At 36.5% G+C, this 42350-nt stretch carries 34 protein-coding genes; 4 read left to right on the forward strand and 30 right to left on the reverse strand.

Annotated elements, in window-relative coordinates; translation table 11 throughout:
- Nucleotides 1-187: 187 nt before the first annotated feature.
- From KKC91_01190 to KKC91_01305, 24 genes are all read right to left on the reverse strand, one after another.
- Nucleotides 188-688: a DUF523 domain-containing protein gene (locus KKC91_01190; protein MBU0477172.1), complete on the reverse strand. Its 501-nt coding sequence runs from the start codon at nt 686-688 to the stop codon at nt 188-190.
- Nucleotides 685-1359 carry an endonuclease III domain-containing protein gene (locus KKC91_01195; GenBank protein ID MBU0477173.1) on the reverse strand — a complete coding sequence of 225 codons (675 nt, stop codon included), beginning with the start codon at nt 1357-1359 and terminating at the stop codon, nt 685-687. Before KKC91_01195 ends, KKC91_01190 begins: the two co-directional genes overlap by 4 nt.
- 6 nt (nt 1360-1365) lie before the next feature.
- Nucleotides 1366-1758, reverse strand: a complete 393-nt coding sequence (locus KKC91_01200; GenBank protein MBU0477174.1) for a hypothetical protein — start codon at nt 1756-1758, stop codon at nt 1366-1368.
- A gap of 85 nt (nt 1759-1843) precedes the next feature.
- Complete coding sequence (locus KKC91_01205; protein ID MBU0477175.1) at nt 1844-2971, reverse strand: NAD(P)/FAD-dependent oxidoreductase; 1128 nt, start codon at nt 2969-2971, stop codon at nt 1844-1846.
- 18 nt (nt 2972-2989) lie between these two features.
- On the reverse strand, nt 2990-3406 hold the full coding sequence (locus KKC91_01210) for a secondary thiamine-phosphate synthase enzyme YjbQ (GenBank protein ID MBU0477176.1): 417 nt from the start codon (nt 3404-3406) through the stop codon (nt 2990-2992).
- A complete protein-coding gene (locus tag KKC91_01215; GenBank protein MBU0477177.1) occupies nt 3393-4727 on the reverse strand; it encodes a bifunctional folylpolyglutamate synthase/dihydrofolate synthase in 1335 nt (444 codons plus the stop codon). Before KKC91_01215 ends, KKC91_01210 begins: the two co-directional genes overlap by 14 nt.
- Nucleotides 4728-5582, reverse strand: a complete 855-nt coding sequence (gene accD, locus KKC91_01220; GenBank protein MBU0477178.1) for an acetyl-CoA carboxylase, carboxyltransferase subunit beta — start codon at nt 5580-5582, stop codon at nt 4728-4730. It abuts the gene before it with no gap.
- A 252-nt stretch (nt 5583-5834) separates the two neighbouring features.
- Nucleotides 5835-7304, reverse strand: a complete 1470-nt coding sequence (locus KKC91_01225; GenBank protein MBU0477179.1) for a rhamnulokinase — start codon at nt 7302-7304, stop codon at nt 5835-5837.
- A 58-nt stretch (nt 7305-7362) separates the two neighbouring features.
- Nucleotides 7363-10449, reverse strand: a complete 3087-nt coding sequence (locus KKC91_01230; protein ID MBU0477180.1) for a hypothetical protein — start codon at nt 10447-10449, stop codon at nt 7363-7365.
- Nucleotides 10450-10487: 38 nt separating this feature from the next.
- A complete protein-coding gene (locus KKC91_01235) occupies nt 10488-11462 on the reverse strand; it encodes a sugar phosphate isomerase/epimerase (protein ID MBU0477181.1) in 975 nt (324 codons plus the stop codon).
- Nucleotides 11463-11483: 21 nt separating this feature from the next.
- Nucleotides 11484-13418 (reverse strand): DUF3604 domain-containing protein, encoded by a 1935-nt coding sequence (locus KKC91_01240; GenBank protein MBU0477182.1) that lies wholly within the window; start codon nt 13416-13418, stop codon nt 11484-11486.
- 19 nt (nt 13419-13437) lie between these two features.
- Nucleotides 13438-13773, reverse strand: coding sequence for a hypothetical protein (locus KKC91_01245; GenBank protein ID MBU0477183.1), 336 nt, complete (start codon nt 13771-13773; stop codon nt 13438-13440).
- Complete coding sequence (locus tag KKC91_01250) at nt 13748-14545, reverse strand: amidohydrolase family protein (GenBank protein MBU0477184.1); 798 nt, start codon at nt 14543-14545, stop codon at nt 13748-13750. The genes KKC91_01245 and KKC91_01250 overlap by 26 nt, the downstream gene beginning before the upstream one ends.
- Nucleotides 14545-15342, reverse strand: coding sequence for a hypothetical protein (locus tag KKC91_01255; protein ID MBU0477185.1), 798 nt, complete (start codon nt 15340-15342; stop codon nt 14545-14547). The genes KKC91_01250 and KKC91_01255 overlap by 1 nt, the downstream gene beginning before the upstream one ends.
- 138 nt (nt 15343-15480) lie before the next feature.
- Nucleotides 15481-17850, reverse strand: a complete 2370-nt coding sequence (locus KKC91_01260) for a family 78 glycoside hydrolase catalytic domain (GenBank protein MBU0477186.1) — start codon at nt 17848-17850, stop codon at nt 15481-15483.
- Between the two features lie 15 nt (nt 17851-17865).
- Entirely contained in the window at nt 17866-19482 is a 1617-nt protein-coding gene (locus tag KKC91_01265; protein MBU0477187.1) for an amidohydrolase family protein, read from the reverse strand.
- A 6-nt stretch (nt 19483-19488) separates the two neighbouring features.
- Nucleotides 19489-21105 carry a CocE/NonD family hydrolase gene (locus tag KKC91_01270; GenBank protein ID MBU0477188.1) on the reverse strand — a complete coding sequence of 539 codons (1617 nt, stop codon included), beginning with the start codon at nt 21103-21105 and terminating at the stop codon, nt 19489-19491.
- 29 nt (nt 21106-21134) lie between these two features.
- A complete protein-coding gene (locus KKC91_01275) occupies nt 21135-23264 on the reverse strand; it encodes a beta-galactosidase (protein ID MBU0477189.1) in 2130 nt (709 codons plus the stop codon).
- A 17-nt stretch (nt 23265-23281) separates the two neighbouring features.
- On the reverse strand, nt 23282-26983 hold the full coding sequence (locus KKC91_01280) for a LamG domain-containing protein (protein ID MBU0477190.1): 3702 nt from the start codon (nt 26981-26983) through the stop codon (nt 23282-23284).
- Between the two features lie 25 nt (nt 26984-27008).
- Nucleotides 27009-27578: a prepilin-type N-terminal cleavage/methylation domain-containing protein gene (locus KKC91_01285; protein MBU0477191.1), complete on the reverse strand. Its 570-nt coding sequence runs from the start codon at nt 27576-27578 to the stop codon at nt 27009-27011.
- 7 nt (nt 27579-27585) lie between these two features.
- Nucleotides 27586-28575: a sugar phosphate isomerase/epimerase gene (locus KKC91_01290; GenBank protein ID MBU0477192.1), complete on the reverse strand. Its 990-nt coding sequence runs from the start codon at nt 28573-28575 to the stop codon at nt 27586-27588.
- Nucleotides 28576-28592: 17 nt separating this feature from the next.
- Nucleotides 28593-29366 carry an SDR family oxidoreductase gene (locus tag KKC91_01295; GenBank protein MBU0477193.1) on the reverse strand — a complete coding sequence of 258 codons (774 nt, stop codon included), beginning with the start codon at nt 29364-29366 and terminating at the stop codon, nt 28593-28595.
- Nucleotides 29367-29369: 3 nt separating this feature from the next.
- A complete protein-coding gene (locus tag KKC91_01300; protein ID MBU0477194.1) occupies nt 29370-30146 on the reverse strand; it encodes a DeoR/GlpR family DNA-binding transcription regulator in 777 nt (258 codons plus the stop codon).
- 5 nt (nt 30147-30151) lie between these two features.
- The gene (locus tag KKC91_01305) at nt 30152-31489 is read right to left on the reverse strand and encodes an aminotransferase class III-fold pyridoxal phosphate-dependent enzyme (protein ID MBU0477195.1); all 1338 of its coding nucleotides are present in this window, start codon (nt 31487-31489) and stop codon (nt 30152-30154) included.
- 242 nt (nt 31490-31731) lie between these two features.
- Between KKC91_01305 and xylB the strand changes: the two genes are divergently transcribed.
- The 4 genes from xylB to KKC91_01325 all read left to right on the forward strand — a co-directional run bounded on the left by xylB (nt 31732) and on the right by KKC91_01325 (nt 37604).
- Nucleotides 31732-33231, forward strand: a complete 1500-nt coding sequence (gene xylB, locus KKC91_01310; protein MBU0477196.1) for a xylulokinase — start codon at nt 31732-31734, stop codon at nt 33229-33231.
- 19 nt (nt 33232-33250) lie between these two features.
- Nucleotides 33251-34237, forward strand: coding sequence for a PocR ligand-binding domain-containing protein (locus tag KKC91_01315; protein MBU0477197.1), 987 nt, complete (start codon nt 33251-33253; stop codon nt 34235-34237).
- Between the two features lie 154 nt (nt 34238-34391).
- Nucleotides 34392-36137: a hypothetical protein gene (locus KKC91_01320; protein MBU0477198.1), complete on the forward strand. Its 1746-nt coding sequence runs from the start codon at nt 34392-34394 to the stop codon at nt 36135-36137.
- Between the two features lie 162 nt (nt 36138-36299).
- Nucleotides 36300-37604 (forward strand): DegT/DnrJ/EryC1/StrS family aminotransferase, encoded by a 1305-nt coding sequence (locus tag KKC91_01325; GenBank protein MBU0477199.1) that lies wholly within the window; start codon nt 36300-36302, stop codon nt 37602-37604.
- Here KKC91_01325 and KKC91_01330 read toward each other — a convergent pair.
- The 6 genes from KKC91_01330 to KKC91_01355 form a co-directional block, all read right to left on the reverse strand.
- Nucleotides 37601-38386, reverse strand: coding sequence for a hypothetical protein (locus KKC91_01330; GenBank protein ID MBU0477200.1), 786 nt, complete (start codon nt 38384-38386; stop codon nt 37601-37603). The two genes, KKC91_01325 and KKC91_01330, sit on opposite strands and share 4 nt — an antisense overlap.
- Nucleotides 38387-38411: 25 nt before the next feature.
- Nucleotides 38412-39359: an aldo/keto reductase gene (locus KKC91_01335; GenBank protein ID MBU0477201.1), complete on the reverse strand. Its 948-nt coding sequence runs from the start codon at nt 39357-39359 to the stop codon at nt 38412-38414.
- Nucleotides 39360-39369: 10 nt separating this feature from the next.
- Nucleotides 39370-40431 (reverse strand): uroporphyrinogen decarboxylase family protein, encoded by a 1062-nt coding sequence (locus KKC91_01340; GenBank protein ID MBU0477202.1) that lies wholly within the window; start codon nt 40429-40431, stop codon nt 39370-39372.
- Nucleotides 40432-40433: 2 nt separating this feature from the next.
- Nucleotides 40434-41357, reverse strand: a complete 924-nt coding sequence (locus KKC91_01345) for a Gfo/Idh/MocA family oxidoreductase (GenBank protein MBU0477203.1) — start codon at nt 41355-41357, stop codon at nt 40434-40436.
- On the reverse strand, nt 41354-42139 hold the full coding sequence (locus tag KKC91_01350; GenBank protein MBU0477204.1) for an SDR family oxidoreductase: 786 nt from the start codon (nt 42137-42139) through the stop codon (nt 41354-41356). The genes KKC91_01345 and KKC91_01350 overlap by 4 nt, the downstream gene beginning before the upstream one ends.
- 12 nt (nt 42140-42151) lie before the next feature.
- On the reverse strand, nt 42152-42350 hold a 199-nt coding region (locus KKC91_01355; protein MBU0477205.1), incomplete at its 5' end, for an aminotransferase class III.

Genomic DNA, 42350 nt, shown 5'->3' on the forward strand with positions numbered 1-42350 from the left:
AAATCTATCATTCCCGCTTGTCTCAAAAACCGACAGCGATCACGCCTGACCACTCTCGAAATCATGGAAACTCAATGTGATCCAATACTCGAAATTGAGAAACCCATAATCAGAAAATGCATCGCTTAACTTAACACGTAGGGGGGGGGGGGGGGATATTCCCGAGAGCATATATAACCTCTTTTTATCAGCGAATTCTGTGCGAGTAAGATGCAGGCAAATATCTATTCAGTTTCTCTACTGAATCTACAAAATTCTTATAATCAATTTCAAGGAATTTTATGTTCTTCCCTATCCTTTTTTTTATTTCTTCAATAAAAATTCCATTTTCATTAACTAGTTTCTCGCCGCGATAGACCTTACTTAACGAACATGAAGGAGAACGCGCTATGCCAATTATTATTTTATGATCTATCCCCTTAAAATCTTCTAGTGTTTTTACTACACTTTGGGCTAATCCTGCGCAATGTTCTCTAAAACCAGTTATCTTTTCATACTCATCCTTTGGCATTTTAGCCCGCTTCCCAAGAAAAGAGAATTCAGGACATGGCAGTTGTTCTAATAAAACATCATGTCCAGATATTAATTTACCAACAGCCTTTACTGTATTTACGTCAGGTTTAGAAATCCCGTCTGCTCTAACTTCAGGATTTAATAGACAATGTGATACAAACAGAATAGTTTTCATGGCTCTGTTTTCTTAGTAGTATAACTTTTGCATTTTTTGCTCAACGGACAATTTTTGCACACTGGTTTTGTCTTGCAGTAATTCTTGCCTAACCCAACTATGAGAGCATGAAACTCCTTATAAACTTCTACATCTTCTGGAATACTGCGTTCAAAAAATTTCTTTAATGATTCATAGTCCAACTCATGCGTTAACTGCAGCCTTTCACAAATGCGTTTTGTATAAGCATCTATTACAAAAGAAGGTTTTTCTGCAGCATAAAGAATTATTGAATCAGCAGTTTCCGGACCAATGCCCTTAAGTGACAGTAATTCAGCTCTTAAAGAACAAGTTTCTTTATTGAATAGTCTCTTTAAGCTGCCATTATATTCTTTAAAAATGTAGGTGCATACATCCTTTAGTCTTCTGGCCTTCTGCCTGTAGAAACCTGTTGGCTTTACATAAACCTCTAATTTTCCGAGAGAAAGATTAGATATTTTACATGGATCCAGAACATGGCTACTCTTTAAATTCCCAATAGCTTTTTCTACATTTTTCCAGGCTACCTGCTGGGTAAGGATTGTACCGACAACTACTTCAAAAGGAGTCTCTGCTGGCCACCAATGCTGTGGACCGAAATGGAAAAGAAGAAATTCATAGAGCTCATACGGACTAATAAGAGACTGAGACATGCTTTATTAAGGGTTTTTTTCCTCAGGCTTGTTCTCTACAGCCTCTTCAACTTCTGCCTTCGCCTCTTTCTGGGATTCATTCTCTGCTGGCTTACTTTCTTCCAATTTCTGAACTTCTTTAGGAGCTTCTTCCTCCGGCTTGCTCTCTATTGCTTCCTCAACTTTTGCAGGAGTTTCTTTAGGAGCTTTCTTCTCCGGTTCTGCTTTTTTCTTCTTTGATTCTTCTTCTTTCTGTTCTTTTCGCAGAATTTCGTTTACTAGTCTTTGCTTTCTTTTTATTCTTTTCTTCAAAAGCCTTATTTCTTTATTTCCTGCTACTTTTTCTGCTTTCTCTATTTTCTCAGCAAGCTTTTTCTTTAGTGTCTCTATCTTTCGCTTTAAATCTTCAACTATTTTCATACGTTTACTCCTAATGGTTTTAAGTTTACTATCAGTTCGCTACATTATCATATTTCTAATTAATTGAAAAGCTTATTTTACCTGTCTAAAAAATGCTACTTACATGCCGACCTATTGCTAGACAAGAGGTTAATGCAGGGGAGTCCATGCCAATAAGATTAATCAAGCATGGAAAGCCTTTTTCCTGCTCATGGGTAATAATAAAATCCCTTCCTGATCCTTGAAGACGTGGACTTATTCCAGCCATATCAGGAGACAAATCTTCCAATTTTAAACAGGGAAGAAACTGTTTGCAATCTTCAAAAACCTCTTGTTTGTAAGAAGAATCAACACTATAGTCAATTTTCTTCTCTATTTCATAATTTTTTGGTCCTAATTTTACCTGTCCTGTAAGATCAATTACTGTGTGAACTCCTACACCACTTTTGCGAGCACGGTAAATCAGCGTATTTAGAGGTAGAGTTTTTTTGTTTTTGACCCTGAAATACTTGCCCTTTGAATAGTATAAGGAGTATCCAGCTTCTTTGGTATTTATCCCAACCATCGCAGCTATTGTATCAGAATGCAGGCCAGCACAGTTTATCACAAATTCAGAGATAAGGCGTGTTTTTTCACCATTTGCGTCTATAACGTTTAAAACATAGCCATCCCGATGCTTATCTAGACCTGTCACCTTCGTATTATAGGAGATAATGACGTCTTTCTGAGTAGCCCTGAATTCGAGGTATTTCATTAAAGAATGACTATCAAGGATGCCTGTTGAAGGTGAATAAAGTGCTTGAATACAGTGTAATGTAGGACAATAGCTTGCTATCTCCTCTTTAGAACAGAAACGAAGATCTTCCACTCCATTCCCTTTACCTTGTTTCAAAAGATTTTCCAGTATCTCAATTTCATATTCATTGGTTGCAACTATCAGCTTCCCCACACGGTTATGAGGAATACCAGCTTCTGTACATAGTTGATAGAGTAGCCTTTTCCCTTCCACACACAGTCTTGCTCTTAAGGAATCTCTTGCGTAGTAGAGTCCAGCGTGAATGACCTCACTATTTCGGCTGGAGGTGTCCTGTCCGAAGGAAGAATGTTGTTCCAAAACTATAACATCACGTTTTCGTTTGCTGATCTCAGCAGCCACAGCCAAGCCCACTACTCCAGCACCAATAATTACTACATCAGTCTTCATCATTAATTCATTGGGTGACAAATCATTCATATCTAAATAATTTTGGACCTATTCCCCTATGATCTTTACTAAAACTCGCTTCCTTCGTTTGCCGTCAAATTCCCCATAGAATATCTGTTCCCATGGACCAAAATCAAGCTTCCCATGTGTTACTGCAACCACAACCTCACGCCCCATTACCTGACGCTTCATGTGAGCATCTGCGTTATCCTCAAAACCGTTATGCTCGTATTGAGAAACCGGTTCATGCGGTGCAAGCTTCTCAAGCCATTTATCATAATCACGAATCAACCCCTGTTCATTATCATTAATATATACACTGGCTGTTATATGCATGGCGTTAACAAGACATAAGCCATCCTTTATTCCGCTTTCCTTGAGCGCTTTTTCCACTTCAGGTGTAATGTTTATATAATCTCGCCTGTGTGGTGTCTGAAAAACCAGCTCTTTTCTATATGATTTCATTTCTAATCACCTCCAATAATTCTCCAACAAGATATAATGAGCCAGTAACACAAACCAAGTCATTTCTATTTGCTTTCTGGAATGCATATTTTAATGATAAAGATATGTCTTTTTTTACAATAATACTACTGGTGAACTTTTGTGCCTCTTGAGCTAGAATCTCAGGCCTCAATGCACGATCAGTACTTGTAATATTAGTAAAAATCGCGATTGAATCCTTTGAAAGAAGTATTCTCAAAATATCTCTGTAATTTTTCTCTTTCAATATTCCAATTATGAATATTAATCTATCATATTCTATTTCAGAAATAGTCTGCTTCAGAACCCTTGCACTGCTGGGATTATGCGCTCCATCACAAATCAGCAAAGGATTTTTTCTTAATACCTGAAATCTACCCTGCCAGATTGTGCTACTAAGACCTGTTTTGATAGCATCTTCAGGAACTTTAAAATCAAATAATCGAAGCTTCTCTGCTACTGCAACAGCTGTAACAGCATTAGTTACTTGATGCTCTCCGAGTAGACTGATTTCTAAATCACTATATAAATAATTATTCCCCTTAATCCAGAACCTTTGTCTGTTAATATTAGAACTTGTTCTTCCCCATTTGTACTCAGAGTTTATGTCAACTAATCCTGCTTTTTTCTCTTTTACCATGTTGCTAATTATATCTAGAACCTTCCGTTTTCTGCTGCCGCTTATTACCACATTGTTTTTTTTTATTATGCACGCTTTTTCATAAGCTATATCTGTAATTCTCTTACCAAGCACATCTGTGTGTTCAAGCCCAACGTTAGTTATTACTGATATAATCGAATTACACACATTTGTCGCGTCCAATCTCCCGCCCATGCCCGCCTCACATATCAAAACATCTATGTTCTCATCAGCAAAATATTTAAAGGCTAAAGCGGTAATAATCTCAAAATAAGTTGGATGATTTATGCCAAGAGTATTCCTCATATGCCTGACAGCTTTTTTAATATCGGAAACAATCGATACTATTTTTGCTTTCGGAATAAACTTTTCTATGATTTCAGATTCTTGCCTGATTGACTGCGTTTTTATAGTTATTCTTTCTCTAAAATCAGCAAGGTGTGGCGATGTATAAACTCCAACCTTATATCCTGATAAGGCGATTATAGAACCTGTGAATGCAGCAACTGAACCCTTGCCATTGGTTCCTGCAATATGAACGGCTTTGAATTTGTCATGCGGGTTTCCAAGTAGTTTAAGTAGAACTTTTATATTATTTAATCCAAACTTTATACCAAAGTATTGAAGGCTATTCAGGTAGTCTAATGCCTCAAGATAGGTCATTTACTTCTTGCGAGCATCAAAATGCTTAATAAGATCTATAAGTTTCTTCTTTAACTCCCTACGATCAACAATCATATCAATCATACCATGGGCAAGAAGGAACTCTGCTCTTTGAAAACCTTCTGGAAGCTTTTGATGAATTGTCTGTTCTATTACTCTAGGACCAGCAAATGTTATTAAAGCACCCGGTTCAGCAATTATCACATCTGCCTGAAATGCAAAACTTGCTGAAACTCCTCCTCCTGTGGGATCAGTTAATACTGAGATGAATGGAATTTTTTTATCACTTAAGCGAGATACAGCTGCACTTGTCTTTGCCATCTGCATAAGAGAAAATATTCCTTCATACATTCTTGCGCCGCCTCCCGAGCTTGATATACTTATAAAGGGGATTTTTTTGTCCATTGCAAGTTCAACAGCTCTTGTAACCTTTTCTCCAACAACAGAACCCATACTTCCCATAATAAATCTATAATCTGTAAGCGCAATGGATATATGAAAATCCCCAATATCTCCTTCCCCGTACACAGCTGCTTCTTTTAGACCTGTTTTCTTCTGCTCCTGCACTATTTTATCTTTATAACTTTTGTAAGCTTTAAAATTTAATGGATCAAGCGATTGCATGTTTTTATCGTATTCAACAAAAGTATTTCTATCTATTAACTGGGTAATTCTTTCTTGTACTGATACTCTATTATGAAACCCGCATTTTGGACATACACTGAGATTTTTATTCAGATTCTTATTATAGATAATTTCCCCGCATCCGGGACATTTTGTCCACAGACCGTCAGGAATATCTCTCTTCTTCGTAGCAGGAAGTACAGTATATTTTCGCTTACCAAACCAGGCCATTCATGCCTCCACATTCGTTGGCTTAATTCTACATGAGGAGGTATTTGTTGTCAAGTTAACGACCTGCAGCTATACAGTCTTGCTATGATCCCTAATTATTTGATAAAATTACTAAATCCAAAAGATGTAGTTATTAAGGATTTTAAAAAACAAAATAAAGATAGAGTTTGGACTGTTTTACTTAAAGAATAAATATTTATCTGTTGCATTAAGAACTTTTATAAATTTTATAAAGAATAATTGGGATGAGAATTAATGATATGACCTTAGCTCTTTAAAAAAACTGTATTTCTCCTCAATTATTTGAATTTTTTTCGATTCATAAGTCTTCATCTCTATAGAATTTTCCAAAATACTGCGAATATCGTCTTGAGTTCCGAGTTCTTTTGTTGCTACCAATTGCAGGAGAATATTTCCAATAGCCGTTGCTTCCGCAGGACCTGTAATTACCGACAACCCTGTAACATCAGCAATTAATTGACAGAATAATTTATTCTTGCAGCCCCCTCCTACTATATGAAGATGCTTAAAATTTTTCTTTGTGAAATACTCAATTTTTTCCAATGTCCATTTAACATCAAAAGCCAGGCTTTCAAAAATTGTTCTACTGATTTCTCCAGGAGTAGTTGGTGATGATTGCTTTGTTCTTACACAAAATAATTGAATAGCTTTTATCATATCATCTGGAGACAGAAATTTGGGATTATCTGGATTAATCAAAGATTTAAATGGAGTACTCTTCTCTGCAAGTAAGACTATATCACTATAGTTAAATAATAAACCCTTCTTTTCCCAAATTTTCCGGCATTGTTGAATAAGCCAGAATCCCATTATTCCTCTAATAAAACCCCAATTGGAATCAGCCAGCCTAAAATTGCCAAATAGCTCTTCTGCTGCATCTAATTCTCCAATAGGTTCATTTACTTCACATCCCACCATACACCAGGTGCCTGAGCTAAGAAACGCAGTGTTATTATCTTTCGCTATAGCAGCAATAGCTGAGGTTGTATCATGAGAGGCAGTGATAATCACTGGTATTTGTTTGGTCGAGATCTCCTTTTTTAAAATACCTATGATTGAAGCAGGTTTTACAATATCTGGCAAGATATCTGAAGGCACTTTCAACTTCTTCAATATCTCCCTATCCCATGTTAAAGACTTTACATTCATCATTTGAGAAGCACTTGCCATTGTAATATCAGTAACAGCGGTCTCAGATAATGCATGATGTATCAGGTCTGAAATAAATAGAAGTTTATGTTCTCTTTCTAACCTCTTTGTATTAGACTCTACTATGGAACGCAGCTGACAGAGAGTTGTAATGGACTCTAACGCTGTACCTGTTCTTAAGAAAAGCTCGCCTTCTGAAATTATTTCATTAAATCTCTGTGGCATTCTATCTGTTCTATGGTCTCTGTATGAAACTGGATTGCTTAATAATTTTTTCTGAGAATCCAATAGCCCAAAATCAACTGCCCAACTATTACAGGATATTCCGCTGATATTTCCATTTGTTTTCTCTATACCAATTTTTATTCCTGAGATAACTTCTTGAAGAATGTGATCCCAGTCCCAATAGAGAGTTCCTGATTTAAATATAGGTTTGTGTGTAAACCTGTGCAATTCAGCTATGCAGAGTTTTTTCCCATCAAACTTACCCCGAATAATACGTCCGCTCTCCGCGCCTAAATCACAGGCAAGAAAGCTCTTGAATTTACTCATTTTAATCTTACTTGTAGGTACGTCTTAAACGAGTAATACCTGTCTAAAGTCAATACCCTTAATTCCCCTGAATTAACGATACCTTCCCAAGAATACCACTCATAGACTTTTCACCAAGTTTTCCACAATAATATCTTCGAAGAATGTTTCCCAAGCCATTGGTTACCTTTAAAACAATCTCGTTGTCTCCTTTTTGTAAGGCTTTACTTATGTTAAACACATACGGTCGCCAGGGACGTATTCCTACTTTCTGTCCGTTTACTTCTGCTTCTACAACTGTGAAAGCATCTTCTACCACCAGTTTAACTATTTTGGGCAGAGATGTGATCTTCACCTTTTGCCGATAAATACCAGTGCCAGCAAAATTTGGATATCCCTGATTTGTCCATGAACCAGACCTAATATTACTCTGGACTTTCCCTAATATCTTCTTCTTTCCGATATCAATTACCTGAAACATTCCTCCAATCACAACAGGATCTGTAAAGTGAGTATCAAAGATCATTCCCCTAGATTGAGAATACCACGGAGAGGTACTCACACGAATAGTGAAATAATTCTCTCCAACATGAGAAAGTTTAGCAATGGAAAACTTTCTATTACTCTGATCCCAAAGACTGTAAGGACTGCTTTTATTTAGCACCTTTCCATTTATATATACAGTTCTATAAGAATCATTGTCCACAATGAGACAAAGGTCTTCCTTAATTGTCTTTAAACTATACGTGCCCCAAAGCCAGTAATAAGGGGACTCTTCCTGAGAGAAAGCCATTGAATATTTCTCATCTGTTACTGGCATCCACTCTCTGTTTTCACTAGGAGAATTTTTCTCTTGAAACCATTTCTCTTTCCGTCCTTTTCCCCTTGGGTCTAAACGAATCCAGAGTCTTGGCAAAAAATGGTTCATCGGCTCTACAGAAAAATCCCATGTTTTATCAAGAACAGCTATTTCTTTATATCCCTGTATCCATGTATTTAATCCATTGACAGGTCTGGCTCTTTCTGATTTTTTCGCATGCAAGAGGATAATATATGATTGTTCCTCTCCAAGGCAAAAATCAAAAACAGTATCTCTGCTTTTTCTTCGGACAGGAGCAGTAAAAATCCTACCAGTTTCTACATCCATAATCTCCGTAATTTCTCTAAACGAATGATGAAAGGTTAAATGTTTTTCTTCCTGCGTTTGGTTGGCCACAAGAAGCATTCTTTTATCTCCATCCTTACGCATACAAGTTACTATGTCCCTATGACCTTTACCCTCAAGACGCCATAGCCGAACTATCGTATCTATCAATCTCTTACTAAAGGCAGCTCTATCTTCTTTATTTTTATATCCAATAAATCTAAATCTGCCCTTATCTTTAAAATGCTGGGCATTGCCATTACGGCTATTCGGAGAAATTATCCATTCTGGACCACTATCCACACTTATAACTATTCCTCCACTATCTGCAAATTCCGAAAGCTTTTCATATACCTTTTCATCCATCACATGCATTTTTGGCAAAATTACTACTTTAAACTCTGCATGTGGGACCTTCAATTTTCCATTTTTTATGACTGCACCTGAGACAATTTCTTCAAAAAGAAACTCAAAATCAATATGTTCCCTAACCAAAGATTCACTGACAGCATTCATTACTTCAACTAATTTACCTTCTTTAGGAATATCCTTTCTATTATCCATCGGGGTCATAATAATATTTGTAGCTGTCGGGAATAGAACTGCCACTTCTGTATCAATATATCCTGTCGAAGCAAAGAGTGATATCCTGGCACAATATTCTGAATAAGCGCGATAATACTTCCACCATGGCTGTGTAAAATGCTTACCGCTTATAGCCCTTTTTCTGAAGTCTGAGATGGTATAAACAAGTGAGTTATCATTAATAAGGTTAATGCCCATGGCTGCCAGCCAATCATTAATTATCTTCTGCTCTGCCATTGTGGCATTCCAACTTCTTACCCCAAAAGCTTCACACATAACACGTCTTGCTCCGGAGTACCGGGCTGTACTGGAAGCCCGCTTGGCTGTTAGAATTAAAGACTGCAGTCCTGAAATATCCTGCCCATCTGTCCACTTACGAAAAGAAGTCTGTCTTCTCAATAAATCTATTCCTGGTACCTGCATCCACTTTAAAATCTGATAAATATCGCCGTTACAGGCAACCTGCCGTTGTTGGGATTGCTGTTCTTCATTGACACAGTGACCGGTACTTAACACCTTCTTTTCCTTACACCAATCGCTAATTTGTTTGCTAAAATTAAGCCCAAAATATTCAGCGATTAAACGCCAATAATCATATCTAACCCGCATAAATCCCGGGTCATCAAAAAATAGCTTTCCCAGATGTGCGCAAAGATTGTAACCGTACCGCTTTTTAAAATCTTCAAAAAGCTTTGGGGTCCATGGTGCAGAATGACCATTACTAGGATGAGCATATGGTTCATCAAAGAAAAAACCTTTTAATGTTGAATCAAAATAAGTTGAAAATTTTCTCCAGTATTCTTTATGGATATAGTTCATCCACTCTTGAACTGCTGAGCGGCTTAATAAGTCACAGTATCCCCTTTGTCCCCAAGCCCAGACAGTGCCAATACAGTTTAGCAAAACTTTCTCAAATGGGACACGCTCGATAAATATCAAATCGCCATTTGTACCAGTAGTATTAGTCCATATCTGCCCGTCACTTAACTCTACTGGATGCCTCTGGCCATTGTCCCCTCTAAATTCGTTAAAAACCGGTATTTTTGAGCTATCACATTTATAGCTCTCCCCAGACCTTATCTTGGTTATTTGACAGTCCAGTATCCAGGCACGACATTCCGGATGATCGCGTAGCAACCAACCACCAGCGCTCCCACTAGGCCAATTGAGATCATCATATATCCAAACCTTCATTCCTAGTTTCCGACAGGTCTTTAAGGTAAACTCCACCATCTCCCACCAGCTTTTTTTAAGAAAAATCGGGTATTCCAACCCATAAATGGCAAAAATAAAAAATTCATAAATACCCTTATCCTTCATATCTATAAGCTGCCGATACATCTCGTCTTTACGCATATTGCCGGTCCATGCCCACCAGGGGACAGGATAATATTCTTTAGGAGGTTTCTCAAAATCTTTTATCATCTTTTTATCCACTTCCAACCAGCCTTTATTTTGATATTAACTTTAACCATTCACCTCAAAATTTTTCGCCTAAGAAAATCTATTATTTTCAATAAATCGCCTTTTTGTTGAAGAGTATCTATGTCTGACTTTTCAAGCTCTTCAGCTATTTCAGCCATTTTCTTTATATACTTTACTGTTTGCGTAAGTGCTTTTGTCCCATCTTCCCTGTATGGATAGATATCTATTCCATACCACCCATTAAAGTTCATTTTCTCAAGCCAATAGAAAAGTTCCAGCGTCTCCCAGAGATTAACTGTCCCCGGAAGCATATCGTGGTCCCAATCCCGGTAATTATCATTCAGATGAAGATGGAAAAGTCGTCCTGAATTTAAAGCCAAAACAGCCGATTCAGCCGGATTCTCAAGCGCCATGAGTGAATGACCAACATCAAGAGTAATTCCGACATGAGAAAGTCCTATCCTTTCGCAGATAAGGAGTGCTTTGCCAATGGTTGAGATAAAGATTCTATTACGGGGTTCTTTTATCTTATATTCAATAACAATCTTTATATCTTTCCTGTAATTTGCAATTTCAGTGATAGACTCAATGAGATAATTCCACGCTTTGCTATAGTCAGCTTGAAAAGGGTAATCATAACCATCCTGGCCCAGCCACAACTGAACATCTGCTCCCTCAGCCTCTACAGCTGCATCCATCCCTCTTTTAACAAGAGATACAGCTTCCTTTCTGATTTTCTTATCCAGGGCTGAAAGTGAGCCAAACTTCCAATGTCTATCGCTATACATATCAATTTCCGTCATTCCTAATTGAAGTCCTACCTTTTTTAATAGTTTCTTCAGTTTTACTGGGTCTCTATACTGGGTAGGGTAATCAAGGGCTACGCCTGTAATTCCTTCAACTTTAGCAAGCATCTCAAGTTGTCTTTCAAAGCTTATTTGCTCTCGATAACCTTTTTTAACAAAACGATCACTACAGGAAGAAAAAGCAGTAGTCCCCGTATCTATCTTTAACTTATTTCCCATCTTAATATCTCCCATAATTTTTCACTCAATATCTATCCAAACAGGAGAAGACCATCCCCTCTCCCAATCTGCTTGAATTACCCTTACGTAATAATAAACAAAGGAATGATCTTTTGCATTAATTGCAATAGAGTTAAGATTGCTGTTATCCTCAAATTCAAACTCACATACATATTCATCTTTTTTAGGAACAAATGTTTTGAAATCTTCTCCATTTCTGACCAGAATTATTCTTTCTATTCTGTTTGTTCCCGCAGTAAATATCTTAATATTCCTGACTTCTTTTTCTTTAAGATTAAATTCTTCACCCATTTTATGTCCATTTATAGAAAAATCTATTATCATCCTCACACCTGTTGTGGCATAGCACCGTCTTGCCTGCAGTGCCTGAAAAACAGATCCTCTGGTAAGCTCTTCCGCATATACACACGCAAGACCACTGTTGGCATAGCAAAGCTGTGGGGGCTGTTCCTGAATAATACTTCCCGGCATGCCGAAATGTGTATCGCTTGATCCTATAAATCCTGTACGAAAACCCAACCTTAAGGCATCCTGGACAAAATGTCCTTTGCTATAATCTGCAATTGCTCGAAAATTACCTTCATATTCTGAAACTCCCCATTTTGAACATATTTCTACTAATCTTATATCATCTGTAGGAATTTTCTCCCAGTTTGTATATGCGCCAGTATATGCAGGGGCGCTTGAATGATGAGGAATAACTAAAACATCTTTATTTTTTAACGATGAGAGGAGACGCTCAGGTGAACAAGTTTTAGGATTTGAGGGTCTTAACAAAGGCGCCTTGTCTGCCGAATAATAACTATTTAAATCCCCAAAAGATTCAGATTTGAGTTCATTGCAATTTGGACAACCAACTTTACATTCTTCTCTTCTTCTTTGCCATTCTTGTCCCAAAAAGGTAATAAACTCATTTGGTTTATTATAATAATTAGTTTTCTCTTGAATTATCTGCCAATCTTCATCGGTGAGAGGGTTTTTATCTCGATAGGAAGGAGGTTCTGGTTTTGAAGAATATCCGGTAACAGGCCAATTTATCATACAAGCTGTAGCGCAAAAATCTAATTTTGATACATCCTTACCATAACGAAAATACTCATCAATACCCAACACTCCATGGGAAAAACGAACTTTTCCATGAATATCTCCAAAATATAAATAGTATTTATTATTATCAATATAAACAGGATTACTGGTAGCTTTAAAATTTCTTTTTTTATCTTCCGCTTTAAAATAATGAACTCCCTTTTTATTTATGGGTAACTTTATTTCTTTTTTACCTTTATCAGAAAGAGTAAATTTTAATTTGTGATTATAACCAAAATCACTCTTTAATTCTATTTCCCACAAATATTCAGATGCTATGTTGTTCCATCGGTCAAGAGCTTGTATACTTAAATTTATTGGTTTATTTAGATCTTGCTTTGAAGTCGCTATTATCTTGAGTTTTTCAGGATGTCCTGAAATTATATTTATAGAGGCGCCGGCATCCAGATATTCTATCTTCCCATCGATTTTAAACCTAACAAAAAAATTTATCCTTATAGGAAAAGGCAATGTGCTCATATGAAAAGGCGCCCAGGTTTCAGGCTTATGAATTACCAGTAAAACAACATCTCCTTTTTCTAACTTCCCTTCTATTACTGTAATGGCAATACCATGAGTTTGACTATGTAAATACTGGCTATAGTTTTCCCAGCAGGGTTCAACTTTAATCTTAGCAGAAGCATTGGTGGAAGATTCTATAAAACCAGGTAGTTCACTATCTTTTGTTTGAGTCTTTATGAACCTATTTTCGCGCCATTCTATAATAAACGTCTCAGAGGAAAGAATGCTTTGCTCGCCAACTTTATATTGCAGTTTTATATCAAACGTTTCACCCACCTGAACATTTCTTTCAGGCCATACTTTCAATGTTCCTAATGTTTTATCCATTTTTTCTCTCCGTTATATTTTATCTATATAGCGGTTTAATATGAGATGATTCTTCATTACAAGTTGTATAATCATGCGTGTAACTGCCTTCAGATTTTGCGCTGTGACCATAACCACAAAGCATATCATCAACAATGACAAATATAGTAATCTTCCGTTTGTCTTTGACATCAGATAACGCTTTGATTAAATCTTCACGTCCCTTTTCTTCATTATAATTAAATCGTCCACACATTACTTTCTCTTCTGAAAGTATCTTATGCATTTTAATGAAATCCGACAGATCATCCAACCTGGGATAACGAAAAACAACCTGCTTGCCCTTTGCTTCAAATCCCTTCAAAATCTGACACATCCTTCTTCTCTCCTTTCCATAGATTGACAGCATTTAGCCCTAAAATCTTTTCTTTATCCTTATCGGTTATTTTGGCTTGAAAAATACGACCCAAGTTTGCTCTCGGATCAATCCAGGTAAGGTCTGAGCCAAAGAGTATCTTTTTACTTCCAACCTCTTTTACCAAGTGTTCAATTAATCCAAAAGAGAAACTGTCTCCGGCCAAATCGAGATAAACATTCTTGTATTTCTTAGCCAATGTTATCGCCTGAAGATGACCGTGATAGCGACCACCGCTATGCGCTAAAATAAGCCTTAATTTTGGATATTTATCTAAAACCTGACTAAAGAGATGAGGCTGGGAAAAAGATTGTCTGGGATTATTTACATCTCTTTCCCAGCTATGAGTTAAAACCGGTAGAGAAAAATTTTCTGCATACTTCCAGAGAGGGACATATTCATCTACATGGGGAAAAGATTGATGAAATGCTGGATGTATCTTAATCCCTATAAATCTTTTATCATCCCTGTGCTTTTTCATCCAGTACAGGCTTTCTTTAATCAGATTGGGATTATAAACAAAATATCCGTATATCCGTTTTTTCCCTTCGTCGAACGCCTTAAGCGTCTCTTTGTAGCCGTAACCAAATTCTCCTCCCAGACAGGCCAGATGGCTTGAACAAATTTTATCAATGCCGAGCTTATCCATAATATAAAGTATTTTTTTTATACTTACATCTGGATAATAAAAATTGGCATCTTTACCTAGATGAGTATGGACATCTATAATCATTATCTTTTAATCCCGTTAATAAGGCTCTCTAAATTTACATGTGCTATCTTTTTTTTATCTTCCCATGAAAACTCACCTTCAGCTACCATCATCATGGATATATCTGGATCATTTAAGGGGAAATTAGTCCCAAAAATTAGTCGCTCAGCCCCAAAACGTTTTACAACGTCATCAAGACCGAGATAAGAAATAAGATTGTGAGTTCCAAGATGCAAATTTTTAAATTTAGCTAAGAGGGGAAAATAATTGCGCGCTTCAAGAAACTCATGATGCCCAATTCCCTCAGCTATGATAGGTAATTCTGAATATCTGTGACATGTCTCATAAATTCCTTGCCAGCCGACCTGTCCTATCCATAAAAAGAGAGGAATTCGCCTTGCCTCTAATTCTTTAAGGATTGGGGCAAGCAACCAATCTTTAAAAAGATAACGGTTTGATTTTGGAAGAAGTCTGACGCTTACCATCCCCTTAGATAAAGCCTTATCTAAATAGTCTTTTTTTATCTCCCCACAACCAGGTGGAGGCAAAATAAAACTCGCCTGAAGAGATTTTTGTCCTTTAAGTTTCTTAAGAAGGATTTCGTTGCCTATTATAGGATTATAAGTAGTAGTCATAATATGACTAACGATACCTTTTTTGATACCATAATAGTCCATCTCTTTAACTAGTTCCGCTATTCTATCTACGCGTTGGAAACGCCCTTCAGGAGAAGTCCCTAACCAAAGACTACTATCATAGAATTGGAGCTTCTTAATCTTTTCTCGATATTTTTTTACTAATCCCTTGATATTTGCCATAGTGGCTGATTTATCTCCTCTAAGTCCTGAACTCACCAAACAATTTAAGACGAGCGTCCTTCGAAGATTTTAAAATTACACTTTTCATAACTATTAAAACTCTCCCTCGTGCCTGAAAATATTTAAGAGTTGGAATGTTTAATTGCATCTTAAACGAGTAATACCTGTTCCTGCTATTTTCTTTGGACAACCCTTAATATCAATTTCTGCTTTCAGTCCTTTTGGGACGGTAAGTTTAATATCTATATACTTATTCTTTCTTTTCCACTCTACCTCAATGAGACCTGAAGGGGTAGGAACTTTCCCTTTTACATAATTAAGATTTAAGAACTTCGGAGAAAATTGGAATTTCCTCCAACCAGCTGATATGGGATGTACTCCGAGAACATGTTTTGATAAAAAATATGTTGGATGTGCTGACCATCCATGACAGCATGACCAGAGAACATCATTCCCTGCATTCCAGTTTTCCCACCATGTTGTTGCGTCTTTCCTTAACATATCTCCCCATTTTCCCTTAATACAATCCACAACCTCTCTTTCTCTGCCGATTTTCATAAGCGCCCAGATAATATAGAAATAAAAATATGGAGATGCTGTCATTATTTGTGTTTTAGGATTATAAATACCTTCCAAAATCGCTTTTTTAACTTCCTCTGTATACTTTAATCCGCTAAGAACAGCCAATGAATTTGAGTGCTGGCTGATTTGGTCTATTTGTTTGTTACTATCAGAATCAAACGCTTCTATCCAGAGATTTTTATCCTTTGACCAGAAGTGCTTTTCTATCGCTTTTTTAAGCTTAAGGTACTGCTGAGAAAGGTTTTTAGAATCTTTCCCTATTATCTTGAATATTTTTATAGCTGTTTCCAATGCTAACAGATAAAGCATATTAAAGGTTGCAGATAAATGTTTCTTATCCAGTTTTGCCCAGTCTAAGAATAGCCAGTACCTTGGAGTAGGACCTAGTAAATATTTTTTGCCAGCATGTTTCTGAAAAAAATCGAGGATTCTAAGCATAACAGGATAGCACTCTTTCAATAATGATTTATCCCCTGTAAATAAATAGTAATTATGAATGCTGATAAACCAGATAAGATTATAATCAGGATTAATACAGCGGTACCTATCCGAAGGTGCTATTCCAAATAATAGTCCTTCAAAAGTTTGAGATTGAGCAAACTGTTTTAGCCCTCTTCTAATTAGATATGGATCCCCGAAAGTATAATAATTAACAAGACTCTGTATCATCATATCGCTCAGCCATTGAGTTTGTTCACGCCATGGACAATCAACATAAGCATCAGACATGCATTTTCTAACTGTATATTTCCCCACATCCCATATCTTATTAAGCAGTTTATCAGAACATTCAAAATCACCAATTTCTGAAACCGGATATTCAATAGAATTCAAGCCGATATATTCAATCTCTACAGGTCTTCTAACACATCTTGCTACTAATAATAGATACCTTAATCCTCTGAACGAGAAAGTTTCAAACTCCTGTATACCCTTTTTTGTAATATATCTATCCATAAAAGCTACCTTACTGCCCTTGTTTGGAGGATGTATTAAGGGCTTACTATCCTCTATCTTCTCTGCATATACAAAATCAAATATTTCGCCACCATCTGCCTTATTTATTTTTAATTGCAGGCATCCTGACACTTCCTTTCCAAAATCTATTAACATACTGCTAAACTTATTCTCCTCATTTGGCAATATTGTTGTTACAGTTTTATTCGGTTTAAGAACATTCTCCTGATTTTTAAATAATATCTTCTGCGTTTTGTGCAGCTTCTCTTCATACAGCACATCAGAAAGTTTAGAGCTGTCTAGATAATCCTTATGATTTTTCCCAATATATTGAGCTACAATTTGTTTTGCATTTACTGTGCATTCCCTAAGCATGGGAATCCCTCTTTCCTCCATTGATTCCCATGGCAGAGTATAAATAGGACCAACAATTGTTGCATTTTCCCAGTTGTCATCATTAAAATTTGCTTTATTCCAGCTTATCTCTTCCAGTCTTGAGTCAAAAACTTCCTGAAAGCCTGTTTGAACTGAGGTTCTCTTGGTATTTCTCTTATATGCATTAACATCTTTAACCTTCCAGCTGGAATCAGTGTCAATATTGATGCAACTTCCATTTTTAAGTAAAATATCCCCATCCACTATAAAACCAGCTCTCCATCTATGAATATAGCTAAATGTAGATTCTCCATATTGATGAACCATAATAGCCATAACATTCTTGCCGATTTTCAAATATGGCAGGATATTCACAGTATCAAATGACTGTTTCCATGGATAGCATCTGGCAGGACCTCTCGATACATATCTGCCATTGATCCACAGCTTATACCTTGAATCCGCTGATACTCTAATAACAATTTTTTCTACATTAGTTGGAATATTGAACTGCTTACGGCCATATAAATACTTATTTCTAATATCATAAGCTTCATTAGCCCATACCCATTTTGCAGACCATTCCTTTTGCATAATGTATTCTTTTACCTAAATTTTAAATAGTTTAGCGGCATTTAAGCCCAGGATTTTTCTTTTATCTTCGTTACTAATTTTTGAATAGACTATAACACCTAAAGCTAAATTAAAGTCAATGAATGTACAATCTGATCCAAAAAGTATTCGATCTGGCCCAATTTGATCCACAGCATATTCCAACAGATTTTCATTCTTAAACCCCAAACCTGAAGTATCTAAATATATATTTTTTCTTTTTTTGGCAATTGGGATACTTTTTTTTACTCCTTCAACATTATTACCAGAATGCCCCAGGATAATCGGAACATTAGGATATTTCCCCGCTATATCATCAAATTGCTCCGGGTCACTATAAGGTTCACCAAGTGTTGTATGGGAAAGGATTACTGTCCGTCTTTTGTCAGCTATTTCCCACATTGGTTTCAATCTAGCATCATATGCATAAAATTTATCTACCCTGGGATGTATTTTTATCCCTTTCATCTTTAAAACCTCGATATAATAATGTAAAACTTCAACAATATTTCCTGCAAAATTAGGATCTATTCTACAAAAACCAATAATTTTATCTGGATATTTTTTTACAAGATCAGCAATTATATTATTCCCTTTTCTATAATCTCCTCCCCTGAAAAAATTAATACATAATCTACTAATTCCAACAGTATCTATTAATTCAAACACACTTTTTACATCCGATTTTGGAGCATAATGAGTTCCGTATTCACCTAAATGAAAGTGACAGTCAATAATCAAACTATTTGATAGAGATTCATTAAAACGTTTTTTAATTGATGTAACTTTTTTGCCTTTTATATGACTACTTGAAAACTTAATTTTTACATTATTTATTATTCGTTTTAAATTATTACCAGCTATTAATGCTTTTTCTCTTAAAGTAATATTTGCATTGTTTATAATCATTATTGATGCAGGGTGTATGCTGGAAACATTCAATCCATGCTGCATTGTGCCAAACAAAAGACGCTCCGCTCCAAAATACTCACACATTTCTTCTACTGCGTTTTGAGTTCCTTCATTCCCAATAGCAACATAGATATTTTTGAATTTGGAAAGCAAATTGTATATATCCCTTAAATAACCAAATGGAGGCATTAGAATAAATGGTGTATTTTTAAACTTTTTACAGATTTGGGGTAATTCCTGGTGCTCAGGAAGTATTACAGGGATATTATATTTATCAAGTATGGAAAAGGTTTCATAGCATGAAGATAACTGAAACTTCTGTAAATGAGGAAATAATCTTACTGCTCTAATATTATTATTTTTTATTTCTCTTATTAATTCTTCTGGATGTGGCACTTCACATGTTTCATGCGGCAGGAGAACCCAGCATCCAAATAATCTATCAGGATATTTTTTTATTTCTTCACAAAGTTCTTTATTCCCTTTTGAAGGAGAGTAAAAGATTGCATCACGATGATATACAAGAGCTTTGTCTATACCATAAGAATCCATTTCCTTAATCAGCTCTGAAGTATTTTTACAATGATGTAGCTCGCCTGTTTCTGGTGACAGTACAGGGATTCCAATTATGCCGTTAATATCAAAGAAACTTATTGATTCTTGTATCTTGCTGTTATCTTTACTTATTTTGTAGTTACTCATTATTCTTTACCTTGGAATTACAGGCAGTAAAATATGAGAAGGGTGCTTTTTATCATGATAAACTTTTTGCAGTGCTCTAGTAAAATGTACACCCAGCTCATTGTTTTCACCTGTATTGAGATTTCTGTCAAAACGGGGAAAATTACTGCTAGAGATATCCATGTTGATCCGATGTTCCTTCTTAAATAAATAGCTTGTAGCCCAAAGATCAATCTCAAACTTGTAAATCTTTCCCGGCTTCAGGAGACTTTCTTTCTCAAACGATTCTCTAAATTTTGCTCTAACAATTCCATCCTGTATGATAATAGATCGGCCATCGGGATATACATCAGTCAATTTTGCAGTAAAATCTGTATCCCTGACACTGGATGAAGCATAGAGAACAACTTTTATGTAACCTGTAATCTCTATCTCCTTCTTAAGAGCTTCTGTCTTGTATACAAGCACATCCTCTCTCTTTTCGAGCTGACTCTGGTCAAATGGCCCTCTGGAAATGCCTGCAAGAGGACTGGGTCCGGAGTTGCATCCTCCTATTGTAGGCACTGGATTAGAGGGATTATATGCAAAATTATCAAATGGTTCATCTTCTGGAATAGTTGTGGATAGATAACCTTTGCTGTGAAGATAGAACGGTGTATATTCTGTTCTTGATAGAGGCCACTCTTTTTCTTCTCTCCAGACGTTTTCTCCCATAATGAAAATTCTAACAGGATCTTCTTCCAAACTTCCATTTTTTAACCAGCGATTCATCCATCTTATGACTTCTACATTCTCCACTTCATAGACAGTTTCAACTTGTGGAACAAGATTTTTATCTCCTTCTAATCCTGTACTACTATGATCCCAAGGACCTATAATTAATCTATGCTGCAGCTTTTTTTGCTTTGAAATCCATGAGTAATAATCCAGAACATCAGGTGTTATATGATCATACCATCCGGTTATACAAAGATTAGCTGCTTTTATATTTTTTGATTTGATTATATTCAAGAAATCCATCCGTTTGCATAGATAGTTATTAATACAATCTTTATAAAAAGTTGTATCTATTCCGGTTTTATCTAAGATAGAAATTACAGGAAGCTTCTTTAACAATTTATTCCAATCAAACTCTCTAAGAGGATTGAGTTTTATTCCAGCTGTATATGTTGCCCACAAAACAACCTGCAAGAACTGGAGTGTTCCTCCTGTGTGATTAGTAGAAGGTATGAGAGGATATGGAGCTGCATCCGGACACATAGCTAGAAGATGAGGATTTCCTGTAAGACCACAGGCAATTTGAGTATATCCTGGATATGATCTCCCAAATGTACCAACCTTTCCATTAGACCAGGGCTGTTTTATAATCCAGTTTATCGTATCTTCACCATCTCTTATTTCGTTATCATATGGTTTCCATGTCCCTTCTGAACCAAATTTTCCCCTTGAATTCTGATAAATAACAGCATATTCATGCTCTGCAAAATATGTACACTGTTCTTTATTATTAAACCCTGAAGAACCATAAGGAGTACGGCAAAGAAGTGCAGGAAATTTCTGATTGGTTTCAGGACGATATATAATAGTTTTCAGTTGTACTCCATCTCTCATTGGGATCATTGTTTCAAATGTATTTATATTCATAACTAATTTTTGTTACTTAAATTACATTTTTATTTATAAAGTTTGAATATCTTTGTCTCATAACCATTAAGCTTTACAGATTTATTTATCCAGTTTTTCCTATCATTGGATAACGTGTCCCATGCAGTTTTGTAAGAATTTTTCTGCTCTAACGAGACACAAATCTTTCGTGAAGTGTTATTAAATAAGAAGAGTATGTCCTCTTTTTTCTGCCCTCTTAGCATTCTAAAACATACTCCATCAGGTACATTTAATAAAGGTTTTGAAATATTCGTAATATCTAATATTCTGTTAAAAACTTTGTGGATAAGATCCTTTTCCAAACCTGAAGATAAACTTCCTTCTTCATCGTCTGCCAACCTCACAGCTGGAGAATATGATAATCCAAGATTAATTCCACACATTATGGCTTTGCCTTTGCCATGTTTATTAATTGTTATGGCAGGAGATTTATCATCAAATGAGGCTATGATTTTACATCCAGAATGATTATATTTTTCAACAAAATGACTGTTCCCAATTTGGTATTTTTTACCATTCATAATAACAGATACCTTTCTTTCAGGACTTAACCTAAATACATCTTTATTACTCACTCCGAATATTTCATCAAATCCTCTCCCAGGAATATTTTTCTCATCCAGCCAGAAGTTTTGATCAAATGCACAGAGGAATGGATCAGAAAAGACAGTGCCGCCTTTATAAATATAATCTTTCAGGACTTCTACTATTTTATTGTCCAGAGCAACAGGAAATGGAAGAACTATTAGTTTGTATTTATATAGATCTTCTTTGTTACAATGTAATTCATGGATAATATCGCATGGAACATTCATCTCCCAGAATAAGTTGTAATACCCTAATAGGCATTGATAAGGAATTGTTGTCGTATTATTATTTTTACACCAATAGACTGCGTATGAGCGTGGACTGAACAGGATTGCAACCTCAGACTCAGGAACTTTACAGTTTAGAAACAAATCTTCATTTTCTTTTAAGATTTTAGCGATTTTCATAAATTCTCTGCCGCTTTCGTTTGGCTTTGAACCGTCAATAGATACCATCCCAAGGGAATTGGCTTCAGTACCATGTCTTTCTTTCCTGTACTGCCAGTAAAGCACTCCTTTTGCCCCATGTGCAATACTGAGCCATGTCCACATAGCGAATTGCTTCTCGGATATTTCCCCTCTGGGATTTATTCCTGTACCTAGTTGACCACAACCCAGTTCAGACTGCCAGACTTCTTTGTTTCTTCCAGCATTTCTCGTAGCATCCACTGCTAATGAAACTCCCACTGTATCTGAATATTGACTTGGGAATCCACTGCATCCCCATTTATCCATAATATGCGCATTATCCCAGTCATCAAAAGCCATTGCTGGAAGAACATTATTCTGCACCTGGCTCCCGCCATATGAGTGTCCAATTACGGGTTTATTACTCAGTTTCTTTATAGTATTTATTCGCCTTTTAAGCTCAGCAATCAAATTATCTTTTGTAAAGGTTCTCCAATCAATCCAGTCTGTATAGCTCATCTTCCATGTTGGTGGAAATACCTGGTCAAAACCGATGAATCGCCTTCCCCATGTCTTATTTAGAACTGATATAGAGGTATACTTCTCTTTCAGCCATTTTCTGAATGCGTTTTTTGTCGCTTCACAATAGCAGTATTCTTCATTATTTAAATGGTCAAAAAAAACATGGGGTTCATTCATTGGCTCCCAGAAAGAAAGTGATTCTCTATCCTTAACGTGCGAGACAACTCTCTTTATAAAATTCAAAGTTATATCCTGAACCTCTTTATTATCATAACAAAGTCCAGGCCATCCACCTGACGGAGTATTATTTCTGGGAGAAGGTAAAAATGAAATTCCTTTTGCATTAACATAATAATACTGGGGATATTTACAAATTGCCCATTCAGGAGCGGCATGAAGGTGAAATAGACATCCTATTTTAATATCATACCTATCTCCCAAATCAAATATCTTATCGAGATAATCATAGTCAATAACACCTTCTCTAATTTCCAGTCTGTTCCAGAGCAGCCATACACGAATGGTATTCACTCCCATTTTCTTCATATTCTTGAAATCTTTCTCCCATTGGTCCATTCTGGGAGTTTCACCTCTTAGATACTGTACGCCATATACGAACATACAATTATTCTCCTTCATTATTTTTCTCTAATCCAGAATATTTTCCATTCATAAGAAGGAATATCCAGAACGATTTTATTTTTGTTAATAGAAATATTATCCGAGCTTAACGAATCATTGGCTGCTACAACAGCTTTTGTCAATCCCAGCTTATGCAAATCAAATACTAATTCAACCTTGGACTTCGTCTGGGTTAAGTTGGATACTATCACAAGAACGCCATTGTTGGGATGCTGATAAAGACTTGCATAGCAGCTTGAAGGAGTCACCTTTACAAAATCTTGGTTTTTCCAGTATGGTAAGAATTTTGCTTTATTACAGCCAAAAGCGTCTCTTATTTTCCAGATTCCAGACAAAATTTCTAAATCCTTCTCTTTTTCAGGGCGAACCGGTACATCGTGAAGCAACGTCACGGCCAGTGATGCATTATAGTTCTTAAGACAGTAGTAAAGAAAGTCTGCCGGCACTCCAAGGTTATGCCCCATAAATTGTGTTCGGAATGTATCTAGAGGTATGCTATCAAGAAAGTTTTCTTTAGGACGAAGCTGTTCGCCTTCCCAATAAGTTGTGGAAAAGGCGATTGCAGAACTATTCATGCAATTTCCCGAATGCGCATCCACAATGCCGTCGGGTTTACGTTCCTTAACGATAGTATACAAACGTTTCATCAATTGCCGCGTCGCAAATATAGGATAAGTAGATTTATATGTCCCATCTGGTTTTCTATAGCCGCATCCATGAAGCGCATTGTTACATTTTATAGGCAAGATTGTGCCGTCCAAATAAATGCCGTCAACATCATATTTGTCTATTAAACGGCTGACACTATAAACAACAAAGTCCTGCCACGCGCTCTGCCTGCACGCATAATAGGTCATCTGTTTTTGCAAACCGGGAAGGGTGCTTATATAAAACGGTCTGGTAGGCCGAATTAACATATCATATTTGAAATTATTAAATTCTGGTGCAACTTCTGACAAAAGAAATCCCACAGCATAAGGAACAACTTTAAGATTATATTTATGGCACTCATTTACAAGTTTAGGAAACTTATTTTCGTGCCCTAAAGGAAGTACATAAGAGAACGCATCCCACCATCGCCATACTAAAAGGGCTTTTGCCCCCTTATCAGAATAAAATTTCAATGCAGGTTCACCTTGAATCTTTTTATTTATCCACGCATATTCATTTGCATAGGGAGGCTGCCTTACAATGCGGTCGTCCCAGGCACTTCTCTCCATAGGCCGAACAGGCGTTGCCTGCAATGCAAAAACATAGGTTAGCTTTTTCTTCTTTTCAAGGTGTATTGGTTTATCAATAAGTGTTATTCTAAGAAGGACTTCTTTATCACTTTTAAGGATTTGAATAGCTTTTTGCTCATCTTTAAGGAACCAATTTTTATCTGATTCAGCAAACCATGAAAGCCCTCTCTCCTCATCGCCGATCCAGATAATAGGTTTGAATGAAAAAGCAAAATTATCATTCAGACTGCCGGAATAAAAGCTAACATCATAGACCTTACTGACACCCGGCCAGGCGTAGAAATATTTAGCGTGATTTTTCTGAATAGGAAATTCTAATATCAACTCATCTATATTCACATCATCTATAGCTTCAATTTCCCAATCAATTTTCGTAAAACCATCATATTCTATATCTGTATTGATGTTAATATTCATCCCTCTTCCAATAAGGTTACGAGCAAAAATCGCTTTATTTGGTTTGCTTGAGAGCAATTCAAGCATATTGGAACGTAATGTTATTTCCTCCCCGTTCACTTTGCCGGTTAAGCGGACCGGACCTGTCAAAAGATCAGCTTGCGCACTTTTAATATTGTCCAGGAAAGGAGATGCTCCTATTGTGTATTGGCGCCCCCAGGGATGGATATCATATTCATCCTCTCGTTTTTCCACTTCTAAAGGCGTGTAGGGGGGCATTACTTTGTCCGTTATACCTATTTTATTATTAAACCAGCTGGGTTTTTCTATATAAGGAACTTTCTCAAAAACTGTTAAAATACAGTTCTTAGCACGGTCAAAAAAGTTAACCTCAAATCGATAATCACCGGGCTTTAACTGGCTGGCCTCCACCAAATCTGTTATCAACCATCGTTTTGAACCAGGCCTGGTTTCCCTGGTTAAAATAACTTTTTTATTAGCAACAACTTTTTTGTCATCACAGTTTATGACTTTAATTTGTATATCAGCGTCTTTTTCTATGTTCTCACAAAACATTTCGGCAAAAAATGCGTTTTTATGATAACTGAAACCTGTCTCTAATTTACATTTAGGCTGGACGGCTAGATCCTCTTTACCTGCGTGTTTCAAGATTTCCTGTGTCGAAAGGGCCTTATTATAAAGAAGAATTTCATCAATGTCGCCTTTGAAATACCCGTGTCCCCATCCGCCAATTTGAAATGGACCGCCGGATGTTTTTGTAATCAAAAAATCAATTTGTCTGTGTTCAATCAGTTTCCCATCTACGTATAAATAATATTTATTTGGAGATTCTATAACAACAGCAACATGCTTCCACGTTCCATCAAAATCTACCGATTCCGTGTCTTTAAAACATTGCCATGCGTCCCCATTTCCCCATTCAAAGTACAACAAATTGTTGTTACTAATTCTTAGATTATAATTTCTATGGATTACAAAGCCCTCCAAACTATCGCCGAAAATAAGCCAATGATGGGACTGCTTCTTATTTCGGATATCAGTTTTTATCCAGGCTTCAATAGTCAACTCCCCGTTAAGATTCAATGACGGAGGGGATCCTAAATCTACACAATCATCTGCTCCGTCAAATCGAAGAGCATAACCTCGCGGTGAATTAACGTATGCAGCACCATAAATCTTGCCACTATTCCCATTTCCGCTCACGTCTTTAAGAACAGTACCCCTTCCCTCATTAAATGTATAATGGGCTATCAGCCCTTTTTCTCCTTTCGCTGTTTTAACCTGCACTAGATTTTCTGTATTTACCGGGCTTGATTCTATAAGAGGCACTTCTGTTTTTTTTTTAGCTTTCACCAACGAAGGCATCTGATAATTCGGGACTAATCTTATGTTGTCTATGTAAAAATCTCCTTGAAAAGTACTTATAGTCGCAAATCTAATTGTAGCTATAAAATCTATTGTATTTATAAACTCAGCATTCTCAATAGAAGCTACGGTATTTTCCTTTTCATCAACTACCCACAACGAGTAATTACTATTCGTTATATCGCCATTTAATTTAACCGTGTACCATTTATTGGCATCAAATTTACCTATTTTTACTTGGCGTTGCTCGCCTTTACCTGTCACGCAGACAAAACCGTTGTAAAACATTATTCCTAATGCTTGTTCCTTATCTTCCATAAGATGACAATATAAATAATTGCCGCTTGCTTTTCCAATCGGGTAGATTTGATATTCCAAATAAAATTTATCCCTAATGGGTTGATCCAGCTTTCTAGTAATACCTGCAGCGTATTGCTTACTGGTATCCTTCAAACGAATACTCTTATCAGATGAATTTCTGAATTCTTCTATTGATGCACATGCATCTTCTCCCATTTGGTTTGCCTTCCATGAAGGTATTTCCAGCGCCGGGCCTGTCGGTATCTGGTCAAAGGATTCCTCGATCTTTTCCGCAAAAATCGGTCCACACACTAAACATACATACAAAAGCCCGCAAAAAAATACTTTTAGTCCTCCTTTTTGATAATTATTCATTGGCTAATCCTCCTTTCTTTTTTTGTTAATAATTTGAGCCATAGATATCATTACATACCTTAGCCCACGAAACATGTCCGTCCAGCCACAAAATATTTCCTCCGTCGTTATGTATAGTTCTAAGTCTATTTGCATTAGGCCATGTTTGAATAACTGTAGAATCAAGCATATACATCGTTTCTGATGGATTTGCCTTTCCATAAGATTTTATATTTTTCCCATTATTATTGAGTGTCATCCCATAAATATAAACATCGTCTCCACCAACTGGGCAGAAATAGGGTGAACTAGTATCATTCCAATCGTCAAGGGCTACTCCAATGTATTGCTGATTCAGTTGGTGACGCCAGTCTATTACACCATTATTCTGCACAGGAAAAAAACCATCATGGTTGTCAAAGTAGATCATACTGGCTATCCCAAGTTGCCTGAGGTGGCTGATGCAGACTGTTCTTTTTGCTAATGCCCTTGCTTCCTGTAATCCTGGTAGCAGCATAGATGCAAGCAGAGCAATGATGGCTATTACAACAAGAAGTTCTATTAACGTGAAAGAGCTCCTGCTTCCCCAAATCCTTCTTATTTTATCTATTAACATATTTTTTTCACCCCCTTTCGCTCTTCTTTAACATTTTCTCACGGAGGTATCTTATCATATCTGTGGAGTTATTTTTAGCCTGTATTTTACTTATTTTACTCTCATCAAGCTCATCAACCATATTCATCAACAATTTCAGGTTTTCTATGCTCTCTTTTATTGCTGAGATTCCATCTTCTCTGTATGGGAAAATATCCAGACTGTACCAACCATTGTAATTAATTTTTTTAAGCCAATATAATAGTTCTAATGTCTCCCAGAAATGCACGCTACCAACAATCAGGTCATCATCCCAGTAACGAAAATTATCATTGAAATGAATATGAAACAATCTGTTTTGCCTTGCTAATATAACTGCTGATTCTGCAGGATTTTCATAAGCCATTAATGCATGACCTACATCAATCATAACCCCAACATTTTCCAGATTAACTTCATTAACTATTGCAAGTGCCTTTCCAACTGTTCCTATTTGAATATGAGTTCTTGGTTCTTTCAATTTGTATTCAATAGCTATTTTAACTTCCTTGTTGTACTCAGCTATTTCCTTTATTGCCTCTATTGTATTATCCCAGTGTTTCTTATAATCTGTTTGCATGACATAGTCAAAACCATCCTGACCAGGCCAGAGACTTATTTGACTACATCCCAGAGTTACTGCTGCGTCCATGCCTTCTTTTGAGATACGGATAGCTTCTTCTCTTATTTCCTTATTAATTGAACATAATGCCCCATATTTCCATTTCTCAGCTGCAAAAAATTCGATTTCAATATTTGATGTCTGTAATCCAACTTTATCCAGAATATTTTTCATCTTGTTTGCGTCTACAAAATCAGCAGGATAATCCAGCTCAACAGCCTTAACATCCGGAATTTCTTTTACTTTTTCTAATTTCTGCTCAAGACTTAGATTATCTATTCTGTAACCTTCAGGAACAAACCTATCTCCACATGGAAAAAATGGAACCAGTCCAACAGAAAAACCATCTTTTTTCATGACCTATCCTCCATACATTATTTACAGAATGTTCTTCCGCCATCTACAAAGAAAGATTGCCCGCAAATATAATCAGCCATATCTGATGCTAAAAAAGCAGTCAAATATGCTATGTCTTCCGGTTTTGCAAGCCTGCCTGTAGGGACTGTTTTTGCTTTTTCTTTTCTCTCTTCTTCGTCAGGATAGCGGGAACGAAAAAGATCCGTATCAACAAGCGAAGGATGAATGAGATTCGTTCTTATACCTTTAGAAGCAAGTTCTTTAGTCAAAGCTCTATTCAATCCTTCAAGAGCAGCCTTTGAGCTTGCATAGTGCGCACCACCTCCACCACCTGCAACTATTGCAGCAGAGCCTATCATAATAATCCTGCCTTTTTCTTTCTCTATCATATGCGGGATAACATTCTTGATATAATAAAATGTTCCATTGAGATTAATATCTATGATTCTCTTCCATTCATCCATCTTCATGCTTTCTATAGGTGCCACTGTAGTTGTTCCTGCACAAGTTATCAAAATGTCGATTTTCCCCATCTTCTCAATAATATGTTGCGTTATTTTCATGGATTGTTCTTCATCAGATACATCGGCATAAAAATGTTCTGACCAGACTGACATTTCTTTAATTTTATCAGCCAATTTATCAGCTGTTTTTATGTTTTTACCTTCTTCTATATGTGTAAAGAAAATATTTGCACCAGCCATTGCCAATATTTCACAAATAGATGCCCCAATTCCCCTGGATCCTCCTGTAATAAGCGCAACTTTCTCGGATAAATCCAAATTTAACATCCTTTATACCTCCGTTATTTTAACTTTAGATTTCCGGTATTTTTTAATCACATCTTTAGGGAGATTCCTATCAGTAATTATTTCATCAAACACAGTAACAGGCGCAATTCTAACAAATGATGTTTTTTCAAATTTAGAAGAATCTATTAAACCAATTTTTACTCTTGCACACGAGAGAACTGCCTTAGTAATTTCTGCCTCCAATAGATTTCCTCCTGAAATACCATACTTGAGATCAATTGCAGTAACTGTTAAAAATGCTTTATCTACCCTTACAGAATCGAATATTGACTTTGCATAAGGACCTACTAGAAAATTAGTCCGTGGCTGAAGGATGCCTCCACAGGAAATAATTTCAAGACCTAAATTGTAATTCAGGGATATATTACCCAATTCTGTTGCGATATTTGGTGAAGCTGTTATCACTTTCAAACCGCGTTTTCCTGAAAGCTGTCTTACCAATTCAAGGCATGTTGTCCCTGACTCTATGATAATAAAATCCCCATCATTAATTCTTTTGATGGCTTCTTTAGCAATTGCTCTCTTGGCGTCAATATTGACAGTTTTCTGTGACAGGTGTAAAGGTGAATCTACAATTGTTTCAATAGACATAGCTCCACCATGTACTTTTTTGAGAAGTCCAAGTTGAGTCAATCTATCTAAATCCCTTCTAACTGTTATAACAGATATATTGAATTTCTTCCCAATTTCTTCAACAGTCACATTTTCTCTATTATTTACAAGCTCTAAAATCTTATTCCTTCTTTCTTCAGGTATCATATCTATCACCCTCGCAATACTGTTTTTATTGAATCATAAAATATACTTATAACCTCATCTGCCTCTTCTTTGTCAATTATCAAAGGAGGTTTTATTTTTAAAACATTTTTTCTTACTCCACCCAGCCCAAAAATCACTCCTCTCTTTAAACCTTCTTTTCTTATATTTATAGTTTTTTCTTCAATTGGCACTTTAGAGACAGGGTCTTTCACAAATTCAATTCCAATATGTAACCCTGTTCCCCTTATGTCTCCAATTTCCGGGAATTCTTTCTGTATCTCTGAGACTCTTGAACATATGTAATTACCCATTTTATTTGTATTTTCTAAAATATGATTTTTCTGGATAATTTCTATTTGTTTCAAGGCTGCTACCTGCCCAATAGTTGTATTTGCAAAAGTATGGAGTTCTTCAGCTTTTGGTCCAAAGCTTTTTAAATCCTCACTAACTATAATAGCTGCTATTGGAAATCCTGATCCCAATCCTTTGCCTAAAGCAATAATATCAGGTGTAATACCATAGTAATCTGCTGCAAAAAACCTCCCTATTCTGCAGTATGTTTGAACCTCATCAAATATTAAAGGAACTTCAAATTCATCGCATATTTTTCTGATTTCTGCTAAGTATTTTCTAGGGCATGGTATTTGTCCAGCGCTTGCTTGAATTGGTTCTACAATCACCCCTGCTGCCGGTCCATTAATTCCCCGTTCTAAGGTTATTTTTAACATTTTTGCACACATCAAATTACATTTCTCCGGTTTTTGGTCAAAATAGCACCTGTAACAATAAGGATTGGGAACTCTTATAAAAGCATTTGTTAGGTTTAGGTAATTTGCACCTCCAGCAAAATCTCCTGAAGCTTTTGTCGAAATCCATGATGAACCCATTGTGCCTAATGTTGTGCCATGATATGCATCATAAAGACATATAAAATACCTTGATGCAGGTCTATTTGTATGAGCAATTTTCATCGCTGCTTCAATTGCTGGGCCTCCACCAACAGTAAATGAAACCTTGTTTAATTTACCAGGTGCAAGTTCCGAAAGTTTTTTTGCAAGAGCAAGTCTTGGCAAAGTACCAAAACCTTGATGAATGTGTGTTAAATAGTTATGTGCATGTTCCGAAACTGCATCTATTATCTCCTTATTGGAATACCCGAGATATAATGCCCAGCTTTGGGAAGTACAGTCTATGTAAGATTTACCATCAACATCTTCAACCCTTACACCTTTCCCCTTTAAAAGCACAGGGCCTGGAGTTCCTCCTCCTAACATGAGATGCTTTTGATAATCTTCTATCCCTCTTTTTTGTATTTCTAGATATTCACTTATTACTGAATCCATAATTACTCCTCATTTGCGATTTCTAAGTAAACTATAGAACTTTTTTGAACGCTTGTCAAGAGCTTTTTTGAATTATTATGAATTTTTTTGATAAATACCAGCTTTTTTTATCTGCATTTGGAGAAGTATTGCCAATAACCAGTAATTCTACCTATTTTCACAAAAAGTATATAGGTGTTGCCTTAATCCTTAATTATTTGATAAAATTACTCAATTTGGAAAAACAAGTAAAGGAGACAAATATGGAATATACTATTGGAATTGATATAGGCACGACAGGCGTAAAAACTCTTTTATGCAGTAATAAAGGAGAAATAATATCAAGTTCCCTTGCAGAATATTCTCTTTCTCATCCAAAGCCGGGCTGGGCAGAACAGGATCCTTGCGACTGGTGGAAGGCCACAGTAGAATCTATTAAATCTGTCATAAATGAGGCAGATATCAGCAAAGAAGATGTTAAATCAATAGGATTAACAGGGCAGATGCACGGTGCTGTTTTTCTGGACAGCGGCAACAATGTGTTAAGACCTGCGATACTCTGGTGTGACCAAAGAACAGCTGCTGAATGTGATGACATAAACAGAATTATTGGAAAAGAAAACCTGATAAATCTTGTCTCTAATCCTGCTCTCACCGGATTTACCGCCCCCAAGATCCTGTGGGTGAAAAAAAATGAGCCGCAGATTTACGAGAAAACAAAAAAAATTCTACTTCCAAAGGATTATATAAGATTCAGGCTAACCGGAGAATTTGCAGGTGATGTCTCAGATGCATCAGGAACCCTGCTTTTCGATGTAACGAACAGAATCTGGTCAACGACGATGCTGGAAAAACTGGATATCGATAAAAATTTTATGCCGCAGGTTGTTGAATCATCAGAAGTAACAGGCAGAATAACAAAAGATGTTTCTGAATTAACGGGCTTATTCAGCGAGACGATTGTTGTCGGTGGAGCAGGTGACCAGGCCGCAGGCGCAGTTGGATGCGGAATCGTAGAAGAAGGCATCATATCCTCAACCATAGGAACATCAGGTGTTGTTTTTGCGTACGCAGATAAAGTGAAGAACGACCCTTTGGGGAGACTTCATACATTTTGCCATGCAGTCCCGGGAAAATGGCATGTAATGGGAGTAATGCTTGCTGCGGGAGGTTCCTTTAAATGGCTCAGAGATACACTTGGTGAAAATTCATATCAGGTAATGACCGAACAAGCTTTAAAAGCTCCTGTTGGAAGCGAAGGGCTGATTTTTCTTCCTTATCTTATGGGAGAGAGAACACCTCATGCTGACCCGGATGCCAAGGCAGTGTTTTTTGGAATTTCCCCCAGACATACAAGGTCCCATATCATTCGTTCAGTAATGGAGGGAGTAAGTTTTGGATTAAGAGATTCCATGGAAATTATAAATGAACTGGGGATTCCTGTATCTGAAATCCGAGCTTCTGGAGGAGGAGCAAAAAGCAAGCTATGGAGACAGATCCAGGCAGACGTTAACAAAGAAGCTATTTATACAATAAATGTAGATGAAGGCCCGGCATTTGGTGCTGCTTTACTTGCTATGGTAGGTGCAAAAATTTATGCCTCTGTACCCGAAGCCTGCAGGCAGACCATAAAAACAATAGAAAAAACCGAACCCATAGTAGAAAATACGAAAATCTATGATGAATACTACAGACTCTACAAAAACCTATATAAGTCTCTGAAAGATAATTTTAAACAGTGCTCTAAATTAGTAATTCATTAAAAATTAGAAATTAATAATCATGGACCCTCAATCAATAGAAGCCATTTTAAGTAAAAAACTCCTATTAGAACTCCGAAGGTTGTTTTATAAAGCAACAGGTATGACGATATCCTTTATAATCGGCAAACGTGGAGGAGATGTGGATTTTTTCCCGAAATCAGAAAGAAGCCGGTTCTGTAAGATCATACATTCCACACAGAAAGGTAGAGCGCGGTGCGTCCTCTCAGATGCAGCAGCTATTAACACTGCCTTTCGGAGACGAAAACCTCATATCTATCAGTGCCACGCAGGGCTTACTGATATTGTTGTCCCCATAATAGTGAAAAACAAACTCATAGGAGCCCTTGCCTCAGGCCAGATGCTTATCAATAAGCCAACAGATAAAGATTTCCTTTTAATAAAAAAGAAAACTCTGGATTTAAAAATTGATCACAACAAACTTGAAGATGCGTATAAAAAGGTCGAATTTGTTTCACGCGGTAAACTGGACATAGTGGTAAACCTCATGTTTTTCATGGCTAATTTTATTGTAGAGAGGGAATCTGTAATTGCGCTTCAGGAAAAACTTATCAAACAGCAGAAAAAAATAGTAGAGGCAAATAAACAAAAAGAACAGTGGAAAAAAGAGCTTAGAAAGGCCATGCCTTTTATTGAAATAGAAAATGTCCCATCCCGGGAACATTCACGACATGAAAAGATTATCATAGAAGCCAAAAGATTTATTGAAACCAATTTTACAAAAAGCCTGAATCTCAAAGATGTCGCTGAAGCAGTTTATCTGAGTCCTAATTACTTCAGCAATCTATTCAAACACTATACAAACTATACCTTCCATGAATATCTGATGAAGATCCGTATTGAAAATGCGGAAAAGCTTCTCAGCAGATTAGACCTTAATGTATCACAGGTCTCAAATCTTGTAGGATATGATGACCCGAATCACTTCAGCAGAGTATTTGCAAAAATAACAGGCCATTCTCCCCAAAAATATCGTCAGAACTTCTGAAACCGTAAAATAATAAGAATCTCCAGAAAAAAGTAAGATAATCCATAGACAAAACTATGATCGTATTGCTAATATGTCACTAGATTGAAAAACTGAGAGAAATTAAATACATGAAAACAATGATTCAAACAGCAAAGAAATTTGGAGAGTATTAATGGCAGACTCAAATAAGTGCAAAGGGAACCTTGCAGTCTTAACAGTAATAGACAGTAGCAAGAAGGAATTTAGGTATGTTGAGCAAGGATTCTTTCTTGCTTTTCGGCATTTAGGAATACCTTACAGAATAATAGATTTATCAAAAGAAAATTTAACCCCGGGGGAAATCGCTGACTGCCGAGCTGTTGTTATTGCTCAGGAAGGAATAGGAGAAAAGTTTTCTTCGGCTGATGGAGACAGCATTAAAAAGTCCATAGAAGAGTCTGGTATAGGATTGATTAATTTTGATCATCGCCTGAATTCTTATCCTTCTGTCCTACGTAATGTACTTATCGGCACAGATAAAAACATTAAATTTACTACCTCAAAAGGACTAAGAATAAAAGATACCCATCACTTTATTACTGAAACATACGAAGAAAATCAGAAGGCAAAATTCTTCCAAAATATTGAAATGGCAATTCTGCCATCGTCTTTTGAGAAAGATAATCTTATTAGCTCATTAGAAAATTATCCTGTTCTAAATTTATCGCGTCTTGGCAAAGGAAGAGTTATCCAGTTTTTCATCTCTCCCAGGATGTGGCACTGTGAATATTTCGGACATTTGCACGGTTTTGATGGGCTTTTTTATAAGTCAATTATCTGGACTGCAAAGAAACCTTTTCTTGCAATGACAATGCCTCCGTTTGTTACAGCAAGAATAGATGACTGTTCCGGCTCAGGAAGTCATTACATAACAAATGGAAAAAGCGCAGCAGTGAATTTCAGATACATTGATGTTTTAAATAAATATGGCTATATTCCTAATATCGGTTTGTTTCTTGATGACATTACAGATAGTGACGGGAATATCATAAGGAAAAAACATGATAATAAACTTGCTGAATTTTCTCCACATGCATTTGGAGAGAGTAAGGATAGAAAAATTAAGAGTATGATATATATGAAACATAGCGGAGATGAATATACTAAAGAAGAACTCAAAAAGATTTTTAAAAAAGTAGATAGAAAATTTTCCTCGTGGGGAATAAGACCGTCAAAAGTGCTTAATGCTCATTACTGTGAAACGGGAATTAACTCCATTCCCTTCCTGAAGAAAAGGGAACAAAACTTTTTAATGGGAATTTCTGTTTTGTTTGGAAAACCATACAACGCTCCTCCTCCAGAAAATTGGAAACCCTATGAAATAAGAAGAAGCGACGGGAAATATGCTTTTATTGCTGACTATATGCCTGATTATCCGGAATTTTTCAACCTATCAAATACATTCCCTTATGAGGAGCGCATTGATTTTCTTCACGAGAATACAAAATTCGAAGGTGAAAACAAAAAGAATGATATAGACGAAGCAATAACAAAAGGGGTTGAAATAATAACAATAGGCTTAGACAGTTTGTTTTTTGGCTGTCTCCTGACACATGAACAGAGAATATCTGCTATGAGCATTGAAGAATGGGAACAAGTTCTGAAGGGTATAGACAAATTGACTTCAAAATATAAAAAGATATTTAAAGGATATGACTATATTGCTGAATACGCAAAGAGTAGATACGACACAAAAATAACAGAGGCAAATTATAATTCCACAACAGAGCAGATAATATTAAAACTAAAAGGTAAGTCTGCCCTGCCGTTAAAGGTTTCTGTTTATAATGATGAAAGCTATCAACATAAATTTAAAGAAATACCGGTATTTAGTGGAGAAGCACAGATTAAATTCGAAGCACGAAGCACGAAATACTAAACAATATCAAATGACTAAAATACAAATGTTTAAAACAATGTTTTTGAATTTTGAAAATTTGAATTTAAAATTTGTTTCGAGTTTTGGATTTAGAATTTTGGATTTTATTTAAGAAGACTGTGATGTAATACCTGAATTTAAAAGATGAAAGGAGAACAAAGAATGCTAGACAAAAAAGCCCATGAGGCTACTGGAAGCAAACCGACAAGTGATAAGCCGGATGACGGCGTTACACTAAGAGTTCCCTACTCTTATTTTGGCGCAATGTATGATGAAGAAGAGGAAAAAGCAGTTCTTGTGGCAATGAAGCAGGACAGGCAGACAAAAGGACCTCATCTGGAAAAATTTCAGAAAGAGTTTGCAGTTATGTGCGGAGTAAAACATGCTCTTGCAGTCTCAAATTGTACTACTGCGATGCATGCAGCAACTCAGGCTTTTGGTATTAAAGAAGGAGATGAAGTAATTATTACACCGAATACTTTTATTGCTACTTCTCTTGTGCTTTTAAAAGAAGGAGCAAAACCTGTATATTCAGATATTGATCCTAAAACATATAACATTGACCCAAAACAGATAGAAGATAAGATAACTCCTAAAACAAAAGCGATTTACGTCGTTCATTATGGCGGGCAGATGTGTGATATGGATCCCATTATGGAGATAGCAAAAAAACATAATCTCTATGTTCTTGAAGACTGCGCTCATACACCCGGAGCAGAATACAAAGGAAGAAAAGCAGGAAATATCGGAGATATTGGATGTTTCAGTTTTCATTCTTTAAAAAACATGACTACACTAGGTGAGGGAGGCATGGTTACAACTAATAATGATGAAATAGCTGCAAGAGTAGCAAGGCTTCGCGCAATGAATACAGCAACATGGGACTTCCCTGAAGGGCAAAGTACATTCAGTTTTGCAGGATACACATTGACAAAAACAGGTATATCCGATTACTGGATTCCCTCGCATCATGATGTGATAGATGACAATGGAAAGTGGGGAAATAACTACAGAATGAATGAAACCCAGGCTGCAGTCGGGATATGTCAGCTCAAAAAGTTAAAAAAGATGAATGAAAAACGGAGGGAATTCGGGCGTTATATTAATGAAGCAATAAAAGATATTGAAGGCATAACTCCAGTATATGAAGACCCAAACTGTTACCATGTTTATCATCTCTATACTCTTTGTGTTGAAGAAGAAATGGGCATAGAAAGAGATGCTTTTATACGTGTTCTTTACAGAGAGTATGGGATTCAACCAATATTGCACTATCAGCCAACATATCACTATACCGGATTGAAAAAGCTGGGTTATCCTGATAAACTCTGTCCAATTGCAGAAAAATTCTTTTACAAAAGAGAACTAAATCTTCCCATACATCCGAGATTAACAAAGGAAGACTGTGATATAATGATTGAAGGAATTAAGAAAGCAGCAGAAAAAGCGCGAAGATGCAAGCGCTAGCGAAGCAATTTCGAGACAGAATCAAATTCTCTTTTTATCCCACTAAATCCCTTAGCCAGTAAAATAACAGCTGCGCCCCAGCAGAGAAATCTAGCCCCTTTCTCCAGAAACTTCTCAGCAGATTCAGCATTATCAATAGTAATTCCCCAGTGTTTGCCATGCCTTTTTGCCGCATCAGCAACCTTGTCTATAACCTGCTGAAGCTCAGGATTATCAAAATCCAGAGGTCTGCCAAGACTCTGGGAAAGATCTGCAGGACCTACAAGTAATATATCTATCCCATTTACAGAGGCTATATCGTCAATTTTTTCTACTGCCTCTTTATCCTCTATTTGAACAACAATAAAAGTTTCTTCATTGGACTGCGTCATAAATTCCTTCATTGGCTGTAATGAATGGTCAGTATGCGCTTCTATCCCATCCATTCCTCTGAGTCCTATTGGCGCAAATTTTGTATTTCGTACTGCCCATTCTGCTTCTTCTCTACTCATACAATGCGGAACCATAATCCCGTTTGCACCGGATTCAATAGCTCGAAAATAGCTGAAGTATCCCGCTTTTCTGATTCTTACCATTGCATCAATATCTGTGGCACGACAGGCAAGACTCATATTCCAAATATCGCTATCATTGAAGTCCTGATGTTCATGGTCAATCCAGATACAGTCATACCCAACTTTACCTATCAGCTCACAGATTTTTGCTGATGGATATGGTGTTGGGCTGCCAACTAAAACTGGTTTATTCTGCCGAAGTTTTTTTAATACTCTACTTTGTCTCATATTCGCTCCTTAAGTTTTTATAAAATTATAACCATCCGTTATTTGTCCATTTCTTCATATCAATAAATGATTGGTCTGGATATTTTAATTTTTTTAATCTGTTCATAGTTTCTGAGCTTAGAGGTTCTGTATCTGCATTTTTAACTGCCTGATCAATATATTCCTTTTTATCCATTCCCAGAATGGTTGATGTTACTCCACTATTTGATAATACAAACTTTATAGCCAAATCAGAGAGCGATTCAATTTTCCCATTTATGAAAGAATTATATTTCTCTATGTGCTTTACAATTGGATTTAATTCTGATGAAATTTGAAATCTTTTATCAGTAAGAATACCTTTCATAAGCGCTGACCTTACAATTATGCCTACACCCTGCCTTTTTGCCATAAAAATAACATTTTCTGTCTGTTGCTCAATTAGATTGTATGCTACCTGCAGAGCATCAAATACTTCTTTTTCCAGAGCTTCTTTTGGCATATCAATACCATAAGTGGATGCACCAATTAATTTTACCTTCCCCTGCTTTTTAAACTTATATAAAGCATTTAAAACATCGCTACAATAGAGTTTTTTATCAGCTTCATGTATTTGCAATATATCAATATAATCTGTTTTTAATAACTTCAGGCTTTTATTGATACTATTATTAATTTTCTTTTCAATTACTGATTTTGAAGGAAGCATACCATTTTCTAGAATCAACGCTAATTTTGTTCCAATTATTACACTGTGCCTTTTACCTTTTAATGCCTTACCTAGGATTTCTTCACTCCTGCCATATGCAGGGGCTGTATCAAAGAAATTTATTCCCTTATTTATAGCATAATCTACAAGTCCGGATGTTTCTTTCTCCAACAATATACATGACTTACCATTAATTTTTATCCCATATTCACACCCAATAGAGGCACATCCAAATCCTATCCTAGATATTTTAATTCCCGTATTCCCAATCTCTTTTAATTGCATATTTTATACGTTACATTGACAAAGCAGTTTCATAAATTGCCATGATATTTTCTACCGGAGTGTCAGGCTGAATTGCATGCGCAGGACAAACAATATATCCACCATCCTTACCAATAACCTTGATGACACGTTTAACCTCTTTCCGAACCATTGATGCAGTGCCTTGAGGAAGCAATTCTTGTTCGTCAATACCTCCATGAAAACACAATCTATTACCAAAGCGAGATTCTAGATTTTTTGCATCCATTCCTGCTGCCTTAGGCTGAATCGGGTCTAAGATATCAAGACCCATTTCAATAAAATCTTCAATTACAGGGACAATACTCCCACATGAATGGTAATAGGTTATTAATCCCATATCCTTAAACGGTCTGATAAGTTGTTTGCTATAAGGCTTGATATGTTTACGCCACAATTCGGGAGAAAGCATCATGCCTTTCTGCGTGCCGATATCGCCGCCACTTCCAATAATATCAATCTGACCATTAGAGGATTCAATAACCCGCATAGCCCGCTCTCTGTAAAATTCCATAGCATGACGAGAGATCGCTTCAGCAATGTCCGGACATTCGATTAAATCCATCAGAAACCTTTCCATACCTCGCATATACCACGGTGTTTCAAATGCCCCGCCGGCAAAATACATTATTGCATAACGATTATCTTTATTTATCCGCGCGATTTCGTCCTTTAAATGAGAAAAGTCAAACCAGTCTACCTTTGGCCATGGATAATCCTCAATTTCTTTTACAGTCGTTGCTTTGGCTAAAGGATGAAAAGCAATTTCATTATAGGTGCCAAATTCATTCTTAACCGGTTTCCAGACAATGCCCAGGAAATCCTTTCCTTGAGCACCTACCCCGGCTGCTCCGGTCATATCTTTCGGTCCAATAAAAGGTACTGCTACCCGACGGATATCAACTCCCAGTTTTCTGAGAAGTAGTTCATCATCTTCAATACCAAGGTGCTTCTTAACCATTGCATTTGTCTCAGGTGTAGCAATATAATCAATTGCCGGCCTGTCAGGACGTTGATGATTAATAGCTTTTAAAATGCGCTCATATGGTTCCATCACTAAACCTCCAATAAGTTAACAACTCTGCCTTTCTCCTTCAGCGACAGCCTGCCAGCAATAACAATCTTTGCTATCTTCACTGTTTCATGCCAGTCAAAAGACGGCTTTCTGCTATCCAGCATTTTTATAAAAGCAGACAGCATATTTTTAAAAGATGAAAAAAAATCAATACTATCAACTATTTCACTGTCTTTTTCCCCATAAAAGGCAAAATGAATATCAGACTTAATCTCCTTAAAAGTTTGTAATACAACATGTTTCCCATCTATATAGCATAGATGAACTATCTCCTTCCCCTCCTCTCCAATATTCTGCACTGATTTTATTCCGCCGCCCATAACTGCATAAATACCTTCAATAAGATGAATGCCATATGTTCGCCAGTATTTAGGGGTGACTGCATTGGCAGTAAGAATTCTTCCAAGTTTTCCTTTCAATTTAAGGATAGAATTATCATAGCGTGTACTTGAGCATGACATAATTAATTTCCCTTTTTCATAATATTGTATAAATTCCTTCAGATCTTCTGCATTATCAGTAAGGGGTTTATCAATTAATATAGGGATATCCTTTTCAATAAAGGGCTTTGCCATAGAGAGATGATTTTCTCCGTCATCACGTGCAAGTATCACTGCATCCACTTTACCAATCATATCAGTCATATTCTCTACTATATTTGGTATGAGGGAAGATTCTGCTACTTGCTGAGAAATCTTTCTGTCTTGGGTCCAGATGTGAGTTATCTGCGCATCTTTAATACACATTGTCTTTGGGTCCTGTTTACCAAGATACTCAGGTATAACAGGAAATGGACATTTAGCCATCTTTTTTTTATTATAGCCATTGAAGATAGCTGACCAGGAATAAGGATGTCCATTACCTGGACTCATTCCAATTATTCCGAGATTGTATGTTTGTTTCATTTGCATGTATATCCGCCATCTACTGGGATATTCGTTCCTGTAATATATTGCGAGGCATCAGACGCAAGAAAGGCAATAATTCCCTTTAGATCCGTATCATTAGCCAAACGTCCCAAAAAGGTTCTATCGCTATACTGTTTAACAAAAGCTTTCGGCATCTTGTCAGTTAAAAATCCGCCGGGAGCTATGCAATTGCATCTAACACTCTTACTGCCGTAATAACTGGCAATAAATCTTGTAAAATTAATCATTCCTCCTTTATGAAAAAAATAGTCAGGATACCATCCGCTCATGTTTGTATTTTTATATATAGCTGCATCCGGGCCAATCATGCCCTGAATCGAGCCAATATTAATAATAGATCCTCCCTGCTGTTCTCCCATGACATCGCCGATTGCCCGCGTTATAATGAATAAACCTGTTGCATTTACCTTCATACTCTCGGCAAATAATGAGGCATCATCATGATAGCCTTTTTTCATTGGACGAAGGACTGCGTTATTAACTAAAATATCTATCCTCTTATTTTGTTTTAAGATTTTATCTCTCAGGCTTAGAATAGATTTCTCATCGGATAAATCCAACTTCAAAGCAGCTACATCATAGCCATCTGCTCTATGTTCAGAGACCACTTTTTCTAAAGCTTCTAAATTTCGCGATGCCATATATACTTTTGCTTTTGCCTCAGCCAGAGCGGCCACAATCTGCCTGCCATATAATCCTGCCCCGCCTGTAACTACTGCAACTTTGCCTGTTAGATCAAAAAGTTCTTTGATACGCATATCTGTCTCCTTTTAGGTTAATCTTTTAAATCCAGTATGAGCAACTGGTCCTTTAAGTAAATTGCAAGCATTATTCTTTTTAATGACTTTCTTTATTATCCCGAACACTTCATCTACACTATCTAGGTATTTTTTGATATGCTTTTCTTTATGACTGTAAGAGACATAAACAGCTTTGGAAGCTAGAAACCCCCGCTTTAGCATCTCTTGA

This window comes from bacterium (genome assembly GCA_018812485.1).
GTDB lineage: Bacteria > JAHJDO01 > JAHJDO01 > JAHJDO01 > JAHJDO01 > JAHJDO01.

What these genes read in the sequence shown, in the direction of transcription:
- KKC91_01235 (MBU0477181.1), bottom strand. Translation starts at nt 11,462, where the DNA reads ATGGGAAATAAGTTAAAGATAGATACGGGGACTACTGCTTTTTCTTCC.
- KKC91_01205 (MBU0477175.1), bottom strand. Translation starts at nt 2,971, where the DNA reads ATGAATGATTTGTCACCCAATGAATTAATGATGAAGACTGATGTAGTA.
- KKC91_01320 (MBU0477198.1), top strand. Translation starts at nt 34,392, where the DNA reads ATGGCAGACTCAAATAAGTGCAAAGGGAACCTTGCAGTCTTAACAGTA.
- KKC91_01280 (MBU0477190.1), bottom strand. Translation starts at nt 26,983, where the DNA reads ATGAATAATTATCAAAAAGGAGGACTAAAAGTATTTTTTTGCGGGCTT.
- KKC91_01255 (MBU0477185.1), bottom strand. Translation starts at nt 15,342, where the DNA reads ATGGCAAATATCAAGGGATTAGTAAAAAAATATCGAGAAAAGATTAAG.
- KKC91_01245 (MBU0477183.1), bottom strand. Translation starts at nt 13,773, where the DNA reads ATGTGTCAGATTTTGAAGGGATTTGAAGCAAAGGGCAAGCAGGTTGTT.
- KKC91_01340 (MBU0477202.1), bottom strand. Translation starts at nt 40,431, where the DNA reads ATGGAACCATATGAGCGCATTTTAAAAGCTATTAATCATCAACGTCCT.
- KKC91_01315 (MBU0477197.1), top strand. Translation starts at nt 33,251, where the DNA reads ATGGACCCTCAATCAATAGAAGCCATTTTAAGTAAAAAACTCCTATTA.
- KKC91_01300 (MBU0477194.1), bottom strand. Translation starts at nt 30,146, where the DNA reads ATGATACCTGAAGAAAGAAGGAATAAGATTTTAGAGCTTGTAAATAAT.
- KKC91_01195 (MBU0477173.1), bottom strand. Translation starts at nt 1,359, where the DNA reads ATGTCTCAGTCTCTTATTAGTCCGTATGAGCTCTATGAATTTCTTCTT.
- KKC91_01345 (MBU0477203.1), bottom strand. Translation starts at nt 41,357, where the DNA reads ATGAAACAAACATACAATCTCGGAATAATTGGAATGAGTCCAGGTAAT.
- KKC91_01200 (MBU0477174.1), bottom strand. Translation starts at nt 1,758, where the DNA reads ATGAAAATAGTTGAAGATTTAAAGCGAAAGATAGAGACACTAAAGAAA.
- KKC91_01210 (MBU0477176.1), bottom strand. Translation starts at nt 3,406, where the DNA reads ATGAAATCATATAGAAAAGAGCTGGTTTTTCAGACACCACACAGGCGA.
- KKC91_01325 (MBU0477199.1), top strand. Translation starts at nt 36,300, where the DNA reads ATGCTAGACAAAAAAGCCCATGAGGCTACTGGAAGCAAACCGACAAGT.
- KKC91_01275 (MBU0477189.1), bottom strand. Translation starts at nt 23,264, where the DNA reads ATGTTCGTATATGGCGTACAGTATCTAAGAGGTGAAACTCCCAGAATG.
- accD (MBU0477178.1), bottom strand. Translation starts at nt 5,582, where the DNA reads ATGGCCTGGTTTGGTAAGCGAAAATATACTGTACTTCCTGCTACGAAG.
- KKC91_01190 (MBU0477172.1), bottom strand. Translation starts at nt 688, where the DNA reads ATGAAAACTATTCTGTTTGTATCACATTGTCTATTAAATCCTGAAGTT.
- KKC91_01285 (MBU0477191.1), bottom strand. Translation starts at nt 27,578, where the DNA reads ATGTTAATAGATAAAATAAGAAGGATTTGGGGAAGCAGGAGCTCTTTC.
- KKC91_01250 (MBU0477184.1), bottom strand. Translation starts at nt 14,545, where the DNA reads ATGATTATAGATGTCCATACTCATCTAGGTAAAGATGCCAATTTTTAT.
- KKC91_01335 (MBU0477201.1), bottom strand. Translation starts at nt 39,359, where the DNA reads ATGCAATTAAAAGAGATTGGGAATACGGGAATTAAAATATCTAGGATA.
- KKC91_01295 (MBU0477193.1), bottom strand. Translation starts at nt 29,366, where the DNA reads ATGTTAAATTTGGATTTATCCGAGAAAGTTGCGCTTATTACAGGAGGA.
- KKC91_01260 (MBU0477186.1), bottom strand. Translation starts at nt 17,850, where the DNA reads ATGCAAAAGGAATGGTCTGCAAAATGGGTATGGGCTAATGAAGCTTAT.
- KKC91_01290 (MBU0477192.1), bottom strand. Translation starts at nt 28,575, where the DNA reads ATGAAAAAAGATGGTTTTTCTGTTGGACTGGTTCCATTTTTTCCATGT.
- KKC91_01350 (MBU0477204.1), bottom strand. Translation starts at nt 42,139, where the DNA reads ATGCGTATCAAAGAACTTTTTGATCTAACAGGCAAAGTTGCAGTAGTT.
- KKC91_01305 (MBU0477195.1), bottom strand. Translation starts at nt 31,489, where the DNA reads ATGGATTCAGTAATAAGTGAATATCTAGAAATACAAAAAAGAGGGATA.
- KKC91_01265 (MBU0477187.1), bottom strand. Translation starts at nt 19,482, where the DNA reads ATGAGTAACTACAAAATAAGTAAAGATAACAGCAAGATACAAGAATCA.
- KKC91_01240 (MBU0477182.1), bottom strand. Translation starts at nt 13,418, where the DNA reads ATGGATAAAACATTAGGAACATTGAAAGTATGGCCTGAAAGAAATGTT.
- KKC91_01215 (MBU0477177.1), bottom strand. Translation starts at nt 4,727, where the DNA reads ATGACCTATCTTGAGGCATTAGACTACCTGAATAGCCTTCAATACTTT.
- xylB (MBU0477196.1), top strand. Translation starts at nt 31,732, where the DNA reads ATGGAATATACTATTGGAATTGATATAGGCACGACAGGCGTAAAAACT.
- KKC91_01330 (MBU0477200.1), bottom strand. Translation starts at nt 38,386, where the DNA reads ATGAGACAAAGTAGAGTATTAAAAAAACTTCGGCAGAATAAACCAGTT.
- KKC91_01270 (MBU0477188.1), bottom strand. Translation starts at nt 21,105, where the DNA reads ATGAATATAAATACATTTGAAACAATGATCCCAATGAGAGATGGAGTA.
- KKC91_01225 (MBU0477179.1), bottom strand. Translation starts at nt 7,304, where the DNA reads ATGAGTAAATTCAAGAGCTTTCTTGCCTGTGATTTAGGCGCGGAGAGC.